Consider the following 57,671-nt stretch of genomic DNA (forward strand, 5'->3'; position numbering starts at 1 on the left):
GAGAAAAACAGATGTCGAGCCAATTTTTGGTCATATGAAGAGCATATTTGGCATGCGCAGAACACACCTAAGAGGCAAAAAGAAAGTAGAAACAGACGTTGGATTGATGTTGATGATGATGAACTTAAGCAAATATTGGAACAGAAGAGTCCTAAAAGGGACTGTTTTAACAAAAAGAAGACACAAAAATAGAGCAAGATTTCTAAAAATAGAATTCTTGCTCTTATTTTTTAGTCTAGGAAGCTAGTTTTTTCCCAGACTCTTTTTTATTCTAAGTTATTTACTTTCATTCAATTTTTCCACCCACATAAATTATCTCCAGAATCCAGTCATTATTAGTAATTAATTGTTGGCTACAGCATTCTTAGCAGCATCTTCTTTTTCTTGCTTCAAAAGCTTTCTATCATAGGCCTTAATAAATGGATACCAAATTAAGAAAGCAACAACAGCTGTTACAACTGAGAGAACTGCACCTTGCCAACTAGCAGTAGCAACTAAACCACCCAAGCCAATTGGAGTAGGCCAAGGTTGTTGAACAATAATCTTAGGAACAATGTTCAAATCAATTGCGAAGTAGGCAATCATACTGCTAGCCATTGGGGCAAGTAAGAATGGAATGAATAAATAAACATTATAAACAATTGGTAACCCAAAAAGAATTGGCTCGTTAATATTAAATAAAGCAGGGACAGCTTCTAGCTTACCTAACGACTTCAATTGTGCAGATTTTGCACCAAATGCCATCCATAAAGCCATTCCTAGGGTTGCACCCGAACCACCTAAAAATACAAATGCATTAGTAAATTCACCAGCAAATACATGATGGGCACCGGTCGCATTAGCAGCTAAGTTAGCTAAAGTAATTGCTTGATAGAAACTTGAAATAATCGTAGCCCCGTGAATACCAAACCACCATAACAAGCCGATAAGAAAGAAGACAATAAGTACACCCCACCAGGTACCAACAATATTCGAGATAAATGAAAATGGAATATATAAAACTTTAAAGATATCAGTACCTAAAGCAATAAGAATAATATCAGCCAAACCAATTACTACTGCAATTAAGAAAGCAGGGATCAACGAACTAAATGAATTTGAAACACCCGCTGGAACAGAAGCAGGCATAGCAATACGCCAATTATGCTTAATACAAAAACGATAAATTTGAACTGCAACCCAGGAAATAATAATTGCAGTAAAAATACCAGTAGCTCCAATTCTTGTGATACCAGAAGTTGAAGATGCATATCCACCAATAATACCATTCTTAGTATTAACTAAAAAATGAGCTATCCCGCCTCTAAAACTAAATTGGGCTACCGTAATAAATAAACCCATGAAGGCTAGAAATACAGCATTTAGTGGGTCAAGATTTAAATTTTCTTCTTTTTTATAAATATCAGCATAACTATATGCAAAAGTACCACCAAAAATTAAGGCAATGATTCCCATTGTTGCATTATAGATAGCTTGGTATACATCATTAAAACGACCAAGTGTACTATTATAAAAATCCACAAAACCTTTAATAGTAATAACCTGAGTGATAACTGTAAGAATTAAGAATATAGAACCGATAATAGAAAATGAAATGATAGCATAACCTGCACTCATAATTGCCCGTACGAAACGCGAACCTGAAAATTTACCAATCCACTTCATCATATTATCTTTAAATGATGGTTTAGCAGTATTAGACATAATATAATCCCCCTTAAACGCTACTGCCTATTATTTTCAAAAGTCTTAATTGCATGAAGATATCTATCCTTACCTGCTTGAATATTGCTTATTCTTTTCAAAATTATTAAACATCCCCCAATGCCCAATAATAAAATAGTAAAGATAATATTTGCCACATCATTAGTTGTAATAAAGGGAAAGAGTATTTTTCCAAATGAAGTATAACAACTTAGCCCCAAAACTATGTTTGTAACTAGTTGTAATACATAAAAGAACTTAGTATATCTCATATCAGTACTTTTAGTATGCCATTTGGAGAGTTGTTCTACTATTGCAGCTACAACAGCTACCATCATTCCTAAAGCAACTATTGATGCTAAAACATCCTTATAGCAAAGAGCAAAAATCAACCAAAATAAATTCACAAAAATATATACTGCTGAAAAGTATCTAATCATCATGTAACGACTAAAATATATCGAGCTTACACTCATATCATGCTTTTGAGCTTCAATACTTTGTTCTTTTTTCATACTTATCTCTGCCCTCTACAATTCTTCCTGAACAATTTCTTTTGATAACACCTACATACTCTCACTTATTGAAAGCCTTTTCAATAACTTATTTGTATATACTTTATGTATTAAAATCTATATCTTTTTGTCCTTTACTTTTAAAAATTATTCATCTACAATCTGAATCGTAGAAAACGCTTACTTTTAGAAAAGAGGATTTTTTATGACTGGATATAAAATGCCAAAAGGTTTCCTATGGGGTGGCGCAGTTGCTGCTCACCAATTAGAAGGTGGTTGGAACGTAGATGGTAAGGGCCCTTCAATCGCTGATGTAATGACGGTTGGTTCTGCTGAAAAACCTCGCGAAATTACAACCACTGTTGAAAAAAATAAAAATTATCCTAATCACGATGCTATCGATTTCTACCACCACTATAAGGAAGATATTAAATTAATGGCTGAAATGGGATTTAAAGCTTTTAGAACTTCAATTGCTTGGACCCGTATTTTCCCAAACGGTGATGAATTAGAACCAAATGAAGCTGGTTTGAAGTTCTATGATAATTTATTTGATGAGTGTCGTAAATATGGAATTGAACCCGTAGTTACTCTTTCTCACTTCGAAATCCCGTTACACATTGTCCATGAATATGGTGGTTTCACTAACAGAAAGACGATTGACTTCTTCGTTAGATTTGCTCGTGTATGTTTTAAGCGTTACAAGAATAAAGTTAAGTACTGGATGACTTTCAATGAAATTGATAATCAATCTAGTTTTAATAATGATTTCTTAATGGCTACTAACTCTGGTATTCTCTTTAAGCCAGGTATGACTGATACAGAAAAAGAAGCCGCAATGTATCAAGCAGCTCACTATGAATTTGTCGCATCTGCGCTAGCAGTTAAGGAAGGTCATAAGATCAACCCCGACTTCCAAATCGGCTGCATGATCAATTACTCACCAGTTCGTCCCCTAACTCCATCATCAGATGATGTTGAAATTGCTGATACTTACGAACAACGGCGTGACTTCTTCTCAGATGTTCAAGTAAATGGTGAATATCCAAACGAAGTCGAGGCTTATATCACTCGTAAAGGTTACCGTCCAGATATCACGGAAGAAGATAAAATTATCCTAAAAGAAGGTACCGTTGACTATGTAGGCTTTTCATATTATCAATCAACTACAGTTTCTAGCAAAAAAGTTAAGGCCGACGAATTGAATGACTTGGAAAAAGCCGTTGCGGTTAACCCTACTTTGCAACGAAGTGACTGGGGTTGGGAGATTGATCCAGAAGGCTTACGAATTTCTCTGAACCATTTAACTGACCGTTATCATAAGCCATTATTTATTGTCGAAAATGGTCTTGGTGCTTACGACAAGGTTGAAGCTGATGGCTCAATTCATGACAATTACAGAATTGACTACTTAAAGAAGCACATCGAACAAATGGAAAAAGCTGTTGTTTTAGATGGTGTAGACTTAATGGGTTACTTACCCTGGGGGCCAATTGACCTTGTTTCTGCAGGGACCGGTCAAATGGATAAGCGTTATGGTTTTATCTACGTTGACAAGAATGATGCTGGTGAAGGTACTTTAAAACGTTCAAAGAAAGACTCATTCTACTGGTACAAGAAAGTTATTGAAACAAACGGAAAAGATTTAGATTAATAATTTTAACTAGATAATAAAAAATAATAATTTCTCAATACATGCAAAAAGAACGTGGAAACATTCCGCGTTCTTTTTATTTTTAGCACTTTAAGATTAAGAGTGCTAAATTCTTTAATTTCTGAAAAAATGCTACTACAATAAATAGTGAATTAAGAAATGAAAGGAAGTTATTCATTATGGCAAACGAAATGATGAATCGTAACAGTGATATGATGGACCGTCTCAACGATTGGTTTGGTTTTCCAAAGGATTTCTTTGACGAAGGTGCAGTAAAGAATATCATGCAATCTGATGTTGCAGAAACTGACAAGGATTACATTGTTAAGGTTGATATGCCAGGAATGGATAAAAAAGATATCAAAGTTACATATAAGAATAATGTTCTGACAATTTCTGGTAGTCGCGCTGCCTTCAATAATGAAGATGATGACAACGGCAATCTTCTTCACGAAGAAAGAAGCGTTGGCCACATCCAAAGAAGTTACCGCATCCCTGACATCGATGCTAAAGACATCAGTGCTAAGGATGAAAATGGTGTTCTGACAGTTACCTTGCCAAAGTTAACTGAAGAAGACCAAGAAAACTCAATCACAATCGAATAATCCAAATCTAAAGATACCAAATAAGCTAGCTGCTTGATTGCAACTAGCTTATTTTTTATTCATTACCTGCTAATGTCTTTTTACCAGATAGATCAATGATTAAAAGAAGCATAACTATGAACAGGACAACATTAATAGTATGAATCAAAGAATTTGCGGGTAAAAAAATTCCTTCGAAATTTATATATAATGCCAAGATAAATGCCACTACCGTTTCAACTTTATAGCGTACAGTTAACAGACTAAATCTGCTTCTTCTCATGAAAAGAATAAACAAGACTACAAGTGCTATTGTCATAATTCCAACTAAAATTCTTCCCCATAATTGTACTGGATGCCATAACACTATGCCTAAATCTAATAACAAGTAGACTATCATTGCTAATTTTTCTTTATTATCCATACAAATAGCGCCTCTTTTTAATTATTTTTCCATATTAAGGAGTATTTCAATAAAATTTATTAATTTATCTACAATAGATAAAAATAAAGCCAAGTAATTTTGCGTCTCACAATGTCTTTTTGCGTCTCGACTTGAAATAACCTATTACGAAAATACCTACTGTAAAAATATCTACAATTATGGCAGCTAAAACAACACTGGCGATTACATTACTCAAAATTTCATTCGATGGCTTAATGAACCAACTAAGAATAAGCATAATGTTGAGTATTTCAAATATTATTTTTGCTACTTTTTTCATAAAATGAACTCCTTTAATAATTTTGTATTATTTTATACCCATTCTTACACTTTGAGTAAAGTTTTTCATATTCTGTCTATTCTGTAGCATAAGTTGTCAATTCGTATTGTTCATTGTACTTTTTATTGAAAATGAATAAACATAATAAGATAATTAACCCCTCAACAAGAGCTACAATCAATTGAGCTTCTACATGTGAATTGCCAAGATTAGTTGAGAGAATTCCCAATCCGGTGTCTTGCCAAATATGTAGTAAAATTACGATACTAATTCCATTAGTTAATAATCTAATATAGCCCCAGACCATACCTGTAGCAAAGACACTTAATACTTGTCCAATCGTCGAAGTCAAGGGTTGATGGAGAATATTTATAAAATGAAATAAGGAAAATGCCACTGATGTAACTAAAACTGTCAAAATGAATTTATATTTATTTTGACTAAAGTAGGCTAAACTTGCATTAAATATTAACCCTCTAAAGAGATATTCTTCACAAATTCCTATATAAGTTGCAGTCACACTAACTCTAAGAGTTGCTATTGTTATTGGATTCCAAACGGCTATTTTTTCAGGAATGGAAGAAATAATAGGAACAATTACTAAAAATAGTATCACGCTTATGGTCAAAATTATGCTTGTTCCTAATTTAACACTTGAATTTACAATTTTTGTAGTTTTACAAATTCTATAAGCCAACGTTCCAATTACAACCGCAAACATAAACAAAACAATTGCTGAAAAATATATATTAATCATTTTACTTATAGCATTAGTAATGAATGGTAAAAATAAATAAGCGAACGACAATACAACAAATCCTATAAGCGTAACTTTAATATAGTTATTTCGGTTAGTTTTATTCTTTAAATTAATGTATCTATTTAGTGTTAGATTTTTCATTAATTCATCTCCAAATTAAACGTTTTTTCACTGATAGATCAGGATCAGCAATAATTATTGTATTTCTAATTACTCCCAAAACTACGTAATAGTGAAGTAATTCACCATTTTTTACTACATGAGTAATAAAGGGATATTTTAAATTTTCTATTTCAAATAAGGACATATCAGCTTTTACAGCTTGAACATTAAGATTAAACTTTTCTGCCGTCTTTACAAGTCCTAAAGCAGTTATTCCTTCTACGTTAGTCTTAGCTAATTGACGTAAATGAGCAATAGATACCCTTGAATTATAGTTCTTTAAAATCATTGATAAGCAAGCTACACCACAATCTGTTTCATCCACTTGAGCCGTATAAATTGATTTATATTTAAAAAACAATATTATTCTCACTTTCTAAAAGGATATAATATTGATTTTATTCATTAATATACTCCTATTTTAAATTTGTCATATTTTGTTATAACTTCATCATATTCTGTATTCAGTATTAAAAATAAACAGAATATGACACTATTTTACAAAATATGATATGATTGATTAACTTCAAAAAATATACGATAGACTTAGAATCGTAAATTAAAAGAAGGAGAAAATATTAATGAAAAATATAAATAACAATGACTTAAAAGAAATTTATGGTGGAGCTAATTCTACATTTATCGATCCCACAATCAATTTTGCAGTTATAAATAATACAAATAAAAATTCAATCATTAATCGTATTAGAAAAATCTTTAAATTTAAGAAATAATGGAAATTATAGATTTATTTTTTACAATTTTAAGTCTAATAGTATCTTTAATCGTAGATCTATGGATTTTTAAATCTATAATTAACTTAAAATTTAATTATATAGACAAATTATTTGCTACACTGTTTATTCTTACAGAATTTATTTATGCTATTTCAATAAACGAAAGAGCCGTAAATATAGGAATTACTATTTTTGAAGAAGTAATTTTAACCTTATACGCTATTATCTATAAAAAATCTAATAAGCGTTTAGTTATCGGTGCAATACTTATTTTTTCTGTATATGATGAAATTAATTATTTATTTACCGGTATTTTGGTCAACTCCATTTCAAAGAAATTTTCATATTTCAGTGGAATTTTAAATTTATTAATAGATGTCATTTTATTTCTTATTTTAAAAAAATATATTCCAAAGCTACGCCAGCTAATTGCTAGCCAAACTGGGAAAATTTTCATTGGAATCTTATTGTACTTATACTTCGTAGGTATTGGAATTGAATTTTATATTGAAAACGACAATAGACGAACCGAAGTTATCGTATTATCCGTAGCTTTGCTAGTTCTACAAGCTATCTTTGCTTTTATACTATACTTTGCAATGATTAGAACAGAAAAAAATCTACTTTCCAAGAAAGAACAAGAAAAGCAAAAATTAAAGTATGACTTGCTAAATATAAAAAACCAGCAACTTCAAGCCCAGAGAAAGCAATTAACAAAGGAGTATAATCAATTAAAAGAATATGCTGAATACTTAGACAAAAATGAAGATGATTTGCGAAAATTTAAACACGATTATCAAAATATGCTAAATAGTTTAATCATCAGTGCCGAAAATGGCAAATCAAATGAAGTGGTAAAAAAATTAAAACAATATACAAACAGCCACATTAACGCAAAAGCTTTGCGTAAATATAAGGGGCTTAATCACGTTCACAACGAAACTATTAAAAGTATCGCAATCGCAAAGTTATCTAAGTTATACAATTCTAATTTAGATTATACTTTTGGCTGTAATAAAGATATTTATCACATTCCTAAATCAGTGAACTTTTTAGATTTATCTCGAATTATCGGGATTGCTTTTGATAATGCTTATGAAGAAAGCATCGCGTTACAACAACAATCTCACAATTTAAATTCTGCAAAAATTGAAGCAATGTACTATCAAGAAAACGATGACTTTGAATTTGAAATTAAAAATCGCGTTCGATCACGTGCTATCGATACCGATGCAATTAGTAAAAAGAACTATACTACTAAAAAAAGTCATATGGGAATTGGACTAGCTAATGTAATGGAGATAGCACATAAATATGAAAATACTATGCTAATTAATTACTCAGTAGAAGACGACTGGTTCATTTTTGATTTAGTAATATTACCAGATGAGGGAGATGAATAATAGTGGAACACCCAGTTTTTATCTGTGATGATGATTCAGAACAAATCAATCAAACTACTAAAATTTTAGGACTAGCAGAAATGATTTTATCTGATGAAGAGGAAGTCAGATTTAATATTGCCAGTGCTAAAACTTATCAAGGTGCGGTAAATTTTTTACAAAATAATCAGTTTGATGGTGGCTTGTATTTCCTTGATGTTGAATTAGGCAAAGAAGTTAATGATGAAAACGGCTTTGACCTAGCAGATTTCATCAAGAAAAATGATGAACGTGCTCAAATTATTTTTGTTACAAGTCATGCAGATTTATCGATTATCACCTATCGCAGACGATTAGGTCCTGTTGACTACATTGTTAAAACAGATAAATTTAACGAATACAAAAAACGTGTTATCAAAACTGTTGAAATTGCACTTTATCAATTAACTAAGATGAATTACCTGAAAGAAATGACTTTTTCTTATCGAATTGGTAGTCGTATAATTAACGTTGATTTAACAAGCGTAATGTATATAACTACTACTTTAACCCCTCATAAACTGCTCTTAGTTAGAAACAATGGTGAAGCTCAATTTATCGGCAGTATTAATGAATACGCAAATAATAATCCTATGCTAGAAAAAATAAGTCAATCCTGCCTGGCAAATCCACAAAATATTGAAGAAATTGACTTGAAAAATCGACTAGTTACTTTTAAAAATGGTGATGTAGAAGAATTTTCTCGTCCTTCAACTAAAAAAATAAAAGAACTACTTAATAAATTCAACTATAAAGTTGGAAAAATCCAGTCAAATAAATAAAAGGATGATAGCTACAGTTTCTATTTTGAAACAATTACTATCATCCTTTTTTTACTTAACCTCAATTATCTTCACAGTATAACTACCTGCAGGAGCTTCTACAGTTACCGTATCCCCAGCTCCATGCTTCATCATTGCTTGCCCAAGCGGTGAATCGAATCCAACCTTACCAGCCTCTAAGTCAGCTTCCATTCGTCCGACAACTTTATAAGTTTCTGGCTCATCATCGCCTTCAAACAAAATTTTCACAGTCGAACCTAAATCAACCTGACCTTCATCATTCTTTTCTACTATCTCGGCATACTTCAATTGCTTGCCTAAATAGCGCAATCGACTTTGCAAGTGACCTAACTCCATCTTAGCAGTTGTATACTCAGAATTTTCAGACAAGTCGCCTAAACTTCTTGCTTCTTGCAAAATCTTAATTCGTCTTGGTCGTTCTTTTTTTAAACGAGCAATTTCATCTTCAATTTGTTTATAGCCTTCTGGCGTCATTTTTTGAAAATAAACCATTTATTTCACCTGCTCTTGCTGATCCGTTACCACATCATAGTAATATAAATGACCATTTTTTACGGTGTAGTGGGCAACAATAGACCCAGTCTTCTTTTCAGCTACATCAATTTGATTACCAGATTGCATGACACTAAAATCTTTAATTGTAGTACCTGATGGGTATTTATTTCGCTTAATTGTATCGTTTACAACAGTTTGGAAATCAGATTCTGAAATATTGCCATTTGTTGTAGCTTGCGTAGAACTTGATTTTGTACTTGCACTAGATTTACTTGAACTACTTGCTTGTGTAGAGCTCGATGAATTCTCAGCACTTGATTTTGTACTAGATTGACTTGATGATTTTTCACTAGAACTAGTATCTGTTGTGGCAGATGAATTACTGCTTTCCTCATCAGAACTTGACGAACTTGCATCAGAAGAAGCACTATCTGCTACACTGCTTGAACTAGAGTTTGAGTTATCTTGACTACTTGATTTTTGATTACTCTTTTTAGAAGTCGTATGAACTTTATTAGTGGATGAACTAGCATCCTTGCTTGCACCAGAATTACTACATCCCACAGCCAAAAAACTAGTTAATAAAGCAACAGCTGAGACTAAAACTTTCTTCTTCATAATTTTCTCTCCCATGCATCTTATCGTTACTTATATTATACCCATATTAGCTCAATTAGTACTCTATTTCACCTGATCAAAGTTATTTCCCCCACTTTAAACTAAAATGTAGTAAAGTAATCAATATATATTATTATTTTTAGGAGGATTTGTATGTCTCACGAATTATCATTACAAGAAATTGAAGAATTCCGCAATGAATTCGATAACTCAAGAAATGCCGTTGTATCTCGTGCTGCAATGCGATCAGGTGTTTTGGAAGCTTCATTTAATCCAGAAGTTGAAGGTCGATTGAATGACGTTTTTTCTGTTGAAGTTATTACTGATAACGTCACTAATCAAAAACAATCTGGTCGTTGCTGGTTATTTTCTACTTTAAACACATTACGCCACGATTTTGGCAAAAAATACAAGGCTAAGAACTTCACTTTATCACAAGCATATAACTTTTTCTGGGATAAAATTGAGCGCGCTAATATTTTCTACGATGCAATTATTGAATCTGCTGATAAACCATTAGATGACAGAACTGTTCATGCTTACATGGACTTTGCCGGTGCTGATGGTGGGCAATGGGCAATGGCTGCTTCATTAGTTAAAAAATATGGTGTTGTTCCAACTTATGCTATGCCTGAAAGTTTCAATACTGAACATACTGCTGGCTTATCTGACGCTTTAGCTCGTAAGGAAAGAAAAGATGCTTTAGTTTTACGTAAATTAGTTAAAGCAGGTAAGACTGAAGAAGTTGAAATTGCACGTAAAAAATTCTTAAGTGAAGTGTACCGGATGACTGCAATTGCCGTTGGTGAACCACCTAAGACTTTTGATCTTGAATACCGAGACGATGACAAGAAGCTTCACTTAGATAAGAACTTAACTCCAGTTGAATTTTTCAACAAGTACTGGAACATTAACTTTGATGATTACGTTTGCTTAACTAATGCTCCAGACCACGATTACGGCAAGCTTTATTCTCTTCCATTTGAAGATAATATTAACGGCGGTATTCCAATTACCTTCTTGAACGTACCAATGGAATACTTAAAAAATGCCGCTATCAAACAGTTGAAAGATGGCGAAAGCGTTTGGTTCGGTAACGATGTCTTGAAACAAATGGACCGTAAGACTGGTTTCTTAGATACCGAATTATACAAGACTGATGAATTATTTGACGTTGATACTGAAATGACCAAGGGTGAAAGATTAGCTACTGGTGAAGGTGGAGTTAGTCACGCTATGACCTTAGTTGGTGTTGACTTAGACAACGGTGACGTTCGTAAGTGGAAAGTTGAAAACTCATGGGGTGAAAAATCCGGTCGCAAAGGTTATTTCACCATGAGTGATAAGTGGTTCGACGAATTTGTTTACGAAGTTATTGTTCGCAAAGAATTCTTAACTGACGACCAAAAGAAATTGGCCGAAAGCATCCCAACTCCACTTCCAGCTTGGGATTCATTGGCATAATATTTCTATATGTTAGCAAAAAGGGAGCCATGCCAATGACTCCTTCAACAGATCCGCTTTAAGAGCGGTGACAAATATAATAGATTGACAATTTAGTCGCTCAATAACCTGTCAAAGTTATAAATTGAGCGGCTATTTTTTGTATTTATCGATGTAAGTTAGTAAAGATACTAATATATCAAAAGAACGTAGCCACAAAAGCTACGTTCTTTTTTATACGTTCCACTCATCCATAAATTCTTGTACAAACTCACGCATATATTCAGTTCGACGATGGGCCTCCTTTTTACCACTAGGAGTGTTCATCGTTTTTTCTAAATCAAATAATTTTTCATAGAAATGATTAATTGTTGTCTCTTTATGATTACGATATTGATCATGACTAACTAACTTCGCAGGCTTGATCTCTGGATCATAAATCTTATTGCCATGCTTACCGCCATAAGTGAAAGCTCTTGCAATTCCCATTGCACCTAAGCTCTCAAGTCTATCAGCATCCTGAACATACTGACCAGAAAGTGGCAATTGATAATGATGTTCAATATTAGCAGAAAAAGACATATGTTGAATTGTAAACAAAATATCTTCAACTTCTAAATCCACAAAACCAGCTTCAGGCAACAATTTTTTGATTTTTTCAACTACCGCCTCAGTATCGGCAGTAATCTTTTCATCAATTGTGTCGTGCAAATAACTACCAGCTTGAATAATCGCAACCATCCGACTATTCTCATTAGCTTGTTCATTATCTGCTAAATACATCTTAGTTGCCAAATGCGCAACACGCTCACCATGATAAAAATCATGTCCGGTTGCTTCACCTGCTAATTCTTTAGCTGTAAATTCTTTTATTTTTTCTAAATCAATCATTTTACGCCATTGAATCCCAGCATGGTACATCTTCTGCTGGACCTTCAGAAATCTTCACTAGATCATCTGACAAGTACTTCTTCTTCACAACAACCTTAAAGAGATATTCATCAAACCACTTATCATCCATCACAAAGTAACCCTTGTCACCAACATCGCTACCCCAAGAGTTTTCAACCTTCCATTGACGTGGCTTGCCATCAACAACATCTACACCGACCAAAGTCATAGCATGAGTAGAACCGCTGGCACCAGTTTGAAGACGTTCTTTCTTACTTAACTTAGTTTCAATGTTAAAAATAGTATCAGTTTCATACAAATCAGCAGCCATGATACCTTTCTTTCGATCACTTTGCTTACCAACGTCACAACCAAACCAAATAGTTTCGCCAGCTTCAAGTTGCTTAATAGCTGCCTTTTTAAGATTTTCAATCTTAGTATTCAAAAATTGAACCGGACTACCACCTTCTACATTATCCTCAAATGGGAGACCGTACAACTTATCATATTCATGATCAGGTGCATTAAAAAGCACAACATAATCATCCAAATCATCTTCAAAGTAATTATGGAAGAAATCAAGTGGACTAATGTCAGTATCAATGTGGTACTTGCCTTCATCATCCTTGAATTCTAAATCAAAGTTTTCAACTGGATTACCAAAAGCAATCACAGCCATGCGATAAACTTCACTTAAAAATTCCTGGCGTTTAGCTTCAACTTCGGCAGTCTTACCCTCACTAATTAATTTACGCAAAACTAACCCATCTTCACGTAATTTCATGTTCAAAGCACGGTTAAAAGCAGCAGTATTATTAGCAGTGAAACTTTCACCATAAGCATAAGTTGGCACCAAGCCATATTTTCTAATCAAAGAAATTGCCATATGCCATTGACCACCATCAGTATCAGGAGCTGATAAATAGTAATGCACTGTACGGTCATCAATTGGCTGAGCAGCAGTTTCGATAATATGATTAAAGAAGATATTTGCTCTTTCAATTCGATCCCAGAAGAAAAGATAAGCTTGTGAGAAAGTAAAATTCTTAGCCTTATATTGCTTTGCAAACCCATGACGTAAAACATTCAAAGCAGCAAACAACCAGCAACGACCTGATTGCTTTTGGTTAGTGACATTATCAGTAGGGATTTCAATTGAAAAAGTCCGATTCAATGGACGAATCTTTTCAGTATTCAAGCTAGCTGCTTGCACCCCATTATTCACAACGGCTAATTCTGCAATTTTATTTTGTTTATCTTGTCGATAAGCTTTTTTAAAATTTGCAATTTCATCCAATGTTAATTCATAAGCCATAAAATTCCTTCTTTCGTTAATAAAACAAGAGCTGCTTCCCAGATTTGAACTGGGGACCTCCTCCTTACCACGGCGGTGCTCTACCTACTGAGCTAAAGCAGCAACTTTATTTTATCATATCCTATTTTTATTTATAACTTGCAACAACTTGTTTATAGTGTTCCACTTCGTCATCACTACAGCGCACAAAGCGACCAGGAACAATTTCATGCATTGAACGTGATTTACCATCATTTTCTTCAGCTTCAACATCATATTTAATTCGAACACGATGACGTTCAATCTCAGGATCTGGAATTGGGACTGCAGAAATTAAACTTTTTGTATAATTGTGGAGTGGCTTATTATAAACATCATCTGCAGGTCCAACTTCTAATAACTTACCAAAGTGCATAACCCCAATTCTATCTGAGATGAACTTCACCATCGAAAGATCATGAGCAATAAAGAGATAAGTTAGATTTTCTTTTTCTTGTAGCTCCTTCATTAAATTTACAACTTGAGCTTGAATAGACACATCTAAAGCCGAAATCGGTTCATCCGCCACAATAAATTTTGGTTTTACGGCTAGTGCTCTTGCAATTCCAATTCTTTGACGCTGGCCACCAGAAAATTCATGCGGGAATCGACTAGCATGTTGCTTATTTAAACCAACAGTTTCAAGCAATTCTTCCACCTGTTGGCGTCGGTCTTCCTTACTTTTAGCTAAACCATGAATATCTAACCCTTCGGCAATTATATCTTCAACTGTCATTCTAGGATTTAAGGATGCATACGGATCTTGGAAAATCATCTGTGCATCCCTCCTAAAATGAAGCTTATCTTTTCTACTCCTGAGCTTACTTATATCTTTGCCTTCAAAAATAATTTCCCCAGAAGTTGGCTTATAGAGCTGTAAGATACTACGGCCAATAGTCGTTTTACCTGAACCTGATTCCCCGACTAAACCAAAAGTTTCTCCTTCATAAATATGAAAACTAACATCATCAACTGCTTTAACAGTAGAGCGACCTGATTTAAAATACTGCTTTAAATGTTTTACTTCTAAAATTTTCTTTTTTTCTGTCATACACTTATTCCTCAGCCTTCTTCTGCTTAGCTAGCATAATTTGAGCATACTTTTTATGACGACGTTGAATTTCTAAAGGCGGGGTAACTGTAGGTGCGTCAGGATGTAAAAGCCATGTCGCAGCATAATGCGTATCTGACACCTTAAAATAAGGTGGCTTTTTCTCCACATCAATGCGCATTGCATACTTGTTTCTTGGTGCAAATGGATCACCTTTAGGTGGATCAAGCAAGTTAGGTGGTGTGCCAGGAATTGAATCTAACTTTTTACTATCTAAAGTTGGCATCGAATTAATTAATCCCCAAGTGTAGGGATGTTGGGGATTATAGAATATTTCATCAACCGTTCCATATTCCAAAATTTCACCAGCATACATTACTGCTACTCGATCAGCCATGCCTGCTACTACACCTAAATCATGTGTAATAAATATAATTGAGGTCTTAACTCTTTTTTGTAAATCTTTCATTAAATCCAAAATTTCTGCTTGCACAGTTACATCCAACGCTGTTGTTGGTTCATCAGCTAATAAAATTTCAGGTTCACAAATCAAAGCAATCGCAATTACAATACGTTGGCGCATTCCGCCCGAGAATTGGTGCGGATATTGATTAATCCTCTTTTCCGCATCTGGAATTCCAACAGCCTTCATCATTTCCAATGCTTTATCCCAAGCTTCTTTTTTAGAAACTCCTTTATGTTTCATCAAAGGCTCCGCAATTTGTTGACCAATTTTCATAGTTGGATCAAGAGAGGTCATTGGATCCTGAAAAATCATCGCAATTTCATTTCCACGAATTTTGCGCCAATCTTTTTCTTTATTGTTTAATAAGTTTTTACCATGAAAATCTATTTCTCCACCAATAATTTCTGCATTTTGAGCTAAAAGACCAATAATGGTACGAGTAGTCACAGATTTTCCTGAACCAGATTCACCTACAATTGCTAAAGTTTCGCCCTTATTTAAGTGAAAAGAAACATTTCTAATCGCCTGTATTTCACCAGCATAAGTATGAAAATCAATTTTTAAATTTTTTACATCTAAAATTTTTTCTGTCATCTATTTACCTACCTTCTGGTTCTTGGATCAAAAGCATCACGTAATCCATCACCCAGCAAGTTAAATGCAATCATTAAAATACATAATACAATTGCAGGGAACCACATTTGATATGGTAAAAATTGGAAGTTCTTTTGACCTTCATTAAGCAAAACACCCAGTGAAGTTTGTGGAGAAGAAATACCAATTCCGATATAGCTTAAAAATGCTTCAAAGAAAATAGCTGTGGGAATAGTGTACATCATCTGAATGATAATCAAACTTGATAAATTTGGTGCTAAGTGCTTCAAAGCAATTTTCCAAGTTGATTCACCTAAATTACGTGCTGCTAAAACATATTCTTGTGTCTTCAAAGTTAATGTCTCAGCCCTAATTTGTCTTGCCATCGTTGTCCATGAAGAAATTGCGATTGCTAAGATAATTGATACCATACCTGGTTTTAAGATTACTAGCATTAATACTACAATGACTAAGTTCGGTATAGAAGAGATTATCTCTATTATCCGTTGCATTGCATTATCTACAGCTCCACCTTTCCAACCAGAAACTATTCCATATACAACTCCAATAGTTAAATCAAAAGCAGCTGCTACAAAAGCAACAATTAATGAAATTTTAGTTCCATAAATAATTCGTTGAGCTAATGGACGTCCCAAATAATCAGTTCCAGCAATAAAATATTTATTTTTAGGAACACCATTTTGAGCATAGACATCAACCCATTTACCATTTTGCTTAAGTTTACCATTAAGTCCATTAATAGCACTCAATCCTGGAACTTTAGCAGGCAAGTTCGCGTACTGTGGATGCGACTTCACCAAAGTACTTTTATTAATAAAAGGTGTTGAACCAAAAGCAATAACTACCATAATAATAATCACAATTGCTGAGATAATTGCCGCTTTTCTTTTCTTTAACTGCAACCAAACACTTTGACCAAAAGTTAGTGTGGGACCAACAATATTTTCATTACTTTGAGCCTGATCTGGTGGTAATGGTTCAAAGGCATTGGGACCAATCTTTAAATCTTCTTGCGCCATTGTTAAGCCTCACTTCCTTGTAATCTAATTCGAGGATCAATTAATCCATAAATAATATCAGTGATTAATAAAACTACTACTAGACCAATAGAGTAAATCATCGTTACTCCCATAATAGTAGGATAGTCATTAGTTAAGATAGACTTCACAAATTGTTCTCCAATACCCGGAATATTAAAAATATTCTCAATAACCATTGAACCAGTCATCAATGCTACTGTATATGGTCCAAGTAAAGTGACAATTGGGATCATACTATTTCTCATTACATGTTTTCTTACTACTTCCATACGACTAAAGCCTTTAGCACGGCCTAACTCAACATAATCTTGATTCATATTGTCGACCATACTTGTTCTAACAAAACGTTCTGTTTCTGCCATTGGACCTACAGCTAAAGCAACTGTTGGCAAAATAGTCTGTGAAAATGAACCCCATCCGGCAATCGGGAACCATCCCAATTTTAAACCAATATAATATTGCAAAATTACAGCTAAAACAAAGTTAGGAATAGAGCGACCAATAATCGCAATCACTGTAGAAGTTGAATCTACCCAGGTTCCCTGTCTAATTGCAGCAATTGTTCCCAATAATGCACCTAATACAACTCCTAATATCATAGCTTGGAGCCCTAATTGCATTGAAACTGCCAATCGAGGCATAATCAAACTAGATACTGATTGATTGGCATACTGGAATGAAGTACCAAAATCTCCAGTAAAGATTCCCTTGAGATAAATCAAATATTGAACAATGACTGGCTTATTCAAACCGTATTGTTCATCCATAATATGGCGCTGCGTAAGTGTCATCTTAGCTTCATTTGCATATGGTGAACCTGGCATAGCTTTCATTAAAAAGAAAGTAGCAGTTGCCACTATAAACAAAGTAAGAAGCATATAGAAAATACGCTTTAATAAGTATTTTGTCATCTTAATTGCCCTTCTTTTATTTAGTAAGTTAGCTTTATTATAATGGAGTTTTTTTAAATGTCATTAAAAAATTAAAAATTTTTAGTCTTAATTTCTCATTTTTTATCAAAAAAAGACCAGCATTTGCTGGTCTTAACAATACTATTTAATTTTAACTAAAGTATACTTTCTCTTACCTTTACGTATAATTACATACTTACCATCAAAAGCACTTTCAGGTTCAACAATGTAATCAAGATCTTGTTGACGTTCACCATTTACATAGATAGCACCATTTTTAACATCTTCACGAGCTTGACGCTTAGATGGCTCAATTTTAGTTTCAACTAAAAATTCGACGATATTTTTAGGCTCATTAGTTGCTTCTGCACTTGGAGCTTTACTCAAAGCTTGTTCAATTTGAGAAACAGATAAACTCATCACATCTCCTGAAAAGAGCGCATCAGTAATCATTTGTGCTTCCTTTAAGCCCTCTTCGCCATGAACAAACTTAGTTACCTCTTCAGCCAATTTCTTCTGAGCTGCACGCTTCCAAGGTTCTTTTTCAGTCTTTTCAGCTAAATCTTCAATTTCTTCACGTGATAAAAAAGTAAAGTACTTCAAGTATTTAACCACATCACGGTCATCTTGATTAATCCAGAATTGATAGAATTCATAAGGACTTGTCTTTTCTGGATCAAGCCATACAGCCCCACCAGCAGACTTACCAAATTTAGTACCATCAGCTTTAAGCATTAATGGAATAGTTAAACCAAATGCTGGACGATCTGACCCTTCAAGCTTATGAATCAAATCAATACCTGCGGTAATATTTCCCCATTGATCACCACCACCAATTTGAAGTTGAACTCCATCTTCTTTATTCAAGTGGTAAAAATCAATCGCTTGCAAGATTTGGTAAGAAAATTCAGTAAATGAAATACCATTTTCTAAACGACTAGCAACAACGTCTTTATTAATCATATTGTTAACTTGGAAAAATTTACCATAATCACGCAAGAAATCAATTAAATTCATCTTGCCTAACCATTCAGAGTTATTTCTAATTTCAAAGTTTTCTGTACCGAATAACTTTTTCATTTGATTAGTCAAGGCTTCTTCATTGTGCTTAACTTGTTCTGCTGTCTGTAATACTCGTTCGGTACTTCTACCTGATGGATCACCAATTGAACCTGTTCCTCCACCAATTAAGATAACAGGATGGTAACCTGCCATTTGGAATCTTTTTAAAATCATAAATGGAATCAAGTGACCAATATGGAGTGAATCACCAGTTGGATCAGTCCCACAGTAAAGGGCCAAATCATCATGTTCTTTTAAATAATTACGTAACCCTTCTTCATCTGTTTCTTGATTAATAGCTCCACGCCATTTTAAATCTTCTAATATATCAAATTTTGCCATATTTCCTCCATGAAAGAAAAAAACGTCCCTAGCTTATAAAAAAGCTAGGGACGACTAAATTACATCATTAGCCGTGGTACCACCCACGTTCACGCTATTGCGCCTCAAAATAGTTGTTATGGGAACAACCCCGTCTCATGTACTTCGCTTCTCAAGCCTGCCTGACTCACACCATCCGCCAGTTCTCTGAACACTGAACTTAGAAACTACTATGTTAAAACTATAATAACTGCTAAGAAATTATTAGTCAACTACTGATAACGCAAAAATGCCCCTAGAAAACTAGGAGCATTTTTCTTACTTATAAAAACCTTTAATTTGTAAGCCATAAGCTTGACCAGCAGTCATATCATATTGAACTGCTTCATAATCTTTAAGCAATGATTGTTGTTCATTAGTTAAAGTCTTAGGATCAACACGGTGACCCTTTTGATCAACTAATTCAATACCAGTATCACCATCAAAGTTAATAGTAATAGCAGGTAATTTTTCATGAACTTCAGTTAAGAGAGCTTGATATGGAGTTACCTTTGAATTAGTTTGTTCTAGCATCATAGCAATAAAGTCACTAGTACTTACATAGTTCGCATTCTTAGTTAATTTAGCCTTTGCACCATGCTGTCTAGCATACTTATTAGAGTAAATAAAGTAAGTAGTTGAGTGCATTTGAACAGGATATTTAGCAGTGTAACTTTGTGACAAAATACTTGGATAGTGGTCACCATAGAAGACAACTGTAATTGGTTTATTAATCTTATCAATCTTAGTAATAAATTCCTTAACAGCTTGGTCAGTGTATTGTGTACCTTTAACGTAAGTTGCCATTTGTTCTTTTACAGCGCTACTGGTAAATAGTTCACCAGAAATCTTGCCCATGTATTCATTATTTTTATACCAATTATTATATGGCATGTGGTTTTGGATAGTAATTAAGTTAATAAATTGACCACCCTTTTGAGAATTAATTTGTTTCAAACCATTTGCATAAGCAGTAAAGTCTGAATTATAGGTACTAGTTCCTAATTTCTTTTGATCGATAATCTTGTACTTAGAACCTACATAAGCAAATTTATCAAACTTAAATCGCTTATAATCTTCAATTCTTGAGTAGTAAGAACCAATAAATGGGTGAATAGCAGACTTATAATCAAAGTTCATTCCTAAAGTTGGGTAGTACTTATAACGTGGAACGACCTGAACATAAGGTGTTAAAGTTGAACGGAACATACCCATGTTGAGTCCTGTTAAAGTTTCCCATTCCATATTGGCAGTACCACCACCGTAACCAGCACTAAGCATGTTACCGTATGTAGCTTGACTCTTAAGTGAACGAATAAACTTAATTGGATCTGGAAGTGACTTATCAAACTTAATAGTTGGGAAAGTATATGGATCTACAAAACTTTCACTCAAGTTAAAGACAATTGTTTGATCCTTCAAAGTGTTCTTACGAGTCTTATTAATCTCAGCGGCAACCTTAGAATACTTCTCGTAAATATGATTGATCGTAGCTTTAGAATAATTATCTGGCTTATTCATAATTTGCAAGTCAATATAATTCAAGAAGTTTAGAACGGGACCATTAACTTGGATATCACGTTCAGGGTTTCTAAATGATTGTTTATTATCAAAACCACGGTTGATGTAGTAGATAATCCCGCCTTCATGATTAAAACGAATTGGAGTTAAGAACAAAAGCACACTTAATAATGCCCAAATACCACGTCTCTTCCAATTACCACGTTTTTCAACTGGGACTTTAATTTCTAACAAAACAATGAGTGCCACCAACACAGCAATGGCGACAACAATTAGGATAAATGTCTGTTGACCTATCATTGGAATTAAGGTCTTCATATTAGAAGCTTCACTTAATTCAGTTGGATAAATAGGCTCCCCACGTAAGTTTAATTTAATCTTGTTAGCAATTGCCCAACCAATGGTTACAATTGTGACTAATCCACTAGATACCCAATAACGTGTAGTAATAAAGTACAAAATAGAGAACATTGCGTCTAAGAAAATCGTAGTTAATACGATTGCAAAGAACCTAGTTCCCAGTAAATAAACAACGGCGTTTACATCACTAGCAGTAGAAATTTGAATTCTTAAATTATCAGATTCAATCAAAAATGAGGCAAAACTCAAAACGTAGAACCATCCCCAAGTTAATAGTTTAACTCGATGAATTTTGGCCCAGCGTAAGAATACTTTCCAGCTTTCTTGAAGAGTTTGAGCAAGTGATTCTTGTCGATTCAAGAAAAGAATCACTCTTCTAACTGGACGGATCCGATAAAGGTATTTTTCATATAGGAAAGCTAAACCTAAGCAAGCTAACATTAAAAGTACAATGATTAAAAATTCATTTACTCCTGCACTGTGAGTAATTGGAAAATCAGTCATGAACTTATTAGCAATCGGTGCTTGCCAAAGAACAATCACTGGAATAAAGTAGCGTGCAATTCTATAGGTGAAGGACATAATCATTCTTCTAAAAATTAAGAAGATTCCTAATACCATTAAGAAAAGAAACGGAGAAGTTGGATTATTTAAAAATCCACTGTTCCAGCCCGCACCTTTTTTACCGGCTAATACTTGTGACCAGTAGACAGCATTAAAACCTGGGACACCAATTAAGATAATAAAGAAAGATACAATACTACCAAAAATTGACCACTTAAATGCACGTGCGGTTATTTTAGTATTAGCTAAAAACATTCCCCAAGCAAAATATAAGACTAGGTAAAGGCCATATAGTGAGTAACGGAACGACAAAGTTCCGGCAACTGTTGCAAAGCCAACAACAGTTAAGAGACTCAAAATAAGAATATTTTGCTTAGTAGTTATTTTGTGCTGTAAATCATAAATATATGGTTGGACTAACATGCTGACAACTAAACCAGTTAATAATACTGATGTACTTGTCAATATTGGGAAAAATACTCCCCATAGCTTCCACATATTGAATGCACTTGGTGACTTAATAAAGTAAACCAAGTAATACAATACTAATGTCACAACCGCCATTAACCAAAATCTAAAGCTTTCAGTCGGGCGATATTTTCTTTTACTATAAATTGCCCCAAATACCATTGGAACAAAAATCATAAATGCATGTTCAGCCAGAGCAGGAACAAATTTAAGTAAACCACCAAGTGGAAGTCTACCAAAACTCGAGGTCAATGATAAACCCTGTGCGAGCATGAAGAAAGTAACTAACATCAAGCAGATAGTCTGCAAAAATGTTAGAGATTTTTTCTTTTGTTTATCCATTTTTCTCTCTTCCATAAAATTTAATTTAATTGCACTTAAACAATCAGTTCACATTATATCTTAAAATTGTTACAAAAAAATAAAGAATAAGGCCCGAAAGTCCTTTCAAGCCTTATTTTTTAATTTTTCCTTGATGGTTGTCAAAATATCCACTCTCTTACCATGCCCCGTAAAGAAATCTACGATATCTTTTCTAAATTTAAAAATCATCACTAAGGTAGCCAATAAGAAAATTAAACCATATTGCCAACTCATCATTCTCCAAACATATATGCTATATCCTAACATATATACTAGCGGGGGAACAGTTAGATTTTTCATTATAATCACTAAAATTAGGCCAACTAGTAAGAAAATAAAGCCTGCACGCCAATTAAAAAACACAATCCATTGTGCGCTAACTGCCACGCCTTTACCGCCATTGAAGTGATTCCAAATTGGAAAAGAGTGCCCTAGAATTAATCCTAAACCACAACATGCTATCGCTAGTAAATTATGATGATACATAAAGTATACGATGAATAGAGCAATTAATGTCTTAGACAAATCACCTAAACAAGTTAGGATACCCCATTTTTTGCCCAGTACCGCACCCATATTGGCAGTACCAGGGTTATCTGAGCCGAACTTCGTTGGATCTTTATGTAAAAAGCCCTTTCCAATAATCATCGCAAAGAGAAAATTACCAAAAACATATCCAATCAATAAAGACCATACTGCCATCCCCAACAATGTCATTTCTATCCCCATTCTTCTACGACTCTAGTTTATCGCCGTTCCACCAGTTATTACTATTAGGTTCATAAATATAGTATTTTTGATTACTATCGCCACTGTTCCAATCAAAATTAGTATTCTTAGAATTTTGATAAGTTTCATTATTATTCAACTTAGCAGCACTCAAACCTAAACTTTGCCGCACAATATTAGAAGTTCTTTGTAATTCAGAATCACTCATTACCTGGTAAGAAGCATCCCCAATCATTGCACCACGTCCATGTAAATAATCACTGGTCATATTATTTGTACAATCACGATAATTTTTAGCAATATTAACCATTGAGTTAAAAGTCAAATTAGTAAGAATATTCTTAGAAGCAGAATTCAAAACTTGATCTAAATTCTTCAAAGTATCAACTGACATTGAATTTTTAATAATTGACATAATAACTTGTCTTTGACGTAATTGACGGCCGTAATCACCACGAGGATCGTCATAACGCATGCGAGAATATGCTAGTGCTTGCTTACCATTAAGATGAAGTTTTCCCTTTTTAAAGGTATAACCACCATAAGAGAATTTAAATGAATTATTGACATCAACCCCACCGACACCGTCGACAAGCTTTTCTAATCCACCCATATTTACTTCAACATAATACTTTAAAGGAACATTCAAAAGCTTGCTAGTAGTTTTCAATGCCATCTTAGCTCCGCCAATATTATAAGCTGCGTTAATCTTGTGAACACTAAAGTTTTGTGTACCAATCATTTGTGCCATTGTATCACGTGGGATAGACATTAAATTAACACTCTTATTTTGTGGATTTACCGTGGCAATAATCATTGTATCAGTATTTCCACGTTTTTCAGTACGACCTAAGGCACCAGTATCAGTCCCCAGTAACAAAATTGAAAAACTATGTTTTCCATCAAAACTATCTTGAGTAACTGCATTCTTAGGATCATATGTCTTGTCTACTGCAGTTTTCGCCTTGTTATAAACATAACCACCATAACAAGCTGCTCCGGCAATGGCTAAAACAATAATACCAACAACCCATAACCAGATATGTTTCTTCTTATGTGATTTTTTATTCATTTCTACCCGCGACGGAATAGAATTATTATTTGAAGGTTTATTATCCATGATCTCGTTCCTATACTTTTACTTTCTAAAAAACAAGATTATTATAGCAAATCTTTATTTATATTAGATGTTACCACATGATTCTTAAACTTTTGCTAATATAATTTCAAATAATACTACAGAAAAAAAGCAATATGCAATGCATATTGCTAACCTTCTATTGAAAGGTAATGCTAGTTTTAAAATCAACACTAGCATCTGGAGCAAGATTTTTATTACCTAGTTTTTCACCCCAAGTACTAGTTTTTCCTAAAATATCAGGAAAACCATTAATTGGAGCGATAGCTAAAAACTTATTAGTCTCAGAGGACTTCCAAATATCAACTCCACCAAACCCTTCAAGCGTTACGGTAATTGCATGTTCAACCTCTGTTTTGCTACTAGTTAAATTAATTGCTGTTAAGCCTGGGTTATTAATTAAAATATGTCCATAATCAAAAACAGCTTTTTGTAAAGGTAAAACACCATTATTAACGCCAGCTATAGCTACGCTTTCTTCACTCCGTAACCCTTCTTTATCTAGGTTAAACTGGGTAAGATCTGGAATTTCGGGCATAAATCTTAACTCATAATCATCAAAATCAAGCTTTTCCCCTTCAAGTGGAACTGAAAATGTCGGCATAATCCCCAAAGCATATGGCATTTCCTTTTCAGATGAGTTAGTTAAATGAAATGAAACCTGTAACTGATTAGCTACAAGTAAATATGTCACCATTAAACTAAACTTAAAAGGATAATACTTTAACGTTTCATCGTTATGAGTCAAAATTAAACTTGCTCTGTCATCTCCCTTGTCAACAACCGTCCACGGATAATCATTGGCAAAACCATTTGGCATCATTGAGTATTTTTTACCATCAATTACACATTGATTACCATTTGATTTACCTACTGCCGGAAAAAGAACAGGTGCATGTTGTTCCCATTCGCTACCATTCCAAATACAATCAAAATTACTACTTTTGTCAATGACGTGGGTAATTTGTGCCCCCAATTCATTGATTTCAACTTTAAGTTGACTATTTTCAATTGTTAACATCAATCATCCTACTATATCAAACATAGAAAAAGTAAACTAATACTTTTCGAAAAGAAATACGTGCTTCCTTTCATAGTCCATGTGTATACTTTTAAGAATAAAAGTGTGTAACCATACCAACAAATATTTTATATATTAAAAACTAAGAAACCATTTCTATGTTTTAAGCTTTTCAATGAGTTCTTAATTTTATTACCCCATGAGGAATATTTGCTACTTTCACATTGAGCTAATTTTAAGGCTCAAATGTCGTTTTCTCTTCTTTAAAAAAATATCACGTATTCATGAATGCGTCAAACTGAAAGCGGTAGCACCATTATTAGAATAAGGTATACTTCCATAATTGCCACTACTTTACTTGACTGACAACTTTAATTTAATATAATTAAAGTTGTTCCTATTGAGAAAAAATAATTAAATTATAAATATATTGGAACAAGTTGATACGAAAAGGCATCCCACAACAGGATGCCTTTTTTGTATCTTAATTTAGAATAAAGTGGTTAATATTGCCCCGGCAATAATTAAAATTAGACCAACAATTGTGAAAATTAATCCACGCTTAGTCTTAGCTTCGTGTAAGAAGACTAAACCACCAATAGTAGAAATAACTACGCAAAGTTGTGAGAACACAAATGCTAAGTTAACACCGTTCAATTGAACAGCAGTAGTATATGATAATGTACCAATACCAAATAAGAAACCAGCAGGAATACTTTGCATAGTTGGCTTTTCAACCCAAGTGTGGCCATGGCCAGTAACTACAGTATAAATAGCTACTGCTACCACCATACCAATAGTTTGAGCAATTAAAATACTAGTACTTGATCCTTTAACAATTTTAGGAATAGAGCTAGATACAATATAACCCAAGGTAGTTAAAACCAATAAAATAATAGTACTTACTTGATTGCGTTTTTTACCTTCAGAAGTTCCTTGGTCAGTAATTGAAGTTAAACCAACACCAATAATCAAGATTATAATCCCGATAAAACCGTATAACTTGGCTTGTGGGCTACTCCATTCACCAAATGCCAGCACCCCTACTAACGGGACCCCAATTAACTGCAACCCAGTAGAAATCGGCATCGTCTCTGAAACACCAATTCTACTATAAGAAATATATTGTCCAACTTGACCTACTACCCAGGCCATACCCGCAGCGGCAGCCCAGATGAAGATATTTGCATTAATTTCTGAACGAGTAACGAGCCAAGCAATTACTGCAACGACTAATGCACCGATAACAGTACCGGCAATTTGATTATACACATTACTCTTTTTTATACTTGAAACAACAAGTGGCATAAGCCCCCACCCAATAGCGGGGATAAATAGCATAATGTATTTCATATTTAATTACTCCCTAACTTTTTGTAACAATTAATTTTAGCAAGTTTAGCTACATATGTGCAAGTTTATTTTTTCTTCTTCTTTAAAATCATATTCATTCTAAAGACTAAAATAAGCAAAATAATCTCACATGCCAGTGGGATATAAACCGCCACAATCGCCATAGAAATCGCAAAAATTGTATGGAAAACTACTGCCACTAAAATCATTACCCAGGAAATCCATCCTTTAAACCACTTTTGCCATATGCTTCCGGATAGAATTAAATAGTAAATAAACAGCGCAATACCAACATATATCAACCCACTATGTTCTATAAAGCCAATTGGACTAGTCATTAACATTGCAATAAAGCCACTTAAATAGGCTAAAATCGCAAAAATTAGCATCATAATTAAGCGAATAATTTTTATTCTTCCACTATAATCCTTCACAAGATGATTTTTTAATAAAACGATTCCTATCCAAGTAAGTAAAACTAAAATAATCAATAGATATACTGGCCAGTCATTTAATGAAGTTACACTAACAAAAAACACTAATAATAGGACCAAACCAATTTCATAAAATAAATTAATTGCAAAGATACTGCTTGCTGTTTCGGCAGGTAGCCAAATTAAAATAGCCGCTAAAATTAAAAATACAGCACAATCCAGCTTCGTATGTTGACTTACTAATGCGTAGTTCGGAAAGTAAACCAAAGCAGCATCAATTAAGGCTAATATTGTCAAAATTATTCGCTGTAATTTAGTGTCTTTTATTCTTTCCATATCATCTCACCCTCCTAAATAATCTTCCTATTTTTAATTATACCTTTGAAAAAATAACTTACGAACCAAATTTTTTTATGTTATTGTAATCAACGACTCAAATTTCGAGTCCTGAAATTAAGGAGGAATTTTTTTGGAAAAAGAAACAGCACCTAAACTTCGTGCTATTGTTCAAGTCGATCATCCATGGCTTGCTATGGTAGCTCTTATGATTGGGGCTTTTGTTGGGATGTTATCAGAAACTTCACTTAATATTGCTTTACCTCAATTAATGCAAGCATTTAATGTTCCTACTGGAACAATTCAATGGCTTGTAACTGGCTATATGCTAGTAATTGGTATTATCTTACCTTTATCAAGTTTATTAACAAAATGGTTCTCTACTCGCCAATTAGTTATTACTGGACTCATCGCCTTTATTGTTGGTGCCATTATTTCTGCTGTTGCACCTACTTTTGGCATTTTACTTACAGGTCGTATGATTCAGGGTATTGGTACTGGTATTGTTTTACCACTTATGTTTACTGTTGCAATGAATGTTTTTGCACCAGATAAATTAGGGGCAGCCATGGGAGCTTGTGCCATGGTTATCATGCTTGCACCCGCTATTGGACCTACTTTGACTGGTTTAGTTTTGGCTAAGCTCACTTGGAATTGGATTTTTTGGTTATTTGTTCCATTTTTAGTTGTAGCACTTATTTTTGCTATTACTAGCTTAGTTAATATTAATAAACTTACTAAGCCAAAAGTTGATTTTTTATCAATTATTGAATCAATTGTTGGCTTTGCAACTTTAGTCAGTGGTGTTAGTTTAGCATCTGATATGGGAATCAGTTCACCACTTGTATTAGGTTTAATTATTGTCGGAATCATTGTTTTAATTCTTTATGCCTATCGCCAAGTTCATCTTGAAAATCCAATTCTTAACCTCAAGATTTTTTCAATTAAACAATTTAGAATTGGTGCTTTAATTGTAATGGTCGACTTTGGTATTATACTTTCAGCAATGTACCTCTTGCCACAATATATCCAAAGTGGACGAATGCTTGCTGTGGCTTTAGCAGGTATTATTATGTTACCTGGTGGGATTATTAATGCTTTAACATCCGCCTTTGCTGGTCGATTATATGATCGTATCGGAGCTAAAACTCCTACTATTATTGGATTTATCCTAGCCTTAATTGGGAGTATAATGTTAGCTACTCTTTCTACTACGTCACCAATTTGGTATATCATCTTAGCACACGTTGTCTTAATGATTGGTTGTCCTCTTGCTATGTCACCATCACAAACTTACGCTCTTAACGCAATTCAAGGACCTGCCGCTGCCGATGGTAGTACTATTATGAATACTTTACAACAAATTGTTGGTGCCATTGCGACTGCTATTGCTACCGGTTTACTTTCATTGGGACAAAATGCAGCTCATACCTCTAACAAAGCTGCCGCATTTACACACGGAGCCCACTATGGTTTTTACTTTACAATTGCCTTAGTTATCATTGGGCTAGTACTTGGCTTCATGATCAAAAAAGAAAAAGATTAATTATACTTTGGAAAAGGGTCTTCAAGGACCCTTTTTTTATTACTATCATAGACCTTCTATCGTCAATTAAATTATTGACAAAAATTAAAAAACACTATATACTATACTTACTTAAAATAAGTTTATACATGAAAGGAAAGATAGATGGCAAAAAAATCAAAAATTGTTAAAGCTGCAAAGCAACGTGAATTAATTAAAAAATACTACGAATTAAAAGCTGCCGGTAATATCGAAGCATTGGCAAAATTACCACGCAATGCTCGTCCAGTGCACTACCATAATCGTGATGCATTTGATGGCAGACCTCATGGCTACATGCGTAAATTTGGTATGTCACGTTTACGTTTCAAAGAACTAGCTCACAAAGGTCAATTACCTGGTGTAAAAAAAGCAAGTTGGTAATAAAAATAGGCATCCTATTGGGATGCCTATTTTTTTGTAATTAATTAAGTTCTAACGCATATTCAATCATTTGCCGTACTCGAAGTAAATCCTCTGGTCGTAAATGATCAGCTGGCTTTTCATCAAGCAACCTTTCACGTGAAAATGTTTGAATTTGTGCTGCATTTACTCTTCCATGAATATGATAATTTTCTAAATCAACATACGTTGGAAACTTATTACCATGAGAAGTAATCGGACATAACATCAAATAATGTGTTTTATCATTATAAGCATCAGAAGATACCACAACAGCTGGATGCTTACCCTTCATTTCTTGACCAACGGATGGAGAAAAATCTGCCCATACTATATCTCCTTGTTTAAATCTGATCATTCTTATCGTCCCTATACATTTCATGCATTCCCATTTGTTCCCAGTCTTCCTGCTCGTTAGATTCCATTCTTTCAAAATCCTCTTCAGAAGTATAAGGATTTTGAATATAAGGTACTAACACGATACTGCCATTACTAGTTTGGTGAATAAGATAATGAGCACCAGAATCAACGTTAAAGCTAGCAGGCAAAGAAATCCCAATAGAATTTCCAACTTTTCTAGTTACAACATGTTTAAGAGAAAAATTAATCTTCATTTAACTAACTACCTCACTTTTCTTAATGGTTTAATTATACGGTGTATTACTTAGTTTTACAAAAGAGGAGCTCTATTTTTATCGTTGGAAAAATAAAAAAATGCATCTCGAATGAGATACATTTTTTAATATTTATTCTTTTTTCAAAAAACTAACTAATCGTCAAGTTTTTCTTTGTTAACAACATCCAAGTTTTCATCGAATGTGTAAACAACTGGTTCACCAGTCTTCATTTCTAAGTCCATGATATCATCATCAGAGATGTTTTCAATGTACTTAGTCAAAGCACGAAGTGAGTTACCGTGAGCAGCAATAATAACGTTCTTGCCATCAAGTAAATCTGGAGCAATGTTATCTTCCCAGAAAGGCATTACACGATCTAAAGTTACGTGAAGGTTTTCTGCCTTAGGAACGATATGTGGATCTAAGTTTGCGTAACGACGATCATGTGCTTGACTGAATTCGTTATCGTCATCAATAGCTGGTGGTAAAACATCGTAAGAACGACGCCAAATGTGAACTTGTTCGTCACCGTACTTTTCAGCAGTGTCCTTCTTGTTTAAACCTTGAAGTGCACCGTAATGACGTTCGTTAAGTCTCCAAGTCTTAGTTTCTGGAATCCAAAGTTGGTCACTTTCTTCAAGTGCGTAGTGCAAAGTCTTGATAGCACGAGTTAATAATGAAGTGTAAGCTTGATCAAATTCAAGACCGTGTTCCTTAATTAAACGACCAGCCTTCTTAGCTTCTTCAACACCTTTTTCTGAAAGGTTAACATCTACCCAACCAGTAAATTGATTAGAAAGGTTCCATTCACTTTGTCCGTGACGAATTAATACTAATTTTGACATGAACTGTATCTCCTTTTATAACATTATTCATTAACTATTTTACACGCTTAAGGTTAAAAATCATAGGAATTAAGAGAAAAAACCTTTTTCTTCCTAATACCGGAAGATGAAAAGTGTACAATAGAAACAAACATTATTTTTATTTGGAGTGCTATAAAATGAAACTTTTTAAGAAAAAAACGTCGTTTTTTGTTTTAATGCTAGCTATCTTCACTTTGATTGTAGCAACTGGTTGTAGTAAAAAAACAGAAGAAAAAAAATCTTCTAATTTACCTTCTGCAGCTAGTTTAATCAACAAAGATTTCAATAAGAGCATTACAAGTGGTCATTATGATCAAACTCTTTCTTCTACGGAGATGAAGCAAACCACTAAAGCAAGTGGATACTTTAAGCAAAATTCTGTTACTTATATGGATTACGCAATTACTAATAAATCTAAAACTCAAACTGAAAAGATTTGGCTGACTAACTCTACTCTTTACTTATTATTACAAGGAAATCACGGCAAATGGATTAAGAATACTGCTGATAGTGATAACTTTGATCCTGATCAAATTACAAGCCGCTTTGATAAAGATACCTTCTCTACTATAAATAAAGAGCTTGTTAAGTATGCACAAGTAAAGAAAGCTGGTAATTCTAGTTATAGCGTTTCTTATAGTGGAACTAATGCCAATATCTGGAAAGCTCTTAATGTATTGGTTGTTGACACAATGAATAGTCCCGGTTCTCAAAATATGAATATTGCCCGGACAATAAATACCGCTAGTGTACAAAGTATTAAGATTAAATACATCATCAACAAATCTACCCAAAAAATTAGTAATATTACTTATCAAGCAACCTTCAGTATTAATGGTAAGTACAACTTTACCTGGAAGCAAGTTTACGATGAATTAAATGAACATAATAATCTAAAAGTTCCTTCAAAAATTCAAAAAAATGCAATTGATGTCAAAACAATTAAAAAGCAACAATCCAGTAATTAAAGACACAAAAACTTACAGAATGGATTATAAAAAAGTGCATCCCCTACGGATGCACTTTTATTTTGCTTATTAATTTTCTCTTCCTAATTCATCACGAATTTTGGTCACATCTGTTACTTTAGCAGTAAAGATTACATGATCGCCAGGTTCAATAATTGTGTTCCCATGTGGAGTCAACCATTTATTATCACGACGAATTCTACTAATCGTCATTTTATCAATAAAAGCTAAATTCATTAATTTTTGACCTGTGTAGCGACGGTTACGTACAGTAACTTCATACAAACCATTTTGCGTATCATTTAAAATTTTCAGAATGGACGGTGATTCAATTAATGAACGTAATACAGATGTTTCAACATTAAATTGATTAAAAACTTCAATTCCTTGATCTGCCACTTGTTTTGTACGCTCGGGTGTAGGATTGAACAAACTAACAATGACACGTTTTACACCCTTTTCCTTGGCCAAACGACCAATCCGAAGATTCTCATCATCATTCCTTAACCCAGCAACTAATAAGTCTGCTTTAAAAGCACCTGCTTTTTCTAAAGCAACTTCATCAACCCCATCAATAAAGGCTAATTTAGCAACTCTACTCTTGTAGGTATTATAGTTATCCTGTTTATGGGTAAACATTTTGACATTATACCAATTATCGCGCAATTCTTGAGCAACTGGTACAGTCATTACATTTGTACCAATAATATTTACCCGCTCCTTAATTTTATCTTCAGTAGTTAATTTGAAGCGAGCATTGAATAAAATTGGACCTAAAATGCAGACAATAACGGCAGCTAGTGTAAAGGCATCTGATTGAGTTGAAGAAATTGCGTTTAACTTTCGTGCAACTTGTAAAGTTGGCAGTACAATTGTAATAGTTGTCATTACTAAGAAAGATCCTGCCCAGCTATTACGTCTATTAAAACTGCGTCTATAAACAAAAAAGACTGGTACCTTGGCAATTAATAAGAAAATTACTAAAACCGGGATTAACATCAAAGCACTCGGATTAGTTAATAAACTCTTTAAGTTTAAATTAACTCCAGTCATAATAAAGAAAACAGGAATAAAGAATCCATAACCAATAGAAGTTAACTTGTCCATTGTTGCTTCACTTGGTTCAAGCAACTTCATTACCATCCCAGCTAAAAAAGCACCAAGAATATTTTCTGCTCCAACACGTTCAGCAACTGTCACTAAAGTAAAGATTAAAAAGAAGGCTAGACGAATATCTAATTGAGTTGTGGACTTAGAAATTTTATTAAACCAATGATAAGGTCCACGAAAACGTTTTAATAAGAAAATAGCAGCTACAAATAAGAGAATAATCAACCATAATTGACCAGCATTCCCCCCATTAATAGAAGCATAAATAGTTAATAACAATAGGGGAATTACTTCTCCAAGAACTGCCGTAAGTAAAATCGTCTGACCGATTGGACGAGATAGAATTTCTTTTTCTTTTAAAGTTGCAATTACTATACCTAAAGCAACAGTACTAAAAATAATTGTTGCTAGCATAATATCATTGAACAATCCTAGCATACGCAAAATTATTGCTAAGATTACAGCAGTAATTACGACTAAAGAAAAAGACATCACTGCCGTCTTAGGCGGATTTACAGCACTTGTTTCAGTTTCTTCTTTTTTATCATCGCGTTTAAACAAGCTAAAATTAATTTCCATCCCAGAAAGAAACATTAACAAAGTCACACCAAGATTAGACAGCATTGTAATCTCACTATTGCTAACAATAATATTTAAAAAGGACTTACCTAAAATAATCCCCGCAATAATTTCAGCAACGGCAGTAGGTATTGTCGAAATTTTAAGTCGAGCCATTAAAATTGGAATAGTCAATGCAGCTAAAGCTACGATAAAAATTGATAATTGTTCCACAATCTCATTCCCTTTCTATTTGCTAGAAATATTGTACAAAAAAATTAATAAAAAAATAACCCCCATTATACTATTTGTTATCATCAGTATTTTTAATCAAAAAGGCACTACCTATACAATCTGGTAGTGCCTTTTTACAAACTACTATTCCTCTTCAAAAGAAATTCTTTGAGCGATAATTTGTTTCTGTAATTCTAATGTTGCTTCAAAATTAGTTAACCATTCACTTTGAACTGTATCACTAGCTGCCGCAATGCTATCAGATAAATTGCGAACTGGTGCATAATTCTTTATCATACCTGCTAAAAATGTGGCGAGCAAGGTTTCTCCAGCCCCATTTTGATTCACACTTTTAATTTCTGGTGCATCTGCCATAAATGCTGTAGTCAAACTTACAATTGCAGCACCATTTTGACCTAAAGAAAGTAAAACATGATCAGCTCCATGAGCAACCATATCATGAGCTAAGTTAAGTAATTGATCTCTAGTCAAACTCTCATTACTCTTATTGAACCAAGCTTTAAGTTCTTCTTCATTTGGTTTAATCAATAATGGATGAAGAGGTAAAATATCTCGAACTGTATCATAAGGCACATCAACTACAATATAGCTCATCTTTTTAGTAGCTAATGTTGCAATGTCAATTAAGTAAGCTGGGGAAATTCCTTCAGCAAACTTGCCACTAACTACAACAATATCACCCATTTGTAAATTTTCTTTTAAGTAATCAAGTAAATCTTGCTGAGTTTTAGCACTAATTTTTTTACTACTGTTAGGATTAATAAACTTATAATCAATCCCAGCTTCATCAAGTTCTCTCACAATTTCTTTTTCATCAGTTTTATTCACAATTCCAGTGGCAGTAGAATCAATCCCAAGCTTTTTTAAAATTAAAGAAACATCAATCCCCTTGCCCATTGTACTTTCACTACTATCTAAAGTTATCGTATAAATCAAAATTCTAGCCTCCGCTTAAAGTTTACTAATTTATTGTCCCACACTTTATCTTATTTTTTTACATATTTTCCCTAAATTAATTAACATAAAAAGGTCATCCTGAAAAAGATGACCTTTTTAAATAATACAGTAAAATTATCTTACCATAACTGCTTTAGCTGGTACCCATTGGTTTCCACCTAAATTGTACCATTTTTCACCATTAATCATTGCAACCTTGAAAAACTTCCAACTAGTACCATTCTTTAAATATCTACTAGTACGAGTTTTCCCAGGCACTGTCCAAATTGCGACACCATAATCTGGACGTGCATTAATTGTAACAACACCCGTAGACTTAATAACGTAATCATTACCAACTTGACTAGCCTCGGCAGCTACCTTCTTACTTGTTGTAGTTTCAGAAATCGGCTTAGTAGTTAATTTACCAAGACTACTATCTACTTTTACACTTGATACAACAGTAGACTTTTTAGAAGTTATTTTCTGGGTAGAGGCTGATAAAGATTTAGAAGCTGGTTTTGAATTGTTATCAGTTTCAACTTTGCTTCCCTTATCTTCTTTTTTAACAGCAATATCGTTAAGCTTAGGTGTTGTTGCTGGTGTTGATTTTGAAGTGGTCGTTACCACTTGTACTGGTTCAGTAGACTTTTGGGCTTTTTGGGCTGTCTTGATAGGAGTATCTACATCTACTTTTTTATCAACAACAACAGATCCTTCTGTACTAGTATGAGTGTTATCTTGAGAAATATCTTTCTTTTCAGTAGATTCACTCTTCTTATCAGCATCAGGAGTTGTTACTACAGCTTTTGGAGCACTAGTTTCAATCTTTTTACTGGTGATAATATTTTTAACTACTTTACTATCATCTGTCTTTGCTGGAGTAACTTCAGGAACGGCTTTAAGTGTTTTGTCTTGTGAAGTTGCCTTGGCCGTTGTAGATTGAACTGCAGAAGTTGCCTTTGAACTAGTAGTTGGGATAGTTGTATTAGTTTTAGCAGAAACTTCTACTTTCGTTGTTTCTGCGTTTTTTTGCGTAATAGTTTGATCAGTTACAGCTGTATCTTTGCTAGTAGGTGTAGCTGGAACTTCCTTAACTTGTTGTTTTACTACAGTTTTTGAAGTAGCTTTCACTTGTGTTTTTTCTGGCTGACTAAGTTGAGTATTACTTACTTCGTCAGTTGTTGATTTAGTAGAAGTTGTTTGAGTAGTGGCTGTTTGCTTTGTAGTAGATTGCACAGTCTGCTTACTGCTAGACTGTGGTTGACTAGTCTGTGTAGTCTTTGTCGAGCTACTCAATTGAGGTGTAACATTGTGCTTTGTGGTAGATTCTTCTGTCTGTTTATCAGTAGAGTTAGCTTGATTATTTTGTGCAGTCTTTACTTGTTCACTTGTAGATTTAGTTGCAGTTGTTTGAGTAGTAACAGCTTGCTTTGTAGTAGATGAAGCTTGACTAGTTGCCGTAGCATCTACTTGAGCATCTACTTGATTACTTGTAGATTGGGTTGTATTTGTTTGATCAGTTGCAAAAGCAGAACTATTTACCCAACCACTTCCAATATAAGCATGTGAAACTCCATTATTATATGTAATATACTTGGTAACATTAACTTCTTGACCTTCACGAGCAGTACCAACTTGCGTACCTACATCACTATCTACTGGCGCATCAGTAATTGGAGTTGTGTTAGTAACTGTTTTAGTTTCATTAACTTCAGTAGTTTGAGGGTCATATTGTTCTAAATTATAAGTATCAATAACATCATTCAAAGTTTGGGAATAATTAGGAGCAGTAGCATATTTTCCTTGCAAACCATTCTCAGTAGCTTCTTTTCCAGAGCTTGAATTTTCTACCCACGTCCCTGAATAATAGTCACCCATTTGACTACGTAACAAAGCACCATTATCATTAAATGATTCTTCATATGATGGATATTTTCTAAAACTGGCATCGGTAGTATAGTAACCATTAGAACCATATTCACCAGTTGTCATTGTAACTGATTGGCCGTTATAGTCACCTTTGACTCCAAATAAATTATTATTTGGTTCTTGTGATAAAGTTGAATTACCGTAGCCCGATTCCACAGCAGCTTGTGCAATCATTACAGAAGTATAAGTTCCATATTTAGATGATGCATTAGTTGCAGCAGTTGCAGCTTTATCAATAAATTCTTGTGCAGACTGAGTAGTTGCAGCCTTAACCTCACCGCCAGATCCAGTAATATTTAAAGGCTTGAGGTTATTGGTAACAGAGATTCCTGCCGTCGTAATCAAAGCAGCAGTTGCAATCTGAGTAATTGTTTTTTTGTCCATAATTATTTCCCTTCTAAACCAACATATATCTACTTACTATAATGATATAAACCATATTTTTCAATAGAATTTTTTCATAAAAAAAACTCATCTCACAAAAGGATGAGTTTCTTTACATTATCTACAAATGATTATCTAAAGTTAGCAACCTTCACGTAAGCATTCTTACCAACACGGTAGTAAGACTTACCATTAATAGTCATTGCACTACCAAAAGTTGCTCTACTGTTACCCTTGTAGAACTTAGTACCCAAAGTATAAGTACGTTTACCCTTATTGTTGTAAATGTAAGCATTATGCGTCAAGGTACGTGGAGTACCGTCAACATTATTAACTCTTACGTATTGATTATCACCAACTTGGTAGTAAGCTTTACCATTAATACTTACTGCCCCACCAATAACAGTAATTGGAGTGTAAGCACTGTAGTATTTACCAATATATTGGCCCCTCTTATTGTAGACTTTAGACTTGTACATAATAGTCTTAGGAGTCTTAACTGTAGTTTGGGCTTGACTAGTATTGGTAGTTGAAGGCTTAGAAGTGGTTGAACTAGAACTTGAGCTAGATGATGAACTTGAAGTTGAGCTTGAAGTTGGAGCTTGACTAGATGCAGTATTGTATGAAAGTGGCAATAATGAAATATTACCGTCTACATATAAACCACGCCAGTTATCAGTAAATTGCCAAATTGCTACACCATCCATGGATGGGAAGTAGTTAAAGTCCGGTTCATCAATTCTACCAGTAGTAGCATATGAAGCAACCCAAAGTGAGTTAGGGTACTTAGCTAAAATAGTAGAAGTATTAATATTACTCTTTAATAAGTAAGCACCTGAGTAAAGAAGTGGCTTGTATCCAGCAGCACTAATCTTGTTCATAAATGCTAAAATAGCACTTGCACTCGCATCTTTACCACCGTTAACATTGTTACCATCACCAGTTTCCCAGTCACAAGCAATATATGATCCCTTAGGTAACCCATATGCTTGAGCAGAACTAACGGCATAGTTTGCTTCAGCAACAGCACTGGTACTATTAGCACCAAAAGTAGCAAAATGATATGCCATTGGTAACATATTATTAGAGATAGCACTAGCAATTTGAGCCTTTGCATTAGGGTTTCTGTAACTAGTACCTTCACTTACTTTAACAATTGCGAATTGTGAGCCTGCTTGTGCATGTTTAGAAAGGTCGGTGCTTTGAAAACTAGAAACATCGACACCATATGAACGTGATGAAACATTAGTCTTTGCAGCCTGAACCTGAACTGCCTTAGGATTAATAACATTAGTCTTAACTCCGACAAAGGCAGTAGTAGCCATTACACCAGCACAAGCTAAGGCACTGAAAAACTTTTTGTTTGCTGAACGCATGCAATTCCTCCAAAAAATTATTATTTTCTATCAAAAATGATGAAATTATCTTCTTTAATTATCTAACCATAACGTATTTAGCTGGAACCCATTGATTACCACCCAAGTTGTACCATTTTTCGCCATTCCAAATTGCAATCTTGAAAAACTTCCAACTTGTACCTGTCTTAAGGTATTTGGTAGTTGGATTCTTACCAGGTTGCGACCACACAACAATACCAGCATTGGGCTGGTTATTAACTGTTACTACACCACTACTCTTTTGAACAGTATAGTCAACCTTTTTGGTTGTCTTTTTTTCTTTCTTAGTAGTTGTCTTCGTTGTAGTAGTTGGAGCTTGAGAAACAGGAGCTGCTTCAAGTTTTTCAACCTTAATTCCTGCACTTTGGATCCACTTATTTTTACTTATACGATACCAAGTTTTCCCATTGCTCGTTTTCTTACCTGTAATCTTCCACGTACTATTAGCAGGAAGCCATTGACCAGTAATCTTCTCATTAGGAGAATTCCAAACATCAATGTTTGATACAGTTACTTTAAACTTACCAACTACCTTTTCATATGAAGTAGTAGCAGCTTTGACAGTATTAGAAGTCGCTTTAGTGGTTATTTTTTTAGTTTCTTCTTTTTTATTAGAGACAGTCTTCTCAACTGTAGGTGCTTGAGAAGAAGTCTTCTTTTTTGCTTCGGTAGCAAGCTTGGAATCAGTATAAATAGTAGACAACCATTGCTTGGAACCTACTCGATTATACCGCGTACCATCAACAATTGCATAACCAGAAACTCTCCAGCTAGTATTGAGAGCAAGTTTTTGGCCTGTTGGCTTCCCCTTCGGACTCTTAAGAACTGGAGCACCACCTTCTGGAGCAGAAATTACCTTAACAATTTCATTTGTCTTGATGTATGTATAGTTCTTCTTAGAAGCAGTTGTTGTGGTCTTTTTAGTAGAAGTGGTGGTAGCAGACTTACTTGCGGTAGCAGTTGAACTGGTCTTAATAGCTGAAGTATTGCTAAAAGCAGTATCATTTACCCAACCAGTTCCAATATAAGAATGCGAAACACCATTACTATAAGTAATACGCTTGGTAACCGAAACTTGTTGCCCAACCCGCGCTGTACCTACTTGCTTAGTAACATCATTATCTACTGGAGCATTAGTAATCGGCGTAGTTTTAACAACAGTCTTAGTCTCATTAACAGTTGTGGTCTTAGGGTCATATTGGTCAAGATGATTAGCCTTGATAACAGAATTCAAAGTACTTGCATAATTAGGTGCGGTAGCATACTTACCTTGCAAGCCATTTTGAGTTGCATCTTGGTAATTCTTGGCATTTTCAACCCATGCGCCTGAATAATAGGACCCCATCTGTTCACGCAGAAGGGCTCCATTATCGTTACATGATTCTGTGTATGATGGATACTTACGGAAATTAGCGGTTGTAGTGTAATAACCATTAGAACCATACTCACCGGTCTTCACTGCAACTGATTGACCATTATAATCACCCTTAACACCAAATAAATTGTTATTAGGTTCCTTAGCCAAACTCGACTGCCCCCAACCAGATTCAACAGCGGCTTGAGCAATCATCACAGAAGTATAAGTACCATATTTAGATGAGGCTTCTGTAGCAGCAGGTGCTACTTTGTCAATGAATTGCTGAGCATTCTGACTTGTAGCAGCCTTTACTTCACCGCCAGAACCTGTAATGTTTAAGGACTTTACATTATTGGTAATTGAGATACCTGCAGTAGTGATTAATGCAGCAGTCGCAATCCCGGTAATTGTTCTTTTATCCATTTTTACATTCCTCTGTATCCATACACACTTTATATAATATAAGCGTCGGTTGCAATAAACAACCAAACTTATGTTTTGACATCAAAAAGTAACATTCTGTTAATATCTCATTAAAGAATTACAATATTATTGCTTTTTTAGAGACACTTATACTTATTAGTTTAACGCTAAATAATATATTATGTTTAAAAAATTATGGATTTTTTCAAAAATTCTTATCTATTGATGAGGATAAAAAATAGCCGTTAGACTTTAATTCTAACGACTATTTATTTCACTAATTCATAATTTTATAAAGGAAAAGAAAAAAGACGATACTAAAGTATCGTCTTCTTCTTGTATAGATCTCTTCAAAAATCAAAGATTATTTGAAGTTAGCAACCTTAACGTATTGGTTCTTACCAATTCTGTAGTAAGCCTTACCGTTAATCTTGAATGATGAACCGTAAGTAGTCTTTGAAGTACCCTTCTTAAGAACAGTGTTCTTTTGAACACGCTTAGCCTTGTTGTTGTAGATGTAAGCGTTGTGAGTTAACTTACGTGAAGTACCGTCAATGTTTGCTGCCTTAACGTAAACATCTTGACCAGCAATCTTGTAGTACTTAGCACCATTAATAGTTACAGTTTCAGTAACAACTTGTACTTCGTTGTATGCACCAACAGTTGACTTACCATTCAAAGTAGTCTTTTCACCCTTGTTGTTGTAGTATTGAGCAACGTGCATGATAGTCTTTGAAGTAGTTTGTTCAGCAGTAAATACTGAAGTTGGTACGAACTTGTTTGAAGTTGCGCTGTTGATACGAGTGTATGAAACGCCACCGATTTCAACAGTACCGAAAGTAGCAATACTTTGGTTAGCAGAAACAGTTTCACTAGTTTGAGTTGCGTTGTTACCATTTACAGTGTAAACGTTACCTGATTGTGCAACAGTCTTGTAAGTAGCACCTGCTTCACCAACAGTTAAATTAAATACAACACTTGAAGTCTTACCAGATGGGTTAGTTGCACTAACAGTTACTGGGTAAGTACCTGCAACAGCAGTGTTAACCTTTGAAGTATCAACAGAAACGCTCAAGTTAGTAGTCTTGTTATCAGTTGAAACTACAGCAGTAAATGCCTTCTTGATAGCAGCAGTATCTACACTACCACCAACGCTAACATTGTTAAATGAAGCGTTGTTTGCTAAAGTTACAGCTTGGTTAGCACCAATGTATTCCTTATTATTGTAAGAAATTACTGGGTAAGTGTTCTTTTCAGCTGCACTAACTGCCTTAGTGTTGAATGCAACAGTTACAGGAAGAGTAACACTCTTACCGTTGTTAGCAGTAGCAGTTAAGTTAACAGTAAATACGTTTGATGATGGAACAGTGAATGAACCGTTCTTAACAGTGATACCTGCAGCAGTTAATGCAGATTCAACAGCCTTAGTAACGTTTGGTTGGTCGTTAATTACTGCGTTACCGCCATCAGTAACTTTAGCTGAGAACTTTTGTGATTCAATTGCTGAAACAACATCAGAAACTTTAACAGTTGAAGTAGAACCAGTATCAACAGTTACAGTAGCACTTGATACAACAGTGTTGCTGCTGTTTACAAAGTATGGAGTACCAGTTAATGAGCTATCAGTTAAAGTAAATGAAGCACTAGTAAATGCAGCACTATTAGTGCTTAAGTCAGCTGCGCTGTAAGTCTTAGTAGCTGCGTTAGTACCAATAGTACCACCAGCAACAGTGTAATCCTTACCAGTAGTTAAACCAGTAATAGTGAATGAACCAGCCTTAACTGCGTAGTTAGTAGTAGCGTTAAGCTTATCAGTAGATGCAAGAGCCTTACCAGTTGATACATTTACGATTTCAACGTCTTTAGCGTTAACAGTTGCGCCATCAACACTGAACTTAACAGTCTTAAGTACATCACTAACAGTACTGTTTACTGAAGCGTCTAATGAAACGTTAACAGTAAGTGCGTTTGCAGTAGTAGCTGGAGTTTCAGTTACAGTTGCATTGTTAACAGTAACAGCGGCATTTGCAGTTGCAGTTGAAGCAACAACTGGAGCAACAGCTAATAAAGCAGCAGCAGCAGCGCCGATAAATTTAATATTCTTCTTCATGTGGTCTTTTCCTCCTTGATAAATCAATAACGCAACAGGTAAAAGGCTCATCGTGGAATCGCCTATAATTGTACAAAATTCCTTGATTCAAGATCGAAGGTCTATAAATCCTTCGAGGTAGTCATTCTTAAATAAGAAATCCGCATGCTGTACAGGCACACGCCTGAAGCATTCTTCCTATTGCTTACCACGGTATACATTATAACTATGTTTTATAGTATTTGCAAAGTTTCTAGCCGATTTTTTAGGTTTTTAATGAGTCTGTAATACACCTGTTCTTTTATATTTTTCTTTGTCAATAATCGGTTCAAATTATTAAGATACAAAAAAAGCGCATTATAGTGCGCTTTTTCACAATCACTACCATCTTGTTGAATCCATTCGCTTACTTCTCCATTCCTATATAAATATTTCAAAAATGTTTCAAAATATTCTACAGATTTCTAACTTTTATGACTAATTCTTTCAATATGCTGAGCAAACGCAGGAGTTTTTTCTACAGAGACTTACTCAATACTTTTTAATCACACTAGCTTGCGAAATATTATTCTTTTTTCTATTCTTTCCTTAATTATTAACTATTTCCATTCAGATTCTAAATCCACAGGTAAATTTTTAACAAAAACTATAATTAAACTATCTTCATCTTCTACAAACTTAAAATCATGTTCGCAACCTTGTAGTTATTCACGAATGTGTATTAAATATTTTGTTCGAGAAAATTAGTTTCCTTAATATATAGCAACTTAAATATACAGCAGCTTTCCATAAATAATAATTTTTCTATTGTTACAATTTTGTTCCCTAGAAGTTAAGATTTGATGTAGAATAATGTAATCTTAAACAAATGTTGCTATAATCATGGTAGCGACAATTTTACCTATTTAGGAAGGGAGTATTTTTTCGATAATGAAGAAATCTAGATTATGGATTGCAACTGTTGCATTGCTTACAATGTTTACTGTTGCTGGTTGTAGCTCACAAGCTGGCTCATCTAATAATAGTCAAAGCACTTATACTGCTTTGATGTCAGCTGGTAAGAAGGCCGTTAAAGCTAAAAACTATAAGAAAGCACAAGAAAAATTTGCTGCTGCAAATAAAGAAAAGAATACCAAAGAATCAAAGGCATACGCTGAACAAGCTGCACAATTAGAAAAAGCTTCTACCAGCATTAACAAGTACAATTACAACTCATCACTTACTCAATTAACTAAGGCTATTGGTCAAGAAAATGGTTATTCTGTAATGACTAGCCAAGCTAAGAAGCTTTATAATACTGTTGATGAAGTTCAAAACAACTTGGATAATGAATTAACTCCACTTTACCGCAAGGCACAAGCTGCTCTTGAAAGCGGAGATTATGAAAAGGCTGAAAATTACGCAACTCAAGTTCTTTCCATGCCATATCTTGATGGTCAATATAAGTCATACTATGCAGATATTCGTGACAATGCTGAAAGATTGTTAGACAAAGCTAAGTCCAAGAATGGTGATTCTGACGATACAGATGCTACTAAGAAGAGTGATTCTAATGACAAATCTTCAAGCAAGTCTAGCTCTAGTTCTGAGTCTGAATCCGAAGAGGTAGATTCAAATTCTAGTTCTTCCTCATCTAACGAGGAAAGTTCATCAAGTGATTCTGAATCATCCTCATCATCAAGCGATTCTTCTTCATCAAGTGATAGCATGATGGTTGATGGTCAAGCTGTTACTTCTAATACTATTGCTCAAGTTCGTGCTAAGTTAAATGATATTGGTGCTGACACTTCTAACTGGTCAGATCAAGATGTTGTTAACTTCATGCAAGATGCATCCAACAACGGTCACACCACTATTGATTCTTACACTCAAAGTGACGTTGAAAACTACAACAACTAGTTCAGCGCTTGCTTTTCTTAGCAGTTCAATGTAATATAATATTGAATTTTTGTACTATTTTGCTACAGTAAAGGAGCTCTTAACTTTGACTGAAGATACCACAAAGAACACCGAATCAACTGAAAACGTAGAAGAAGAGGACGAAGAATTCAAGGTTGTTGTACCTGAACCTGAACGTACTGAAATGCCAGCTGTTCAATACACTGAACAACCTGATTATGTAAAAGTTTTCGCCAATTTCTATATTTCAAAATTCGAAGAAACTGACCTTGAAATTATGGATACCTTTGATGGCAACCATGATGTTATTGAAATCAATACTTACTTAGTTAACAACCAACCATTCGGTCGTCGTAGCTTAGTTAAACATGTATTGAATGTTCACGCTGACCGTTTCAAGAATATTTTAAACAATATCAAAGAAAAAAGTGGCGTTGATCCAGAAAGTATGAAAACATACGAAGACTGGAGTGCTTGGTACACTGAACAACGTAACATCATTCCTCAAACCATGTCCTAAAACAAAAAAGAGATGCTTAAGCATCTCTTTTTTACTTCCATAAATATATCTAAATTCTGCAATTATCTAATTATTTCAAACATAGGGGTTGCAACACAGCTCTAAAAAAGCGACAATAAGTTATGATTTGAGAATGTCTAATGGCATTCTTTTTTACTTTTATTTTTCATAAAAAGCTAACGAGCTATTTTATTTATGAGGAGAATAATTCATGGATGAAAAGAAACGCAACAAAGCGTCAGCCGCTGGCTTACTAATAGCTATCGGTATCGTATATGGCGATATTGGTACAAGTCCAATGTATGTTATGAAGTCAATCGTTGCCGGAAACGGTGGGATTGGTCATGTAAGCCGTGATTTTATCATCGGCTCTATTTCTTTGGTACTTTGGACTGTTACCCTGCTAACCACCTTACAAACTGTGATTATCGCTTTAAAAGCAACTAACCACGGTGAAGGTGGTATCTTTGCCTTATACACTTTAGTACGTAAGCATGCGAAATGGTTAGTCCTCCCTGCCCTAATTGGTGGGGCCGCGATTTTAGCTGATGGTACCTTAACTCCTGCAGTTACTGTTACTACAGCTATCGAAGGTTTAAAGGGAATTGAATTTGGGAAGGGTAATATTCCAGTTTCTACCCAGACAGAAGTTATTATTATTACAATTGTGATCTTGCTCTTGCTATTCTCAATCCAAAGAATGGGTACAAGTATTATTGGTAAAGCATTTGGACCAATAATGTTTGTTTGGTTCGCATTCTTAGGAATTATTGGCTTAGTCAATATGTCTAGTGACTGGTCAATTCTCCAAGCCCTCAATCCTTATTATGCAATTAAGGTTCTTTTTAGTCCTTATAATAAGGCTGGACTAGCAATTTTAGGTTCAATCTTCTTGGCTACTACTGGTGCTGAAGCGTTGTATTCCGATGTTGGTCATGTTGGAAAAGGTAATATTATTGGATCCTGGCCATTTGTATTTTTAGCTTTGACTTTTAACTATATGGGTCAGGGGGTATGGATCTTAAATAATCCTCATTATCAAGCTCATGGTGGTGATTTTAACCCATTCTTTGAAATTGTTCCTCAACAATGGCGTTTAGCTGCTATTGTGCTAGCAACTATTGCAGCAGTTATTGCTTCCCAAGCCTTAATTACTGGTTCATTTACTTTAGTTGCCGAAGCTAGTGGATTAAAGTTCTTACCAAGAATGAACATTATCTATCCATCCACTAAAAAAGGACAAATTTATATCCCTGCTGTCAATAAAATGATTGCTGCTGCTACAATTGCTATTGTTCTCTTGTTCCAAACTTCAGAACACATGGAAGCAGCCTATGGTCTGTCTATTACAATTTCAATGTTAATGACAACTATTCTTTTATATGAATGGCTTGTATTAAAGAAAGTTTATCCAATTTGGAATTGGATTTTCTTAATTTTCTTCGGCGCCTTGGATATCTTCTTCATGCTTTCAAGTTTGACTAAGTTTACCCACGGTGGTTATGTGTCTGTCCTTATCGCTGGCTTTATTGGCATTATCATGTACATCTGGTTCTACGGTAATAAGATTCGTGATAAGCATGAATCACGGAATGCTTACGTACGGTTAGATGAATATACTGATATGCTTACAATGTTAAGCCATGACGAAGACTATCCTACATATGCTACTAATGTAGTTTATATGGCTAAGGTTAAGTACAATAAGTTCATCAAACGTGAAATTCTTTACTCAATTTTAGATAAACGTCCTAAGCGTGCCCGTGCTTATTGGTTCGTTACGGTTAATGTTACTAACGAGCCATTCACTGCAGAATATGCCGTTAACACTTACGGAACTAAGAACGTCATCAATGTCCAGTTATTCTTAGGATTTAAACGCCAGCAAAAAGTTAATGTTTACTTACGACAAATTGTTCACGATTTAATTGCAGATGGAACAATTGAAGCACAACCTCAGGAATATACCACTACTCCAGGACGAGACGTAGGCGATTTCTCATTCGTAATCGTTAATGACGTTATTAGTCCACAAACGGAACTTAAAGGTTATGAAAAATTCTTAGTTGAAGCTCGTGTATGGCTTCAAAATCTTTCTTCAAATCCTGCTTCCTGGTTTGGACTTGACTACGCTGATACTGTGATTGAACGTGTTCCTTTAATTTTAGGTAACCAAAAACCATCACATATTAAGCGAATTGCGCCAAAGAATTATGAAGAATTAAAGCGTAAACTTGAAGCAGAAAACTTAGAATAAAAAAATGCATCCCGTAATTATGAGGGATGCATTTTTTATTATTACCAAATTACAACTCGTTTTTCTGGATCAAGCCACATACCATCTCCAGGCTTTACATCAAATGCCTTGTAGAATTCTTCTTGGCATTGAGATTGAACGTTAGCTCTTTCTGGACCAGGAGCGTGAACATCAGTTGCAACTTGGGTCTTGATCGAAGCAGGTAATTGCTTATTAGCCCAAATGCGAGCGAAGTTTTCAAACAACTTCTTCATGTCGCCACCTTCACCCTTATTAGCTTCAACAGCAGCAGTTAAACCACCTTGATCAGCAATATTTTCAGAAACAATTTGTTTACCATTTAAAGTTACAGGGCCATATTCAATACCATTGAACAAGTCAATTTCAGCTTGGGTACGCTTCTTAAATTCAGCAAAATCTTCATCAGTCCACCAGTTGGTCATATTACCAAATTCATCGAACAATGCACCGTTATTATCAAAAGCATGAGAAATCTCATGAGCGATAACAGTACCAATACCACCGTAATTTTCTGCACGGTCTTGATCAACATCATAGAATGGTTTTTGTAAAATTGCAGCTGGGAAAGTGATGTCGTTTCTTTGTGGATCGTAGCAAGCGTTAACTAAGTTAGCAGGCATTAACCAGACAGTCCGATCAACTGGTTTAGTTAGTTTTTCAAGCTGATATTTCACGCTTTCAATGGCAGCCTTACTTTCAATTTCATAAAGACTTTCAGAAGGATCTACTTCAATTCTATCGTAAATTTCTTCAATCTTATCTGGATAACCAATCTTCAAAATTAAAGCACGAAGCTTAACAATAGCTTTCTTCTTAGTATCTTCAGATAACCACTCATTATCCTTAATGCGCTGCTCATAAACATCGATCATCTTGTGAATCATGTCTTCAACGTCAGCCTTCGCCTTTTCACCAAAGTAAGTTTGTCCGTAGTAAGCACCCACAACTTCACTCATTAGGCCATCAGCTAAACGATAAGCTTGCTTAATACCACTTGATAATTCAGGTTGGCCAGAAAGAGCTTGATTAAACGGAAAAGCAGCTTCACGGAAATCTTGTGAAAGGTAAGCAGCAACACCGTTAATAAACTTCACCATCATCCAACCTTTAACATCATCAAAGTTGTCTTGGTTAAGTAATTCTTCTGCATGTTCTAAGAAACGTGGTTCAGTAACAATAATTCGATCTGGTTTTTCACCAAATAGAGCAAGTAAGAATTTATCAACATCAAAACTCTTAAAGTGAGACTCAAAATCAGTAATCTTATATGGATTATAAGTACTTGGATAATCGGCCCATTCTTCTGCTGATTTAACAACCTTAGTTAACTTCTTATCAAAACTCAAAGCACCTTCAACATAATGCTTTGCTTCTTTCTCACTAATACCTGCCATTTGTAAAAGATTTACTGATTGCTTTTCTAAAACAGAAAGCAAGTCAGCTGCAGCCGGAGTTTCATAAGTAGTAGTATCTGGCAAGAATACACTTGGACCACCAAAGTACGCAACGTTGACCTTAGTATTCTTCATATCAGCATCAACGTCAATAACAAATGGTAAGCTGAAGCCTTCCTTGTAAAAATCTCCAGCCTTACTAGAAAAATCTGAGAAATCCTTTAAGTTAGTAATCTTAGCTAAGTCAGCCTTGATTGGTTCTGCACCTTCGGCATTTCTTTTATCAAAATTTTTAGCAACCTTGTAAAGATCAACAGCCTTCTTAAAGTTAGGAACATTTGGTAATTCTTTTTTTCCATCAGCAAAATCTGCAAAATCTTGCATTAGTTCTTTTTCAATATTAAGTGCAATACTATCAAAACTTGCAATACGTGAGCGATCTGAGGGAATTTCTGTCTTTTCTAACCAGTCAGAGTTCACTGCTAAGTATAAATTATCTTGGGGACGTGCATTAACATCAGGTGTAAGTATATTACCCGCACCCCCGCGTACATTAATTCGATTCATTAACCTAATTCCTCCTTGTGAAGTAAATATTAATATCTTTTGTGTAAATGATACCATTCTTAAATTTATTAGTCTAATTTTAAGAAAAAGTATCATAACCCAACTTTTAGTCTTACCTAAATATCTTTAATTGCTTTTTTAATCTTGCATGAAGTGGTACAAGCATCACAATCATTAAAAATATTCCTATAGCAGCCACAATAAAGAAATTAATATAGCCAAATTTATCAATTACCAACCCACCAAATAATGGACCAAAAGCACGTCCAATCGCAGAAGTCGATAAGGTCATCCCTTGATACTTACCTTTACTAGAATCTGGTGACAAATCATTAACATAAGCTGGCATTGCTGGCATTGCTGTTGCCTCACCAAGGGTTAAAGTCACCATGGAGAAAACAAAGTGTGGATAATCTTTAGCAAAAATCAACGTAATAAATGATATTGCAAACATTGTTACTCCAAAGATAACTTGATGAAAAAGAGTTTTAAATAAATTAGGAAATTTTCCTAATATTGCTTGTACAATTACAATAATTCCAGCATTAATAGTCCAAAGTAAACTATACAAATGAAATGGAATACCCAAAGATACCATGTAAACCGATAAATTTGATTCCCAGTTCATATACATCAACCAAATTACAGCAAGAGTAATAAAGAAACCTATCGACAATTTCATATTAGCTGCTGGCATCGGCTCAAACTTAGTAGCTTTACCCGCATTTTTTTCTTGTAGACGTTCCTTATGAAATTGAATAATCGGACGATAATTAAAAATCGCATTTACACAAACAATTACAAATAAAATCCCCGCTATTACAAATAGCATTGCAACTGAGTAATCATACAAGTAACCAACCACCAATGTTCCAATTACTACACCCAAATTTTGAGCAAAGTAAATCATATTGAAAACATAGCGACCTTGTTTTGACTTTAAACTAGTGGCAATCGAGTTAATCAAAGCACCATTCCATCCGCCGAGGAAGCCAGTTAAAGTCATCCATAGCCAGTAAATTGGCCAAGTATGGTTCGCTGCCATACCAAATAAAACCAGTGCATCTAGCCCAGCTCCAGCCGTAATTAAATAATATGGATTAAATTTGTCATAACACCAACCTGCCACAAATGACCCTAGCATATTAGCTAAGCAATTAAATAGCAAGACTATCCCAATCATTGCCAATGAAACATGAAGTTGCTTATTTAAATATACTGATGTAAGTGGCCATATAAAGCTTGATCCAATCCAGGTTAACAACTCTCCTAACAAGAGCCAATGTAACTTGATCTCATCATTTGGTTGTTCCCCATGTTGCGTTTTCATCTTTTCACCTCAAATAAATTTTTCTAGTAATTAATTCTAAGTCTAACAAGAAAAACATACTTTTGCACGAATAGCGTAGAGGTTCTTTTTCTTCATACAAAAAGGCTCACCAGATTTCTCTAGTGAGCCTTAATTAATAGCTAAATTTGATTTTCATGGTTTTCTTGTTCACCATCAGCAACTGCTTGTTTTTCAATTTTAGCAACTTCTTGTTCAAAGTACTGCCCCTTATTTACTTGGTAATACTTCTTATAACGCGCTTTATAATTATGGAACATATAGTGCATTAATAACCAACGCTTAAGTCCTCTATCTTTATCGTAAAATACAGTAGTACCGTAATGACCTTCCTTGATTAATTTTTCAGCTAATCTCTTAGAAGGATTATCAAATGCATATTCCTTAAAGACTTTTACAGGAACGCCCAACCACAAGATGTAATCAGAACCATTCTTGTTACCATAAACAACTTCCTTATCCTTTAAGCTATCATTTACGTAGTCTTCAACATACCATTTAGCCAAATTGTAACCATTTAAAGTTACATAGAAACTTGAACGACCTTGACGCAAGTTAATTTCGAAGAACTTATACTCTCCATCACGTTGATCATACTTGATATCAAAGTTAGCCATCCCCACGTAGTTAATTTTTTCAAGGAATGATTGCACCGTATTATAAAGTTTTTGACTATATGCTGGTAGGATTGCCATATAGTTACCAATTGATTGAGGAGTTGGATCTTCAAGTAATGGATGACCTAAACACATCATTTTAACCTTATGATTCTTATCAACGTAAGCATTAAGTACTCGCATATTAGAATCATCACCAGGAATAAAGTCTTGTAAAATTAAGTCTTCTTTATAACCATTAGTGTAAATCTTACCAACAATATCAACAAGTTCAGCTTCATCATGAATGGTAAAAGCTTTTTTTCGACCTTCAAATTGAACATCAAGCCAAGAAACAGGATCTTCTGGTTTTAATTCAACTGGAAAATCAAATGGAATATTCAAATAGTTATCTGCCTTATAATCATCCATAGTAATAATTTTAGTTTTAGGATATGGCAAACCATACTTTTCAGCGATTTCGTAGAAACCTTCCTTAGAAATCAGCTTTTCAAGCATATCATATTGAATATATGGAACAACAAAAGTATCCTTTAATTCATCTTTATGCTTGGCAAGTAACTCAGCATAACCATCACCACAAGCAATCAAGATAACTGGTTCTTCATGATTCTTGTATTCTTCAATTTTTTGCTTCATAACATTCATAAAGCCGGGATCTTCAGCAAAGCCCTCATGCACTTCTACATCAACAATCTTTGAGTAACGTGTGGCTGCTAAATGACTAGCTGCCCATGCTTGTACCTTGATTCCATAGGCTTCATTAAATGAACGAGCCATACCATAGACATTAATGTCACTCCCGAGCAATATTGGCGTAAATTTAGGTTGCAAAATTAGTACTTCCTTTTCTTAATTTTAAACTAGCTTACCGCTAGCAATTAACTTAGCTACTTCTGGTTGAACATGTTGATAGTTCTTTACAGTATTTTCGTAGTCTACAAAGAAAAGTTTATACCAAACTAAGAATGTGTAAATAGCCCAAATTTGTCGACGAGCAGAACCATCACCCTTGTAGTTATCGTCAAGTAATTTGATAATCTTTTCTTGATCAAAAATTTCATTAACAAAATCTTCAGTAAAGAGCTCTCTAACTTGCTTGTAAAAACGTGGTTCTTTTAACCATTGCTTGATTGGAGTTGGGAATCCTAACTTAGGACGCTTAGCCCATTCTTCTGGCAAAACATTTTCAGAAGCTTTTCTTAAAGCATACTTAGTATCATGACGGTTAACTAAATACTTAGTAGGAATTGAGTTAGCTAGTTCAGCAATCTTCTTATCAAGATATGGCACCCGAAGTTCAAGTGAGTGAGCCATTGAAATCTTATCAGCCTTTTGTTCAATATCATTTAACATAAAGTGATGCAAATCGATGTATTGCATTTGCTTAACTTCATCAAGGTTCTTTACCTTCTTAAAGTCTTCTTGGTAGTTACCATTCACAGTTAAGTCATTTTGATATTCTTTTTGTAAAATGCCATTAGCATCTTTTGAAGTAAAGATAGTTGGGTAATCCATATCATAGATGACTGATTGACCAACATAGAATTCACTAGGTTCAGCTAAATTAGTGTACATATGAACCTTACCTGGGAAGTTAGGCATCTTTTTGATTCTATGCGCAAGTTTAACGCGACTATTCTTAGGTAATTTCTTAAGTCCAGCAGTAAAGACCTTAATAACATCATTGTGGGTATGCATACCATAGTTAACATAACCAGCAAATAATTCATCAGCCCCTTCACCAGATAAAGCAACAGTAACGTGCTTTCTAGCTAATTTACATAAGTACCATAAAGGAATAATTGATGGGTTAGCATCAGGTTCATCCATATGATATTGCATTTCTGGGAAGTCACGCATTGCTTCATCGGCATCAACTTTATCACTAAAGAACTTCCAACCATTAATATCGGAAAGAGCCTTAGCCTTGGAAGCTTCATCATAAGTTGCATCATCAAATGAAATAGAGAATACATCTTCTGGATCTAACAAACTAGTTAAGAAACTTGAGTCAACACCTTCAGACAAGAACGCACCAACTGGTACATCAGCGTTACGATATAAATCAACAGTTTCCTTTAAGTCCTCGTTGATTTTCTTAACAGTATCTTCAAAACTTAATGAATTTTGAACATATTCTGCATCCCAGTACTTATGGGTCTTCATTTTGCCATCTTTATATTCGAACCAGTGACCTGCTGGAAAACGATATACACCTTTAAAGAAAGTTTCCTTTAAATCATTGTATTGGTTCATCAAGTATGGCTTCACAGCTTCTTTATTTAATTTTTTATCAAAACCAGGGAACTCTAAGAAACTCTTTAACTCAGAACCTACAATTAACTTACCATTGTGGTCTGAATAGTACATAGGCTTAATACCAAAGAAATCACGTGCCCCGTAAAGTGTCTTCTTATTATCATCCCAAATAAGAAAGGCAAACATCCCTCTTACACGCTTCAAAATACCATCCATACCCCATTCTTCGTAACCATGGAGCAATACTTCAGTATCTGCCTTAGTGGTAAAAGTGTGGCCTTTTTCAATTAATTCTTCACGTAATGGTTTAAAGTTATAAATTTCACCATTAAAAATAATTGCACGAGTTTTATCTTCGTTAAAGATAGGTTGTGACCCACCGCGTAAGTCAATAATTGACAATCTTCTAAAACCAAGAGCTACTTCATCATTAGTATATTTACCTTCAGAAGATGGACCACGGTGTTTAATAGCGTCCATCATTCCTTGGATTGCATGATCCTTATCTTTTAATTCTGGATCAAAAAAAGCACATATTCCGCACATAAATTTTATTCACCTCAAAAATAAATCAATAGATTTTAATTATATGTTATTTTCTAATAAAAACAAGTAATGACTAGATTCTATATATACGACGCTTAGAAGTTGCACCATAACCAAAAATTTGCATTAAGTGTCGCTTGGTATCAACATTAACGACATAACCTGCATATTCACTCGGCATGTCATAGCGTCGATTCCAACGTTTATTATATCTCGTAGTTAGAGCATGATTAGGTCCCATTAATGCTGAACAATTAAATAGGATATATTGAATTCCATTAATTCTAAACTGATCTTCAATGTGTCGATGTCCGCAGAAATAAGCAATAATTTTAGCATTTTTAATTTTAGTAAAATCAAAATCATTAGCTAACATAAATTGTGCTGGAACATCATGAGAGTTAAGGTATCCTTTTTCTCTTTGATTAAAAGCAACTAGTAATTCATGGAGTGAACGACCATTATACTTCAACGCATTGTTACCATGATGTGTAATTGGACTACCGTGACTCATAAAGATAATCTGTTTATCACTAGAATTCTCTAAAATTTCAATTATTTCCTGCATTTGATCTTCTCGAATTGCTAAAGCAATCTTAGAATCATATTTCTTTTGTCCCTTTTCATTTAAAGTATAAGGAACATCAGAAGTATTGACAGTGATCACTCTCACATCACCTTTATCAAAGTAAACTACTCCATGGGTTCGAGAAATATAATTAGCCCCACGTTGAGCATACATTGCAGGCCACATTATATCTTCAAATTCATTTTCAGGAAAACTTGCTTTTAAATTATGATGCTCATCGAACTTATCATTGTCATCATGATTACCCTTGATAATCGCAAAATTAATCTTATCAGTTTTAAAGGCTCTACTCAGAGAAAATAGCTCTTGCTCACTAATTAAGCCAGCATCGGAACCATCAATCCAATCACCTAAATGAGCCTTTAAATCAAGAACATTTTTTTCTTCTAGATAATTGAATTCCTTTACATGGCGCAAACCATTGAGCCCATAAAAATCAGTTGAGTCAGTATCTTTATAATGAGTATCTGTTAAAACACCAATATTAACCGTATCTGGACGAGTGTGGCGATTAATTCGTTCAATCACTGTATCCAAATATTGCTCTACGATATAACGACGACCAGTTTTTTTATTAATAAACGCGCGATAACGATTTAATTTTTTGTCATATTTACGTACATATTCTGGTGCCAAATCACTCGCATCAACTGATCGAAGTGCTTGATGAAGTGTGCCCTCATCATCTTTATAGACAATTAGTTCATATTCTCTGCCATAAGGAGTCTCTTGTTCAGGACCCACTTGATACTGTCCCACAGTCATATATTTTTGCAAGGCATCAAACGATTTCTCATCTTTTTGACGTGTAATTTTTTTAACTGCTCCAGAAAACTTATCGATCATTCCGTTAGTTTTTTTGATAATGTTCATAAAATTGCGCACTTCTACTTTTATATAAAAAAAGGCCTTAACGGCCTCAGGTATTAATTATTTGCCAAAGCGTTAGCTGCTAAACCTAAAGATAATACCGCATCTTTTGATAAAATTTTCTTCAATTCAGCTGGGGCAATTGCCTTAACAGCACCAATAACCTTCAAACTATAAAGCAATACATCATAATCACCACTGCGATTATAGATACCATCTTCAAATGGATCTTCGTGGTTATATGTAAAATTAATTTCATCTTTATCCACGTAACCATCAACGTGATTAGTTAAAATACGGTCAGTTAATGATGTTAAAGGTTCATCCAAATGAAGTAAAGTTAACTTCCCATCAGATTCGCTATTATAATATTCATCTTGAGTCATTGAGAAATATTCTTGAATCGGTTTATTTAAAACACCTAGACTATCAATTTCTGCATAAACTTTTGAAGTATTAAGGTCTTGTTGACCACTTATGATTTTGTCCTTAGATAAAGCTAAATCATCGGCCAAGTTCATGGTTGTTAAATTATCCATTTTTTCCTCCTTGAAATACAATGCCTATTATAACAAAAATAGTGCATTATGCCCTTTTTTCTCCCTCTATTTAATAGGAAGTTAAAGAAATTGCAATACTTTTAGCTTATTTTTCACAAGAAAAAGCCAGCAAGTTTTTAAACTTACTGGCTCAAAATCTATTTTAAAGACCTTAGCCACTCAATTTGACCCTTTAGCCGAGCCATTGCTCGTTTCAGAATCAAATAATGACCAAAGTTTTGATCTTGTTTTTCTTTATTTGGAAAAACATTTTTTTCACGTTGTTTTAAATGTAAAAATTGTTTTTCTAATAAAGCCAACTCCTCATTGACCATTACCTTGATACGTGAATCATGAGGATCATTAATAAAAAACATTTTTAAAGAAAACAAATCTTGATTAACTGGTAACTCCGTTAAAGGTTGATTAATCCAATTCTCTAACTTTTTCTCACCAATAGCTGTTAAATAATAATGAATTTCTTTTTCATTATTTTCTGCATGCTTACTAGTAATCCAGTCATCTTGTTGCATCTTCTTCAATTCTGGATAAACTTGGCTGTGAGCAGCTTTCCAAAATTCACCGATTTCATTGGTAAATTGATACGTGATTGACTTCCCTGTAAAACCTGGATTTTGTTTTAAAATTCCGAGAATAATATAAGGAAGAATGCGTTTTTTAGGCATAAAATCTTCTTTTCTACTTTTGATAGTTTTATTCTACCAAAAAGAAAGAACTATTTTTCAAGATATTTATGACCATCTTTCTTGATGATGTGGTAATTTTCATCGTAGTAGTTACCATTTCTAATATCATCAGTCATGCCTTCATATGGAGCTTCTGCGATTACTTCGTCATTATCAACCCCTGCATCACCAATGTAAGTAATTTTAGCAAATTCAGGTACAACCATCTTAGGATAAGTATCGTATTTTTCACGACTTTCATGCATCAAGTCAATGTGGTCATTTTGGTAACAAACAGTAATTTCTGGATGATCTTGAACCCACTTTGGGAAGAAAATAGTACCATTCAACTTGTGTTCATTTGGTACAAAATCAAGTGCTACGTCAGTACCAGTTGGTTCAGTCCAAGCAATCTTGTAAATACCATCAGTCAAAAGATCAATATGAGCTTCTTGATCTTTTACCCAGCGACCAGCAACCATACCACCGTGAATACGATAATCAACAGTGTGGTCATTCTTTGCGTACCATTCGTATTCCCAACCATTATCGTAAGTGTATACAAAGTGAGTTCCAATGAAGTCATCTAAAGTCTTGAACTTTTTATCCATTTTATTTAACTCTGCCATTTATATTTCCTTCTTTCATTTATGTCAATTTCGACATAAACTATTGTATGTCGTTATTTACATAAAATCAAGTTAAAAATAAAAAGTTTGTCGATAATGACAAACTTTTTTCAGATTAATCATTAAAACCATTAATCTTATAAATTCGATTCATTAAAGTTGTTAGGCCATCTGTTTTACTATGATAGGCAATAGTTAAATAAATATTTTTTGAATCTTTGACATGTATACTTTCAAACTCAGTCGCATAACCTAGTGCATCGATTTCTAAACAATGATTCAAATTAGCAACTTCCCATTCATTAGGATCAGTTGAACCCCAAGGAATTTTAACAATTTGACGGGGCTTGCCTTCTTTAGGCATCCCTAAAATATTAGTTGATGGGCCAGGCTGGCAAGAGATATAAACATTATTATTTTCATCAATATCGT

At 34.3% G+C, this 57,671-nt stretch carries 51 protein-coding genes, 1 tRNA gene and 1 pseudogene (1 of these 53 running past the window's edge); 13 read left to right on the forward strand and 40 right to left on the reverse strand.

The features are described 5' to 3' along the window. Positions 1–247 (forward strand): transposase (locus HDR40_RS08650; protein WP_290628228.1); only part of this gene is annotated, 247 nt, incomplete at its 5' end. Positions 248–342: 95 nt separating this feature from the next. Here the strand turns inward: HDR40_RS08650 and celB are convergent. Beyond that, complete coding sequence (gene celB, locus HDR40_RS08655; protein ID WP_290628230.1) at positions 343–1,704, reverse strand: PTS cellobiose transporter subunit IIC; 1,362 nt, start codon at positions 1,702–1,704, stop codon at positions 343–345. A 20-nt stretch (positions 1,705–1,724) separates the two neighbouring features. Next, the gene (locus tag HDR40_RS08660) at positions 1,725–2,219 is read right to left on the reverse strand and encodes a PTS cellobiose transporter subunit IIA (RefSeq protein ID WP_290628232.1); all 495 of its coding nucleotides are present in this window, start codon (positions 2,217–2,219) and stop codon (positions 1,725–1,727) included. A gap of 205 nt (positions 2,220–2,424) precedes the next feature. On the opposite strand from HDR40_RS08660, the gene HDR40_RS08665 reads away from it, so the two are divergent. Next, entirely contained in the window at positions 2,425–3,873 is a 1,449-nt protein-coding gene (locus HDR40_RS08665; protein ID WP_290628234.1) for a 6-phospho-beta-glucosidase, read from the forward strand. A 179-nt stretch (positions 3,874–4,052) separates the two neighbouring features. Next, on the forward strand, positions 4,053–4,478 hold the full coding sequence (locus HDR40_RS08670; protein ID WP_290628236.1) for an Hsp20/alpha crystallin family protein: 426 nt from the start codon (positions 4,053–4,055) through the stop codon (positions 4,476–4,478). 55 nt (positions 4,479–4,533) lie between these two features. Here HDR40_RS08670 and HDR40_RS08675 read toward each other — a convergent pair whose 3' ends face one another. From HDR40_RS08675 to HDR40_RS08690, 4 genes and pseudogenes are all read right to left on the reverse strand, one after another. Then, on the reverse strand, positions 4,534–4,881 hold the full coding sequence (locus HDR40_RS08675) for a hypothetical protein (RefSeq protein ID WP_290628238.1): 348 nt from the start codon (positions 4,879–4,881) through the stop codon (positions 4,534–4,536). A gap of 106 nt (positions 4,882–4,987) precedes the next feature. Continuing rightward, complete coding sequence (locus HDR40_RS08680) at positions 4,988–5,182, reverse strand: hypothetical protein (RefSeq protein ID WP_290628240.1); 195 nt, start codon at positions 5,180–5,182, stop codon at positions 4,988–4,990. Positions 5,183–5,258: 76 nt separating this feature from the next. Further along, positions 5,259–6,083, reverse strand: coding sequence for a CPBP family intramembrane glutamic endopeptidase (locus tag HDR40_RS08685; RefSeq protein ID WP_290628242.1), 825 nt, complete (start codon positions 6,081–6,083; stop codon positions 5,259–5,261). A 28-nt stretch (positions 6,084–6,111) separates the two neighbouring features. Beyond that, positions 6,112–6,465 (reverse strand): annotated as a pseudogene (locus HDR40_RS08690) (cysteine peptidase family C39 domain-containing protein); the annotation flags it as partial. A 220-nt stretch (positions 6,466–6,685) separates the two neighbouring features. Here HDR40_RS08690 and HDR40_RS08695 point away from each other — a divergent pair. The 3 genes from HDR40_RS08695 to HDR40_RS08705 are packed head-to-tail and all read left to right on the forward strand — an operon-like array spanning position 6,686 to position 9,044. Next, positions 6,686–6,838, forward strand: a complete 153-nt coding sequence (locus HDR40_RS08695) for a bacteriocin (RefSeq protein ID WP_290628244.1) — start codon at positions 6,686–6,688, stop codon at positions 6,836–6,838. After that, positions 6,838–8,244 (forward strand): GHKL domain-containing protein, encoded by a 1,407-nt coding sequence (locus HDR40_RS08700; RefSeq protein WP_290628246.1) that lies wholly within the window; start codon positions 6,838–6,840, stop codon positions 8,242–8,244. The genes HDR40_RS08695 and HDR40_RS08700 overlap by 1 nt, the downstream gene beginning before the upstream one ends. Positions 8,245–8,246: 2 nt before the next feature. Continuing rightward, a complete protein-coding gene (locus HDR40_RS08705; protein WP_290628248.1) occupies positions 8,247–9,044 on the forward strand; it encodes a LytTR family DNA-binding domain-containing protein in 798 nt (265 codons plus the stop codon). 51 nt (positions 9,045–9,095) lie between these two features. Here HDR40_RS08705 and greA read toward each other — a convergent pair whose 3' ends face one another. Next, positions 9,096–9,557, reverse strand: a complete 462-nt coding sequence (gene greA, locus HDR40_RS08710; RefSeq protein WP_290628250.1) for a transcription elongation factor GreA — start codon at positions 9,555–9,557, stop codon at positions 9,096–9,098. Then, on the reverse strand, positions 9,558–10,178 hold the full coding sequence (locus HDR40_RS08715; protein ID WP_290628252.1) for a hypothetical protein: 621 nt from the start codon (positions 10,176–10,178) through the stop codon (positions 9,558–9,560). A gap of 153 nt (positions 10,179–10,331) precedes the next feature. On the opposite strand from HDR40_RS08715, the gene HDR40_RS08720 reads away from it, so the two are divergent. Beyond that, a complete protein-coding gene (locus tag HDR40_RS08720; RefSeq protein ID WP_290628254.1) occupies positions 10,332–11,642 on the forward strand; it encodes a C1 family peptidase in 1,311 nt (436 codons plus the stop codon). Between the two features lie 213 nt (positions 11,643–11,855). Here HDR40_RS08720 and HDR40_RS08725 read toward each other — a convergent pair whose 3' ends face one another. The 14 genes from HDR40_RS08725 to HDR40_RS08790 form a co-directional block, all read right to left on the reverse strand. Continuing rightward, a complete protein-coding gene (locus HDR40_RS08725) occupies positions 11,856–12,509 on the reverse strand; it encodes an HD domain-containing protein (RefSeq protein WP_290628351.1) in 654 nt (217 codons plus the stop codon). A gap of 4 nt (positions 12,510–12,513) precedes the next feature. Next, positions 12,514–13,827, reverse strand: a complete 1,314-nt coding sequence (locus HDR40_RS08730; protein WP_290628256.1) for a C1 family peptidase — start codon at positions 13,825–13,827, stop codon at positions 12,514–12,516. Positions 13,828–13,856: 29 nt separating this feature from the next. Then, positions 13,857–13,929 (reverse strand) — tRNA-Thr (locus tag HDR40_RS08735). 25 nt (positions 13,930–13,954) lie between these two features. After that, positions 13,955–14,896 (reverse strand): ATP-binding cassette domain-containing protein, encoded by a 942-nt coding sequence (locus tag HDR40_RS08740; RefSeq protein ID WP_290628258.1) that lies wholly within the window; start codon positions 14,894–14,896, stop codon positions 13,955–13,957. 4 nt (positions 14,897–14,900) lie between these two features. Next, entirely contained in the window at positions 14,901–15,956 is a 1,056-nt protein-coding gene (locus tag HDR40_RS08745) for an ABC transporter ATP-binding protein (protein ID WP_290628260.1), read from the reverse strand. A gap of 8 nt (positions 15,957–15,964) precedes the next feature. Further along, positions 15,965–16,996 carry an ABC transporter permease gene (locus tag HDR40_RS08750; protein WP_290628262.1) on the reverse strand — a complete coding sequence of 344 codons (1,032 nt, stop codon included), beginning with the start codon at positions 16,994–16,996 and terminating at the stop codon, positions 15,965–15,967. Between the two features lie 2 nt (positions 16,997–16,998). After that, complete coding sequence (gene opp3b, locus HDR40_RS08755; RefSeq protein WP_290628264.1) at positions 16,999–17,928, reverse strand: oligopeptide ABC transporter permease; 930 nt, start codon at positions 17,926–17,928, stop codon at positions 16,999–17,001. A gap of 141 nt (positions 17,929–18,069) precedes the next feature. Beyond that, positions 18,070–19,332 carry a tyrosine--tRNA ligase gene (tyrS, locus tag HDR40_RS08760; protein ID WP_290628266.1) on the reverse strand — a complete coding sequence of 421 codons (1,263 nt, stop codon included), beginning with the start codon at positions 19,330–19,332 and terminating at the stop codon, positions 18,070–18,072. A 297-nt stretch (positions 19,333–19,629) separates the two neighbouring features. Beyond that, positions 19,630–22,605, reverse strand: a complete 2,976-nt coding sequence (locus tag HDR40_RS08765; RefSeq protein WP_290628267.1) for a sulfatase-like hydrolase/transferase — start codon at positions 22,603–22,605, stop codon at positions 19,630–19,632. A 105-nt stretch (positions 22,606–22,710) separates the two neighbouring features. After that, on the reverse strand, positions 22,711–23,328 hold the full coding sequence (locus HDR40_RS08770; RefSeq protein WP_290628353.1) for a glycerol-3-phosphate acyltransferase: 618 nt from the start codon (positions 23,326–23,328) through the stop codon (positions 22,711–22,713). Positions 23,329–23,359: 31 nt separating this feature from the next. Then, entirely contained in the window at positions 23,360–24,475 is a 1,116-nt protein-coding gene (locus HDR40_RS08775) for an LCP family protein (RefSeq protein WP_290628269.1), read from the reverse strand. A 157-nt stretch (positions 24,476–24,632) separates the two neighbouring features. Beyond that, a complete protein-coding gene (locus HDR40_RS08780) occupies positions 24,633–25,514 on the reverse strand; it encodes an aldose 1-epimerase family protein (protein ID WP_290628271.1) in 882 nt (293 codons plus the stop codon). A 489-nt stretch (positions 25,515–26,003) separates the two neighbouring features. Then, positions 26,004–26,867: a GRP family sugar transporter gene (locus HDR40_RS08785; protein WP_290628273.1), complete on the reverse strand. Its 864-nt coding sequence runs from the start codon at positions 26,865–26,867 to the stop codon at positions 26,004–26,006. A gap of 65 nt (positions 26,868–26,932) precedes the next feature. After that, on the reverse strand, positions 26,933–27,637 hold the full coding sequence (locus HDR40_RS08790; RefSeq protein WP_290628275.1) for a hypothetical protein: 705 nt from the start codon (positions 27,635–27,637) through the stop codon (positions 26,933–26,935). Between the two features lie 196 nt (positions 27,638–27,833). Between HDR40_RS08790 and HDR40_RS08795 the strand changes: the two genes are divergently transcribed. Next, the gene (locus HDR40_RS08795; RefSeq protein ID WP_290628355.1) at positions 27,834–29,183 is read left to right on the forward strand and encodes a DHA2 family efflux MFS transporter permease subunit; all 1,350 of its coding nucleotides are present in this window, start codon (positions 27,834–27,836) and stop codon (positions 29,181–29,183) included. A gap of 144 nt (positions 29,184–29,327) precedes the next feature. Beyond that, positions 29,328–29,585, forward strand: coding sequence for a 30S ribosomal protein S14 (gene rpsN, locus HDR40_RS08800; RefSeq protein ID WP_290628277.1), 258 nt, complete (start codon positions 29,328–29,330; stop codon positions 29,583–29,585). 40 nt (positions 29,586–29,625) lie between these two features. On the opposite strand, the gene HDR40_RS08805 is transcribed toward rpsN, so the two are convergent. The 3 genes from HDR40_RS08805 to HDR40_RS08815 all read right to left on the reverse strand — a co-directional run bounded on the left by HDR40_RS08805 (position 29,626) and on the right by HDR40_RS08815 (position 31,065). Further along, a complete protein-coding gene (locus HDR40_RS08805; protein WP_290628279.1) occupies positions 29,626–29,961 on the reverse strand; it encodes a type II toxin-antitoxin system PemK/MazF family toxin in 336 nt (111 codons plus the stop codon). Then, positions 29,948–30,217 carry an AbrB/MazE/SpoVT family DNA-binding domain-containing protein gene (locus tag HDR40_RS08810; RefSeq protein WP_290628281.1) on the reverse strand — a complete coding sequence of 90 codons (270 nt, stop codon included), beginning with the start codon at positions 30,215–30,217 and terminating at the stop codon, positions 29,948–29,950. The genes HDR40_RS08805 and HDR40_RS08810 overlap by 14 nt, the downstream gene beginning before the upstream one ends. 155 nt (positions 30,218–30,372) lie before the next feature. Next, positions 30,373–31,065 carry a 2,3-diphosphoglycerate-dependent phosphoglycerate mutase gene (locus HDR40_RS08815; protein ID WP_290628283.1) on the reverse strand — a complete coding sequence of 231 codons (693 nt, stop codon included), beginning with the start codon at positions 31,063–31,065 and terminating at the stop codon, positions 30,373–30,375. A gap of 158 nt (positions 31,066–31,223) precedes the next feature. Here HDR40_RS08815 and HDR40_RS08820 point away from each other — a divergent pair, with 158 nt between their 5' ends. Then, entirely contained in the window at positions 31,224–32,054 is an 831-nt protein-coding gene (locus tag HDR40_RS08820; RefSeq protein ID WP_290628285.1) for a hypothetical protein, read from the forward strand. A gap of 69 nt (positions 32,055–32,123) precedes the next feature. Here HDR40_RS08820 and HDR40_RS08825 read toward each other — a convergent pair whose 3' ends face one another. The 6 genes from HDR40_RS08825 to HDR40_RS08850 all read right to left on the reverse strand — a co-directional run bounded on the left by HDR40_RS08825 (position 32,124) and on the right by HDR40_RS08850 (position 42,516). Further along, positions 32,124–33,956: a cation:proton antiporter family protein gene (locus HDR40_RS08825; protein ID WP_290628287.1), complete on the reverse strand. Its 1,833-nt coding sequence runs from the start codon at positions 33,954–33,956 to the stop codon at positions 32,124–32,126. Between the two features lie 144 nt (positions 33,957–34,100). Then, entirely contained in the window at positions 34,101–34,913 is an 813-nt protein-coding gene (locus HDR40_RS08830) for a PfkB family carbohydrate kinase (RefSeq protein ID WP_290628289.1), read from the reverse strand. Between the two features lie 135 nt (positions 34,914–35,048). Further along, positions 35,049–37,229, reverse strand: coding sequence for a glucosaminidase domain-containing protein (locus tag HDR40_RS08835; RefSeq protein WP_290628291.1), 2,181 nt, complete (start codon positions 37,227–37,229; stop codon positions 35,049–35,051). A 131-nt stretch (positions 37,230–37,360) separates the two neighbouring features. Next, positions 37,361–38,605 carry a GH25 family lysozyme gene (locus tag HDR40_RS08840; RefSeq protein ID WP_290628293.1) on the reverse strand — a complete coding sequence of 415 codons (1,245 nt, stop codon included), beginning with the start codon at positions 38,603–38,605 and terminating at the stop codon, positions 37,361–37,363. 58 nt (positions 38,606–38,663) lie between these two features. Then, a complete protein-coding gene (locus HDR40_RS08845; protein ID WP_290628295.1) occupies positions 38,664–40,406 on the reverse strand; it encodes a glycoside hydrolase family 73 protein in 1,743 nt (580 codons plus the stop codon). A 364-nt stretch (positions 40,407–40,770) separates the two neighbouring features. Further along, positions 40,771–42,516, reverse strand: a complete 1,746-nt coding sequence (locus HDR40_RS08850; protein WP_290628297.1) for an SLAP domain-containing protein — start codon at positions 42,514–42,516, stop codon at positions 40,771–40,773. A 909-nt stretch (positions 42,517–43,425) separates the two neighbouring features. Here HDR40_RS08850 and HDR40_RS08855 point away from each other — a divergent pair. From HDR40_RS08855 to HDR40_RS08865, 3 genes are all read left to right on the forward strand, one after another. Next, positions 43,426–44,394, forward strand: coding sequence for a hypothetical protein (locus HDR40_RS08855; protein WP_290628299.1), 969 nt, complete (start codon positions 43,426–43,428; stop codon positions 44,392–44,394). Between the two features lie 85 nt (positions 44,395–44,479). After that, entirely contained in the window at positions 44,480–44,914 is a 435-nt protein-coding gene (locus HDR40_RS08860) for a hypothetical protein (protein WP_290628300.1), read from the forward strand. A 211-nt stretch (positions 44,915–45,125) separates the two neighbouring features. Further along, on the forward strand, positions 45,126–47,171 hold the full coding sequence (locus tag HDR40_RS08865) for a KUP/HAK/KT family potassium transporter (protein WP_290628302.1): 2,046 nt from the start codon (positions 45,126–45,128) through the stop codon (positions 47,169–47,171). A 41-nt stretch (positions 47,172–47,212) separates the two neighbouring features. Here the strand turns inward: HDR40_RS08865 and HDR40_RS08870 are convergent, their stop codons facing one another. The 9 genes from HDR40_RS08870 to HDR40_RS08910 form a co-directional block, all read right to left on the reverse strand. Further along, complete coding sequence (locus HDR40_RS08870; RefSeq protein WP_290628304.1) at positions 47,213–49,153, reverse strand: M13-type metalloendopeptidase; 1,941 nt, start codon at positions 49,151–49,153, stop codon at positions 47,213–47,215. Positions 49,154–49,265: 112 nt separating this feature from the next. Next, positions 49,266–50,483: an MFS transporter gene (locus HDR40_RS08875; RefSeq protein WP_290628306.1), complete on the reverse strand. Its 1,218-nt coding sequence runs from the start codon at positions 50,481–50,483 to the stop codon at positions 49,266–49,268. Positions 50,484–50,623: 140 nt separating this feature from the next. Then, positions 50,624–51,955 (reverse strand): carboxylate--amine ligase, encoded by a 1,332-nt coding sequence (locus HDR40_RS08880; protein WP_290628357.1) that lies wholly within the window; start codon positions 51,953–51,955, stop codon positions 50,624–50,626. 21 nt (positions 51,956–51,976) lie between these two features. Then, the gene (asnB, locus tag HDR40_RS08885; protein WP_290628308.1) at positions 51,977–53,926 is read right to left on the reverse strand and encodes an asparagine synthase (glutamine-hydrolyzing); all 1,950 of its coding nucleotides are present in this window, start codon (positions 53,924–53,926) and stop codon (positions 51,977–51,979) included. A 73-nt stretch (positions 53,927–53,999) separates the two neighbouring features. Beyond that, positions 54,000–55,388 (reverse strand): metallophosphoesterase, encoded by a 1,389-nt coding sequence (locus HDR40_RS08890; RefSeq protein ID WP_290628310.1) that lies wholly within the window; start codon positions 55,386–55,388, stop codon positions 54,000–54,002. A gap of 53 nt (positions 55,389–55,441) precedes the next feature. Then, entirely contained in the window at positions 55,442–55,924 is a 483-nt protein-coding gene (locus HDR40_RS08895; protein WP_290628312.1) for a hypothetical protein, read from the reverse strand. A 158-nt stretch (positions 55,925–56,082) separates the two neighbouring features. Continuing rightward, positions 56,083–56,610, reverse strand: coding sequence for a PadR family transcriptional regulator (locus tag HDR40_RS08900; RefSeq protein ID WP_290628314.1), 528 nt, complete (start codon positions 56,608–56,610; stop codon positions 56,083–56,085). A 50-nt stretch (positions 56,611–56,660) separates the two neighbouring features. Beyond that, positions 56,661–57,221, reverse strand: a complete 561-nt coding sequence (locus HDR40_RS08905) for a phenolic acid decarboxylase (protein ID WP_290628359.1) — start codon at positions 57,219–57,221, stop codon at positions 56,661–56,663. 133 nt (positions 57,222–57,354) lie between these two features. Continuing rightward, a protein-coding gene (locus HDR40_RS08910; protein WP_290628316.1) for a class III bacteriocin crosses the window boundary here: on the reverse strand, positions 57,355–57,671 show its final stretch. Its footprint extends 688 nt past the window's final position; the window shows 317 of its 1,005 coding nt (coding positions 689–1,005); the start codon falls outside the window, past its right edge; the stop codon is at positions 57,355–57,357.

It is taken from the genome of Lactobacillus sp., from assembly GCF_014803895.1.

What these genes read in the sequence shown, in the direction of transcription:
- celB (WP_290628230.1), bottom strand. Translation starts at nt 1,704, where the DNA reads ATGTCTAATACTGCTAAACCATCATTTAAAGATAATATGATGAAGTGG.
- HDR40_RS08660 (WP_290628232.1), bottom strand. Translation starts at nt 2,219, where the DNA reads ATGAAAAAAGAACAAAGTATTGAAGCTCAAAAGCATGATATGAGTGTA.
- HDR40_RS08665 (WP_290628234.1), top strand. Translation starts at nt 2,425, where the DNA reads ATGACTGGATATAAAATGCCAAAAGGTTTCCTATGGGGTGGCGCAGTT.
- HDR40_RS08670 (WP_290628236.1), top strand. Translation starts at nt 4,053, where the DNA reads ATGGCAAACGAAATGATGAATCGTAACAGTGATATGATGGACCGTCTC.
- HDR40_RS08675 (WP_290628238.1), bottom strand. Translation starts at nt 4,881, where the DNA reads ATGGATAATAAAGAAAAATTAGCAATGATAGTCTACTTGTTATTAGAT.
- HDR40_RS08680 (WP_290628240.1), bottom strand. Translation starts at nt 5,182, where the DNA reads ATGAAAAAAGTAGCAAAAATAATATTTGAAATACTCAACATTATGCTT.
- HDR40_RS08685 (WP_290628242.1), bottom strand. Translation starts at nt 6,083, where the DNA reads ATGAAAAATCTAACACTAAATAGATACATTAATTTAAAGAATAAAACT.
- HDR40_RS08695 (WP_290628244.1), top strand. Translation starts at nt 6,686, where the DNA reads ATGAAAAATATAAATAACAATGACTTAAAAGAAATTTATGGTGGAGCT.
- HDR40_RS08700 (WP_290628246.1), top strand. Translation starts at nt 6,838, where the DNA reads ATGGAAATTATAGATTTATTTTTTACAATTTTAAGTCTAATAGTATCT.
- greA (WP_290628250.1), bottom strand. Translation starts at nt 9,557, where the DNA reads ATGGTTTATTTTCAAAAAATGACGCCAGAAGGCTATAAACAAATTGAA.
- HDR40_RS08715 (WP_290628252.1), bottom strand. Translation starts at nt 10,178, where the DNA reads ATGAAGAAGAAAGTTTTAGTCTCAGCTGTTGCTTTATTAACTAGTTTT.
- HDR40_RS08720 (WP_290628254.1), top strand. Translation starts at nt 10,332, where the DNA reads ATGTCTCACGAATTATCATTACAAGAAATTGAAGAATTCCGCAATGAA.
- HDR40_RS08730 (WP_290628256.1), bottom strand. Translation starts at nt 13,827, where the DNA reads ATGGCTTATGAATTAACATTGGATGAAATTGCAAATTTTAAAAAAGCT.
- HDR40_RS08740 (WP_290628258.1), bottom strand. Translation starts at nt 14,896, where the DNA reads ATGACAGAAAAAAAGAAAATTTTAGAAGTAAAACATTTAAAGCAGTAT.
- HDR40_RS08745 (WP_290628260.1), bottom strand. Translation starts at nt 15,956, where the DNA reads ATGACAGAAAAAATTTTAGATGTAAAAAATTTAAAAATTGATTTTCAT.
- HDR40_RS08750 (WP_290628262.1), bottom strand. Translation starts at nt 16,996, where the DNA reads ATGGCGCAAGAAGATTTAAAGATTGGTCCCAATGCCTTTGAACCATTA.
- opp3b (WP_290628264.1), bottom strand. Translation starts at nt 17,928, where the DNA reads ATGACAAAATACTTATTAAAGCGTATTTTCTATATGCTTCTTACTTTG.
- tyrS (WP_290628266.1), bottom strand. Translation starts at nt 19,332, where the DNA reads ATGGCAAAATTTGATATATTAGAAGATTTAAAATGGCGTGGAGCTATT.
- HDR40_RS08765 (WP_290628267.1), bottom strand. Translation starts at nt 22,605, where the DNA reads ATGGATAAACAAAAGAAAAAATCTCTAACATTTTTGCAGACTATCTGC.
- HDR40_RS08770 (WP_290628353.1), bottom strand. Translation starts at nt 23,328, where the DNA reads ATGGCAGTATGGTCTTTATTGATTGGATATGTTTTTGGTAATTTTCTC.
- HDR40_RS08775 (WP_290628269.1), bottom strand. Translation starts at nt 24,475, where the DNA reads ATGGATAATAAACCTTCAAATAATAATTCTATTCCGTCGCGGGTAGAA.
- HDR40_RS08780 (WP_290628271.1), bottom strand. Translation starts at nt 25,514, where the DNA reads ATGTTAACAATTGAAAATAGTCAACTTAAAGTTGAAATCAATGAATTG.
- HDR40_RS08785 (WP_290628273.1), bottom strand. Translation starts at nt 26,867, where the DNA reads ATGAAATACATTATGCTATTTATCCCCGCTATTGGGTGGGGGCTTATG.
- HDR40_RS08790 (WP_290628275.1), bottom strand. Translation starts at nt 27,637, where the DNA reads ATGGAAAGAATAAAAGACACTAAATTACAGCGAATAATTTTGACAATA.
- HDR40_RS08795 (WP_290628355.1), top strand. Translation starts at nt 27,834, where the DNA reads ATGGTAGCTCTTATGATTGGGGCTTTTGTTGGGATGTTATCAGAAACT.
- rpsN (WP_290628277.1), top strand. Translation starts at nt 29,328, where the DNA reads ATGGCAAAAAAATCAAAAATTGTTAAAGCTGCAAAGCAACGTGAATTA.
- HDR40_RS08805 (WP_290628279.1), bottom strand. Translation starts at nt 29,961, where the DNA reads ATGATCAGATTTAAACAAGGAGATATAGTATGGGCAGATTTTTCTCCA.
- HDR40_RS08810 (WP_290628281.1), bottom strand. Translation starts at nt 30,217, where the DNA reads ATGAAGATTAATTTTTCTCTTAAACATGTTGTAACTAGAAAAGTTGGA.
- HDR40_RS08815 (WP_290628283.1), bottom strand. Translation starts at nt 31,065, where the DNA reads ATGTCAAAATTAGTATTAATTCGTCACGGACAAAGTGAATGGAACCTT.
- HDR40_RS08820 (WP_290628285.1), top strand. Translation starts at nt 31,224, where the DNA reads ATGAAACTTTTTAAGAAAAAAACGTCGTTTTTTGTTTTAATGCTAGCT.
- HDR40_RS08835 (WP_290628291.1), bottom strand. Translation starts at nt 37,229, where the DNA reads ATGGACAAAAAAACAATTACTCAGATTGCAACTGCTGCTTTGATTACG.
- HDR40_RS08840 (WP_290628293.1), bottom strand. Translation starts at nt 38,605, where the DNA reads ATGCGTTCAGCAAACAAAAAGTTTTTCAGTGCCTTAGCTTGTGCTGGT.
- HDR40_RS08845 (WP_290628295.1), bottom strand. Translation starts at nt 40,406, where the DNA reads ATGGATAAAAGAACAATTACCGGGATTGCGACTGCTGCATTAATCACT.
- HDR40_RS08850 (WP_290628297.1), bottom strand. Translation starts at nt 42,516, where the DNA reads ATGAAGAAGAATATTAAATTTATCGGCGCTGCTGCTGCTGCTTTATTA.
- HDR40_RS08855 (WP_290628299.1), top strand. Translation starts at nt 43,426, where the DNA reads ATGAAGAAATCTAGATTATGGATTGCAACTGTTGCATTGCTTACAATG.
- HDR40_RS08865 (WP_290628302.1), top strand. Translation starts at nt 45,126, where the DNA reads ATGGATGAAAAGAAACGCAACAAAGCGTCAGCCGCTGGCTTACTAATA.
- HDR40_RS08870 (WP_290628304.1), bottom strand. Translation starts at nt 49,153, where the DNA reads ATGAATCGAATTAATGTACGCGGGGGTGCGGGTAATATACTTACACCT.
- HDR40_RS08875 (WP_290628306.1), bottom strand. Translation starts at nt 50,483, where the DNA reads ATGAAAACGCAACATGGGGAACAACCAAATGATGAGATCAAGTTACAT.
- asnB (WP_290628308.1), bottom strand. Translation starts at nt 53,926, where the DNA reads ATGTGCGGAATATGTGCTTTTTTTGATCCAGAATTAAAAGATAAGGAT.
- HDR40_RS08890 (WP_290628310.1), bottom strand. Translation starts at nt 55,388, where the DNA reads ATGAACATTATCAAAAAAACTAACGGAATGATCGATAAGTTTTCTGGA.
- HDR40_RS08895 (WP_290628312.1), bottom strand. Translation starts at nt 55,924, where the DNA reads ATGGATAATTTAACAACCATGAACTTGGCCGATGATTTAGCTTTATCT.
- HDR40_RS08900 (WP_290628314.1), bottom strand. Translation starts at nt 56,610, where the DNA reads ATGCCTAAAAAACGCATTCTTCCTTATATTATTCTCGGAATTTTAAAA.
- HDR40_RS08905 (WP_290628359.1), bottom strand. Translation starts at nt 57,221, where the DNA reads ATGGATAAAAAGTTCAAGACTTTAGATGACTTCATTGGAACTCACTTT.